This is a genomic window from Streptomyces sp. NPDC104202, assembly GCF_055584185.1.
Genome location: NZ_JBVJMN010000023.1, coordinates 57389 through 99785 on the forward strand (window position 1 = coordinate 57389; position 42397 = coordinate 99785).

Below are 42397 nucleotides of genomic sequence, written 5' to 3' on the forward strand. Positions count from 1 at the left end.
TGGGCTCCCTGCTGGCCGGCGCCGAGCTCGGCCACCAGATCGCCAAGCCGCTGCTGCTCCCGCTGCTCGCCGCGTACGCCGTCACCCGCGGCGCCCCGAAACCGCTCGTCGCCGCACTCCTCCTCGGCTGGGGCGGCGACGTCCTGCTGCTCTCCGAAGCCGACGCGGCCTTCCTCGCCGGCATGGGTTCCTTCGCCGCCGGACACGTCTGCTACCTGGTCCTCTTCGGGCGCCGGCGCACCTCCCCGGCGCTCGGCGCGCTGTACGCCGTCGTGCTCGGCGTCACCGTCGTCCTCCTCTGGCCCGACCTGCCCGCCGGACTGCGCGTCCCCGTCGCCGGCTACTCGCTGCTGCTCACCGCGATGGCCTACCGCGCGAGCTCGCTCGGACCCTGGGCCGGACTCGGCGGCGCCCTCTTCCTGCTGTCCGACACGCTCATCGCCGCCGGCATCGCCGAGTGGCCCCGGCTGCCGGTCCCCGCCTTCTGGGTCATGCTGACCTATGTCGCGGCGCAGTACCTCCTGACGGCGGGAGCGCTCCGCGCGATGTACGGTGAACGTCGTACAACCGTCTGACAGCAAGGACCGCCCGCCATGCGCGCCACCACCATCCACGCCCCGTTCGACATGCGCGTGGAGGACGTGCCCGACCCCGTGATCCAGGAGCCCACGGACGTCGTCCTGCGCGTCCTGCGCGCCTGCATCTGCGGCAGCGACCTCTGGGCCTACCGCGGCGAGTCCGCCCGGCAGCCCGGTCAGCGCATCGGCCACGAGTTCCTCGGCATCGTCGAGGCCGCCGGCTCCGAGGTCGGCGGCTTCGCCGTCGGCGACCTCGTGGTCGCCCCCTTCGTCTGGTCCGACGGCACCTGCGACTACTGCGCCGAGGGCCTCCAGACCTCCTGCCCGCGCGGCGGGTTCTGGGGCTCCGTCGGCTCCGACGGCGGCCAGGGCGAGGCCGTCCGCGTCCCCTTCGCCGACGGCACCCTCGTCAAGCTCCCCGCCGACGCCGCCTCCGACGACCGGCTGCTCACCGCGCTGCTCGCCCTCTCCGACGTCCTGGGCACCGGCCACCACGCCGCCCTCGGCGCGGGCGTGCGGCCCGGCTCCACCGTCGCCGTCGTCGGCGACGGCGCCGTCGGCCTCTGCGGCGTCCTCGCCGCCAAGCGGCTGGGCGCCGAGCGGATCATCGCCCTCGGCCGCCACACCGCCCGCACCGACATCGCCCGTCGCTTCGGCGCCACCGACGTCGTCGCCGAGCGCGGCGAGGCCGCCGAGGCCGCCGTCCGCGAGCTCACCGGAGGCCAGGGCGCCCACGGCGTCATCGAGGCCGTCGGCACCGAGCAGTCCATGCGCACCGCCGTGGCCATCACCCGCGACGGCGGCTCCATCGGCTACGTCGGCGTCCCGCACGGCAGCGGCACCGGCCTCGACCTCTCCGTCATGTTCGACCGGAACATCGCGCTGCGCGGCGGTGTCGCCCCCGTCCGGGCCTACCTGCCCGAGCTCCTCCCCGACGTCCTCGACGGCACCGTGGACCCCTCGCCCGTCTTCGACCTCACCGTCGGCCTCGACGGGGTCCCCGACGGCTACCGGGCCATGGACGACCGCACGGCCCTCAAGGTCCTCGTCAAGCCGTGACCGCGCGCGGGGGCCCACCGGCCCCCGCACCCGCCCGCCGGCCCCGTCAGTCCCCGAGCCACTCCGCCGCGTCCGCCCCGGCGGGCCCCGGGGGGCGCGACCAGCCCGTCGGTCCGCCCTCGTAGGACACGGGGGACAGGGCGTGCCGGAGCCGGCCCAGGGGCCCGTCCGACTCCGTGACGTACCGCTCCGGCGTGTAGCGCGGCAGCGCGTGCGTCAGCCAGTGGCCCGTCTGGGCGAGGGCCAGCCGCACGAGCCGCGTGCCGCCGTCGCGGTCCTGCTCGGTCAGCGACCGCAGGACGGCCGCCGCGAGGAGGTAGCCCGTGCCGTGGTCCAGCGCCTGCGCGGGCAGTGCCCCCGGCTCCCCGGCCGAGCCCTCCGTGACGGCGATGCCCGTCGCCACCTGCACCAGCGAGTCGAAGCCGCGCCGCCCGCCCCAGGGCCCGTAGTCACCCCAGGCGGAGAGCCGGGCGACGACGAGACCCGGGCGGTCCAGGTCGAAGCGGTCCAGCGCGCCCGGCCGGTAGCCGGTGACCAGCACGTCGGCGGAGTCGAGGAGTTCGCCGAAGGTCCGCCGGTCGGAGGGCCGCTCCAGGTCGAGGGCCGCGGACCGCTTGCCGACGTCCGTGTCCGCGTGCTGGTCCGGCAGTTCGGGGTTGCCCGGCGGGTCGATCCGGAGCACGTCCGCCCCCAGCAGCGCCAGCGACCGGGTGGCGACCGGGCCCGCGATCACCCGGGTCAGGTCGAGGACCCGCGGCCGGCCCGTACGGCGCCGGGGCGCGGCCTCGTCGAGGCGCTCCCGGGTCAGCAGCGGCCGCGCGGCGACCTCCCGGCCCTGCTCGCCCGCCGCCCACTCCTCGGGGGTGCGCAGGGCGACGGCCAGGCCGCCGGCCGCGTACACCGCGGTCTCGGCCTCGGCCGCCGTCCGCTCCCCGAGGGCGGCCGCGACGGCCTCGACCGAGTCGGCCGCGCCCAGCGCCGCCAGCAACGCCGCCTTGTGGTGCGGATAGTTGGCGTGGGTACGGACCCAGCCGTCCGCCGTCCGCCAGAACCGCGACAGGGGCGCGAAGCTCACCGGCGCCCGGCCGTCGACCCGTAGATGGCGCTCGCTCACGAAGGCGGTGGCGACGGCCCCGTCGTCCACCCGCACCGGCCCCCGCGCCCCCGCCCGCTCCACGGCGGCCAGCGCGCAGGCGGCCACCGCCGCCCGGGCCAGGTCCATCACCGGGAGCCGCGCGGGCAGCAGCCCCGAGGTCCCGCCGTACTCCACCCGGTCGACCAGGGCGGGATCGCCGCCGAGGGCCGACCAGAGCAACTCCGTACCCGTACGCACCGTGTTGTCCATGACGGCACTATGGCACTCCGTGCCACGCGAAGGGCCCCGGTGCGGCACAGCACACCGGGGCCCTCACCTCACCGAACGGCCGCGACTACCAGCGGACGGCGTCGAGCGCGTCGATCAGACCGGCTCCGTAGAAGCCGTTCTTGTTCTTGCCGCCCTCGCAGACGGCGTCGATCTTGCCGTCGCCCTCGATGTCGTACGGGTTGGTGCAGGCGCGCTTGTCGGCCTGCGCGTACAGCAGCGCCTTCAGCGCCGCCGGGCTCGCGTAGGGGTGCGTCGACTTGATGAGCGCCAGGACGCCCGCCACGTGCGGCGAGGCCATCGACGTACCGGCCTTGTAGTTGTAGCCGCCGTCGACCGTGGTCGACAGGATGCGGCCGTTGACCGCCGGGGCGTCCGGGGTCTGGTACTCGGTGCGGTCACCGCCCGGGGCGGCGATGTCGATCACGCCGAGCCCGTAGTTCGAGTACGACGCCTTCAGGCCCTTGGCGCCGGTCGCGGAGACCGTCACGACGCCCGGCAGCATGGCCGGGTAGTCGAAGCACTCCTTCGGGTCGATGACCCGGTCGCCCGGAGTGCCGTCGTTCGGGCTGCTGTTGTCCAGGATCGAGTCGGCCGCGAGGTCGAACTTCGAGTTGCCGGACGCCGCGACGTTGACCGTGCCCCGGCGCTCCGCGTAGCGGGTCGCGCGGGTGACCGCCTCGATGAGGGCCTTCTGGTCCGCGTCGTTCTTGCACGCGAACATCCACGGGTCGGTGTAGTAGCTGTTGTTCGTGATGTCGACGCCGTGCTCGGCCGCCCACACGAAACCGCAGACGACGGCCTCGGTGTAGAAGAAGCCGTCCGGGGTGGACACCTTGATGCCGGAGACCTTGACGCCCGGGGCGACACCGGTGATGCCGACGCCGTTCTTGGCGGCCGCGATCGTGCCGGCGACGTGGGTGCCGTGGTCGCTCTCGCCCGGGTTGGGACGCCAGGAACCGGCGGTCGTGTCCGGCTTGCCGGAGACGCAGTTGGCGGACGCGGCGGCGTCGAAGTTCGGCGCCAGGTCCGGGTGGGTGTCGTCGACACCCGTGTCGATGACACCGACGGTGACGCGCTTGCTGCCGAGCGTCCGCTGGTGGGCCTTGTCGGCCTTGATCGCCGGGAGGTCCCACTGCAGGGGCTCCAGCGGGTCCTGCTCGTCCGTCGCCCGGGCGGCGGCGGCCTTCGCCTCGGCGGCGGTCAGCGTCTGCGCGCCCTCGTCGACGGAGTCGTCGGACTGGACGGAGAGCGGGGCGTTGCGGGTCGCGCCCGCGGACACCACACCGCGCGCCGTGCGGATCGTCTTCGCGAACTCGGGGTTCTGCGAGTGGACGACTATCACGCCTATCTGGTCGTACGAGATGACCACCTCGCCACCGGCGGCGGCGATCGCCTTCTTCACCGAGGCGGCGGTCCAGCGGCCCCCCTCGACGTTGACGACGTACGACAGCTTCGGGCCGTCCGCCGTCACCGTGGCCGGAGCGTCGCTCAGTTCCGCGGCGGAGGCGGCGCCGGGGGCAAGGAAGCCGAGCGAGGCCGTGAGCGCGAGACCGACCGGCAGAGCGAGAGCTCGGCCGCGCCTCGATCCCAGATGAGCCATGGGTTCTCCACATCATCCGTATGTACTGTCCTCGCGCGGGTTTGCGCGTGAACAGGTGCATGACGAGTGAAGCTATCGCTGATCTTCCCGAACCTTCAATGAGTTGAGAAGAGTTCATGAAGATCTGCTCAAGGAATTTTCCCCTGTGAACCGCTTCGCTTCCGGCCCCGTGCCGTTGGTCAGGGGAGGGCTCCACCCGGAGCCCCGGTCCCGCACCCCCCCGGTGAGGCCCCCTTGACCAAGCCGTCCGCCCCCGCGTCACGAGGAGATTCCGTGGCTACCGAAGCACCGCCGCCGCCCAGGAACGGGACGGAGACCGACCACGGTCCCGCGTCGCCCACGACGGAGCAGTTCGTCGAGGTCCAGGAGGGCGAGGAGTTCGGCGAACTGCGCCGCACCTACCGCTCCTTCGCCTTCCCCCTCACCCTCGCCTTCATCGCCTGGTACCTGCTGTACGTGCTGCTCTCCAACTACGCGGGCGACTTCATGGGGACCAAGGTCTTCGGCAACATCAACATGGCGCTCGTCCTCGGCCTCGGCCAGTTCCTCACCACCTTCCTCATCGCCTGGCTCTACTCCCGCCACGCGGCGAACCGGCTCGACCCCAAGGCCGAGGCCATCAGGACCCGAATGGAGGGCGACGCATGAGCACCCCCGTCCTGCTCGCGGCCGACAACGCCACCACCGAACACCGGCCGCTGATCATCGCCCTGTTCGGCGCCTTCGTCATCGCCACCCTCGTCATCACCGTCTGGGCCGGCCGGCAGACCCGCAGCGCCGCCGACTTCTACGCCGGCGGACGCCAGTTCACCGGCTTCCAGAACGGCCTCGCGATCTCCGGCGACTACATGTCCGCCGCGTCCTTCCTCGGCATCGCCGGCGCCATCGCGCTCTTCGGCTACGACGGCTTCCTCTACTCCATCGGCTTCCTCGTCGCCTGGCTCGTCGCCCTCCTGCTGGTCGCCGAACCGCTGCGCAACTCCGGCCGGTTCACCATGGGCGACGTCCTCGCCTACCGGATGCGCCAGCGGCCCGTCCGCACCGCCGCCGGCACCTCGACGATCGTCGTGTCGATCTTCTACCTGCTCGCGCAGATGGCGGGCGCCGGCGTCCTCGTCTCGCTCCTGCTCGGCATCACCAGCGACGGCGGCAAGATCGCGATCGTGGCGCTCGTCGGCCTGCTGATGATCGTCTACGTGACCATCGGCGGCATGAAGGGCACCACCTGGGTGCAGATGGTCAAGGCGGTCCTGCTCATCGCGGGCACCCTCCTCATCACCTTCCTGATCCTCTGGAAGTTCCACTTCAACGTCTCCGAACTGCTCGGCGCCGCCGCGACCAACAGCGGCAAGGGAGACGCCTTCCTGGAGCCCGGCCTCAAGTACGGCGCCACCGCCGTCTCCAAGCTGGACTTCCTCTCGCTCGGCATCGCGCTCGTCCTCGGCACCGCCGGCCTGCCCCACATCCTGATCCGCTTCTACACGGTGCCGACCGCCAAGGCCGCCCGGAAGTCGGTCAACTGGGCCATCGGCATCATCGGCGCGTTCTACCTGATGACGATCGTCCTCGGCTTCGGCGCCGCCGCCCTGCTCAAGAACAGCGACATCGTCGCCTCCAACAAGGCCGGCAACACGGCCGCCCCGCTCGCCGCCCTGGAGATCGGCGGCGGAGCCGGCTCCACCGGCGGCGCGATCCTCCTCGCCGTCATCTCCGCCGTCGCCTTCGCGACCATCCTCGCCGTCGTCGCCGGCCTGACCCTGGCCTCCTCGTCGTCCTTCGCGCACGACATCTACGCCAACGTCATCCGGCGCGGACAGGCCACCGAGAAGGAGGAGGTCCGGGCCGCCCGCTGGGCGACCGTCCTCATCGGCATCGTCTCCATCGCCCTCGGCGCCCTCGCCCGCGACCTCAACGTCGCCGGACTCGTCGCCCTCGCCTTCGCGGTCGCCGCCTCCGCCAACCTGCCGACGATCCTCTACTCGCTCTTCTGGAAGCGGTTCACCACCCAGGGCGCCCTGTGGTCGATCTACGGCGGCCTGATCTCGGCGGTCGTCCTCGTCCTGTTCTCGCCGGTCGTCTCCGGCAAGCCCACCTCGATGTTCAAGACGGTCGACTTCTACTGGTTCCCGCTGGAGAACCCCGGCCTCGTCTCCATCCCGCTGGGCTTCCTGCTGGGCTGGCTCGGCTCGCTCCTGTCCAAGGAGGAGCCGGACAAGGGCAAGTACGCCGAACTGGAGGTCAAGTCCCTCACCGGCGTCGGAGCGCACTGAGTCGTATACGGTCCGCGTTCGCCGGGCGGTCGCGTCGTAGAGTTCTACGACGCGACCGCGTCCGTCCTCGTGACAATCTGCCCTGCTCGTCGGCGGTCGGCTCACGTAGGCTCGGAACACAAGCATCCACATGACGGGGAGGGGGCCCACAGTGCTCATCGACACCTACGGCCGGGTGGCCACCGACCTGCGCGTCTCGCTCACCGACCGCTGCAACCTGCGCTGCACCTACTGCATGCCCGAAGAGGGCCTCCAGTGGCTGGCCAAGCCCGACCTGCTCACCGACGACGAGATCGTCCGGCTGGTCCGGATCGCGGTCACCGACCTCGGCGTCACCGAGGTCCGCTTCACCGGCGGCGAGCCGTTGCTGCGCCCGGGTCTCGTCGGCATCGTCGAGCGCTGCGCCGCGCTGGAGCCCCGCCCCCGGATGTCCCTCACCACCAACGGCATCGGCCTCAAGCGGACCGCGTCGGCCCTCCGGGCCGCCGGACTCGACCGGGTCAACGTCTCCCTGGACACCCTGCGTCCCGACGTCTTCAAGACCCTCACCCGCCGCGACCGCCACCAGGACGTCCTGGACGGCATGGCCGCCGCCCGCGACGCCGGCCTCACCCCGGTCAAGGTCAACGCCGTCCTGATGCCCGGACTCAACGCCGACGAGGCGCCGGACCTGCTGGCCTGGGCGATGGAGGAGGCGTACGAGCTCCGCTTCATCGAGCAGATGCCCCTCGACGCCCAGCACGGCTGGAAGCGCGACGGGATGATCACCGCGGGTGACATCCTGGAGTCCCTGCGCACCCGCTTCACGCTGACCGCCGAGGGCGCCGACGAGCGAGGCTCCGCCCCCGCCGAGCGCTGGGTGGTGGACGGCGGCCCGCACACGGTCGGCGTCATCGCCTCGGTCACCCGCCCGTTCTGCCGGGCCTGCGACCGCACCCGCCTCACCGCCGACGGCCAGGTCCGCACCTGCCTCTTCGCCACCGAGGAGACGGACCTGCGGGCCGCCCTCCGCTCGGACGCGCCCGACGAGGAGATCGCCGCGATCTGGAAGCGGGCCATGTGGGGCAAGAAGGCCGGCTCCGGCCTCGACGACCCGAGCTTCCTCCAGCCCGACCGGCCGATGTCGGCGATCGGCGGCTGACCTCCGCCGCCGTGGCGGCGGACCGGCCGCACGGCCCTAGGAGGCGTCGGGGGACTCCCACTCCGCGAACGGGACGACGTCCTTCAGGAAGCCCCGTACGCCCAGGAACTGGGAGAGGTGCTCGCGGTGCTCGTCGCACGCGAGCCAGGTCTTGCGCCGGTCGGGCGTGTGCAGCTTGGGGTTGTTCCACGCGAGGACCCAGACGGCGTCGGCGCGGCATCCCTTGGCGGAACAGGTCGGCTTCTCTTCGCTCACCCGGACATTGTCCAGCAAGGGCGATGCCGAGCAGCCACGGGGGGAGCTGCCCGGCATCGGTCCGTCGCTCCGACGGGGGATGCGGAGCGCGTAGGAAGTATGTCACGGCACATGGGGCCAGGTGCACTGGAACTACATGATTGATCTGAGCTTTTCTTGAGGTTTCCGGCCACTGTCCGTGATCAGTTCCGGCCGTGCAGACGCTCCTCGTCCGGGTCCTCCGCCGCCTTCCCGTCACCCAGTGCCGGGCGCACCGGAGTGGGGACGAACGTGGAGGGAAGGGACGGGGCGGACTCGCGGCCCGCGTTGGCGATCACCACGGCGATGTAGGGGAGCAGTACTCCCAGGGCCAGCGCCACGATCGCGATGTGCCGCTCGACGTTCCACAGCACCGCGGCGGCGATCACGGAGAGCGTCCGCACCGTCATCGAGATGACATACCGGCGCTGCCGGCCCCGCACGTCGTCGGCGAGCCCCTGTCGCGCCCCCGTGATCCGGAAGACCTCGGTCCCGCCACGCTTCGGCATCGCCGTCCACCACCCACCGATCGCGCCGGACCTCCCCGGTCCGGTCCTGCCTCCACGGTACGCCCGGCCGCCCGCGCGGACGAGACCGGGGCACGTCCGGCGCTGTCCGACATGCGCTGTATGGCCGATGGGTCGAGACTGGGCCCACCTGCGTACAAGGAGGCGACGATGGGTTGGTTGTGGGCGATCATCGTGGGATTCGTCCTCGGTCTGATCGCGAAGGCGATCCTGCCGGGCAAGCAGCAGATCCCGCTCTGGCTGACGACCGTGTTCGGCATTATCGGCAGCGTCCTCGGCAACGCGGTCGCGACCTGGATCGGCGTCAACGACACCAAGGGCATCGACTGGACCCGCCACCTGCTCCAGCTGATCGGCGCCGTCGCCGTGGTCGGAGTGGGCGACATGCTGTGGACCTCCATGCGGGGCAGCAAACAGCGCACCTAGGCCCGCCCCCGGGGCGGGTCCGGACGTGACGGAGGCCCGGTGCGGCACACGGCGGTGTGCCGCACCGGGCCTCCGGTGCGCGGAGCGGGCCGGTCAGCCCTCCGCGCCGGCGAACTCGATCGCCGCCAGGTTCTTCTTGCCGCGCCGCAGCACCAGCCAGCGGCCGTGCAGCAGCTCCTCCGCCGACACCTCGGCGTCCTCGGCGGTGACCTTCACGTTGTTCACGTAGGCCCCGCCCTCCTTCACCGTGCGGCGCGCGCCCGACTTGCTCGGCGCGAGACCGACCTCGGTGAACAGGTCCACCACCTGGCCCAGCTCGGTGACGCGCGCGTGCGGCAGCTCGGACAGGGCGGCGGCCAGCGTCGCCTCGTCCAGCTCCGTCAGCTCGCCCTGGCCGAACAGCGCCTTGGAGGCGTTGATGACGGCCGCGCACTGGCCGGCGCCGTGCACCAGCGTGGTGAGCTCCTCGGCCAGCGCCCGCTGGGCGGCGCGCGCCTGCGGCCGCTCGGCGGTCTGCGCCTCCAGCTCCTCCAGCTCCTCGCGGGAACGGAACGACAGGATGCGCATGTACGTCGAGATGTCCCGGTCGTCCACGTTCAGCCAGAACTGGTAGAACGCGTACGGCGTGGTCATCTCCGGGTCCAGCCAGACGGCCCCGCCCTCGGTCTTGCCGAACTTGGTGCCGTCCGCCTTCACCATCAGCGGCGTCGCCAGCGCGTGCGCCTGCGCGCCCGGCTCCAGGCGGTGGATCAGGTCGAGCCCGGCCACCAGGTTGCCCCACTGGTCGGACCCGCCCTGCTGGAGCGTGCAGCCGTAGCGGCGGTACAGCTCCAGGAAGTCCATGCCCTGCAGCAGCTGGTAGCTGAACTCGGTGTAGCTGATGCCCTGCTCGGACTCCAGGCGCCGGGCGACGGAGTCCTTGGTCAGCATCTTGTTGACCCGGAAGTGCTTGCCGATGTCCCGCAGGAACTCGATCGCCGACAGGCCGGCGGTCCAGTCCAGGTTGTTCACCATGACCGCCGCGTTCTCCCCCTCGAAGGAGAGGAAGGGCTCGATCTGCGAACGCAGCCGGTTCACCCAGTTCGCGACCGTCTCGGGGTCGTTCAGGGTGCGCTCGGCCGTCGGCCGCGGGTCGCCGATCTGGCCGGTGGCCCCGCCGACCAGCGCCAGCGGCCGGTGCCCGGCCTGCTGGAGCCGGCGCACGGTGAGCACCTGGACCAGGTGGCCGACGTGGAGGCTGGCCGCGGTCGGGTCGAAACCGCAATAGAACGTGACGGGACCGTCCGCGAGAGCCTTGCGCAGTGCGTCCTCATCGGTGGACTGGGCGAAGAGCCCGCGCCACTTCAGCTCGTCGACGATGTCCGTCACGATCGTCCGTCTCCTCAGAAAGTCGTCAGTCGTACGGCGACCCAGTCTAGGCGGGTCAGACCCCCTTGCTGACCGAGCTCATGTTGAAGTCCGGCACCCGCAGGGCGGGCATCGCGGCCCGGGTGAACCAGTCGCTCCACTCGCGCGGCAGCGTCTTCTCCGTCCGGCCCGCCTCCGAGGCCCGCGACAGCAGGTCCACCGGCGACTCGTTGAACCGGAAGTTGTTCACCTCGCCCACCACCTCGCCGTTCTCGACGAGGTAGACGCCGTCCCGGGTCAGACCCGTCAGGAGCAGCGTCGCCGGGTCGACCTCCCGGATGTACCAGAGGCAGGTCAGCAGCAGACCCCGCTCGGTGGAGGCGACCATCTCCTCCAGGGAGCGCTCGCCGCCGCCGTCCAGGATCAGGTTCCCCGCTCCCGGGGCCACGGGCAGGGAGGTGAGACCCGCCGTGTGCCGGGTGGTGATCAGGTGCTCCAGGGCGCCGGCCTTCATCCAGTCGACCGGCCCGACGGGCAGGCCGTTGTCGAAGACGGAGGAGTCGTCGCCGGAGGAGTGCGCGATCACGAACGGCGCGGACTCCAGGCCCGGCTCGTTCGGGTCGCTGCGCAGCGTCAGCGGCAGCGGCGAGAGCGTCTCGCCGAGCCGGGTGCCGCCGCCGGGCTTGGAGAAGACCGTCCGGCCCTCCACCGCGTCCCGGGCCGCGGAGGACCACAGCTGGTAGATCATCAGGTCGGCCACGGCCGTCGGCGGCAGCAGCGTCTCGTACCGCCCGGCGGGCAGCTCGATCCGCCGCTCCGCCCAGCCCAGGCGGGTCGCCAGCTCGGCGTCGAGCGCGGCCGGGTCGACGTCCTTGAAGTCCCGCGTCGACCGGCCGGCCCACGCGGAGCGGGAGCGGTCCGGCGACTTGGCGTTCAGCTCCAGCGTGCCGTTCGGCTGGTCGTGGCGGAGCCGCAGCCCCGTGGACGTCCCCAGGTAGGTGGAGGTCAGCTCGTGGTGGGCGAACCCGTACAGCTCGCGCCCGCCGGCGCGGGCCCGGGCGAAGGCCTCGCCGAGCGCCGGCGCGAAGTCGGCGAAGACCGCGGAGGAGGTCTCCGCCGGCGCGTCCGTGAAGTCGGGCGACGCGGGGACGCCCTCCACCAGCGGCTGCGCGTCCTCGGCGGGCCCGGCGGCGCGGGCGGCGTCCTCGGCGGCCCGCACCAGCGGCTCCAGGTCGTCGACGGTCACGGCGGAGCGGGACACGACGCCGGACGCGGTGCCCTGCGCGCCGTCCACGGTCGCGATCACCGTGAGCGTGCGGCCCCGGGTGACGCCGTTCGTGGTGAGCGCGTTCCCCGCCCACCGCAGGTTCGCCGACGACTCCTCGTCGGCGATCACGACACACCCGTCGGCGCGGGACAGCTCCAGGGCCCGCTCGACGATCTCGTACGGCTTGCTGACGCGGCTCATCGTCCGGCCTCCTGCGTCGTGTTCAGGCTGTGCTTGCCCGGGGTGCGACCCCCGGACCCCCGGCAGATCCGCTGGCGAGGGCTCATCGTCCGGCCTCCTGCGTCGTGTTGAGGATGTTGACGCCCCGGAAGAGGGCGGAGGGGCAGCCGTGCGAGACCGCGGCGACCTGGCCCGGCTGGGCCTTGCCGCAGTTGAAGGCGCCGCCGAGGACGTACGTCTGCGGACCGCCGACCTGCTCCATCGAACCCCAGAAGTCGGTGGTCGTCGCCTGGTAGGCCACGTCCCGCAGCTGCCCGGCGAGACGGCCGTTCTCGATGCGGAAGAAGCGCTGTCCGGTGAACTGGAAGTTGTAGCGCTGCATGTCGATGGACCACGAACGGTCGCCGACCACGTAGATGCCCCGCTCCACGCCGCCGATCAGGTCCTCGGTCGACAGGCCGCCCGGGTCCGGCTGGAGGGAGACGTTCGCCATGCGCTGCACCGGCACGTGGGCGGGGGAGTCGGCGAAGGCGCAGCCGTTGGAGCGGCCGAGGCCGGTCAGCCGCGCGATGCGCCGGTCCAGCTGGTAGCCGACCAGGGTGCCGTCCTTCACCAGGTCCCAGGACTGCGCCTGGACGCCCTCGTCGTCGTAGCCGATCGTCGCGAGGCCGTGCTCGGCCGTCCGGTCGCCCGTCACGTTCATGATCGAGGAGCCGTACGCCAGCTTGCCCAGCTGGTCGAAGGTGGCGAAGGAGGTGCCCGCGTAGGCGGCCTCGTAGCCGAGGGCCCGGTCCAGCTCGGTGGCGTGGCCGATGGACTCGTGGATCGTCAGCCAGAGGTTCGACGGGTCCACGACCAGGTCGTAGCGGCCGGCCTCGACGCTCGGCGCCCGCATCTTCTCGGCGAGGAGCGCCGGGATCTCGTCCAGCTCCTTGTCCCAGTCCCAGCCGGTGCCGGTCAGGTACTCCCAGCCGCGGCCGACCGGCGGCGCGATCGTCCGCATCGAGTCGAACTCGCCGGTGGTCTCGTCGACGGCGACCGCCGTCAGCTGGGGGTGCAGCCGCACGCGCTGCTGGGTGGTGACGGTGCCCGCGGTGTCGGCGTAGAACTTGTTCTCGTGGACGGTCAGCAGCGAGGCGTCCACGTGCGCCACGCCGTCCGCCCGCAGCAGCCGCGCGCTCCAGTCGGCGAGCAGCGCGCTCTTCTCCTCGGCGGGCACGGAGAACGGGTCGACCTCGTACGAGGACACCCAGGTGCGCTCCTCGTGCACCGGCTCCTCGGCCAGCTCCACCCGCTCGTCGGAGCCGGCCGCCGCGATCACCTTCGCCGACAGCTTGGCCATGGCGACCGCCTGCGAGGCGACCCGCGCCGCCCCGTCCATGGTCAGGTCGACCCCGGACGCGAACCCCCAGGCCCCGCCGTGCACCACCCGCACCGCGTAACCGAGGTCCGTGGTGTCCGACGAGCCGGACGGTTTGGCGTCGCGCAGCCGCCACGAGGCGCTGCGCACCCGCTCCAGGCGGAAGTCCGCGTGCTCGGCGCCGAGCGCGCGCGCTCGGGCGAGCGCCGCGTCGGCGAGCGCCCGCAACGGCAGCGCGACGAACGAAGGGTCGATCTGATGGACCACGAGCGGCCTCGCTCTCGGCGATCGGAAGACGGGGGTCGAACTGTCCCGGAAGTCAATCACGGGTCGGGCGGCGGAGTCGGCCCATTGTCGTGCGCCCCTGGCGGAACCCGCTCCAACAGGCCACCGCGCTCGGGGGCTTGGGGCAGCGGATCAGGCCGTTGTCCTGACCCCGCGACCGGTGGGATGAGATGATCCACGCCATGCACGGGTGGGTGAACGAGGTCAGGTCCTGGCTGTCGTCGCTGGACGAGGACGCGCTCAGGTCCCTGCTGACCTGGCACCCGTGCTTACGCGGGGAGAAGCACGCCCACGCCCATGCCCAGGACCGCCCGCCGCGGCGGACACCCCCGACGCGCCGCGAACTGCACGCGGCCCGCGTGCAGTTGGCCAAGGCCCAGCAGGCCCAGCTGGCGAGCATCGCCGGCTGCGGGCTCGCCTGGGCGGCGAAGGCCCTGCGGAGCGAGTACGGCTTCTCCGAACGCTCCCTCGCCGACCCCACGCTCGACGAACTCCTCGCCATGCTCGCGGTCCTCGAACCGCCCCTGGCCCGGTGCGCGCTCTACGGGATGCTCATGCCCGGCCCCGCCGCCCGGCTGCCGGCCGGACCGCTGGCGCGTTCCCACACGGCCGCGTTACAGGCGGCGGCCGACGGCACACCGCCCCCGGACGCGCACCGGAGGGGGCCGGGCCTCGGCCCGCCCCGGGCCGCCCCGGAGCGCGCCGCACCCGAAGGCCGCGACGAGTCCCCGCCGACGCCCCCCGACCGTGAGGAAGCCGCCCCTGTGCCCCTGCCCCCGTCCGGCTCCCCGGCCGACCCGCCCTCCGCCCTCACCGACCTGAGGCGCTCCGGCGAACGCCTCGCCGCCCTCCTGCGCGCGGCGGCCGACGCCGTCGCGGCCGGCCCGGTCCCCGCCGGCGCCCCCGCCGACGCGCTCGCGGCCTGGACGGGGGAGCGCGCCCGGCTGGCCGCGGCGCTCGCCGCCGAGGGCTTCGCCTGGGAGCCGGACCTCGGCTACGACGACGCCGAGGCCGGACTGACCCGCCTGCGGGCCGCGCGGGCGGAACAGCGCGACGCCCTCCGCCGCAAGACGAGCCGGTACGCCGAGCTCCTGGAGCTGGCCGACGGGGAGGAGGAGGCCGCCGACCTGCGGCGCCACCTGGAACGCACCGAGGCGCAGCTGCGCGCCCTCGACGCGGCAGACGACCGGCTTCACGCCCCCTCCGCCGACGGCCCCCTCGCACCGGCCGTGCCCGCCCCGGACGCGGCGGCACCTGACGCGGCGGCCCCGGACCACGTGCCACCGAACGCGGCGATACCGGCCGCGGCCGGACCGGACACGGGCGAGGGAGACCCCACGGCGGGCGGTCCCACGCCGCGACCGCCCCTTCCCGCCGCGTCCGTACCCGCCCCCTCCGCGCCCGTCACCCCCGGTCCGGACGCCCCCGCCGGGCAGACCGCCCACGGCACCGGCGACGCCCCCGCGCCCGCGGGCCGCGCGGCCGACCGCGTCCGGGTCGGCGCCTCCGCCATCGAGGCCGTCCGCCGCGCGGTGGAGCCGCCGCCGCCGACCCTCCCGCCGGCCCCCGGCCCGGCGCCGCAGCCGCCGTCCGCATCCGCGACGGCCACCCCGACCGCCCCGCCGCCCGCCGCGCAGGCTCCTCCCGTCCCGCCGACACCGCCGGCCCCCGCGACCGATTCCGGGACGCCGCCGCCCGCCCCGCCGCCGTCCCACCCCGCGCCCTCCGCCGCACCGGACCCCGCCCCCGCGGCGATCCCCGCCCAGGCGCGCGCCGCCGGGACCGCCGCCCGGACCGCCCCGCCCTCCGCCAAGGCCGCGAAGACCGCCAGGCCCGCCGCGCCGGTGACCACACCCCCGGCGGAGGAGCCGTGGCCCGCCGGGGTCGAGGCGCCGGACTGGGACCCGTACGCGCCCTGGGACACGGGCAGCGAACCGCCCGTCGCCCGGCTGCTGAGGGACGGACGAGTGGCCGAGGCGTACTGGCTGACGGTCGCCTCGCGGGAGAGCGCCGCGCGGGCCCGGACGCTCGCCTTCGCCGCCGCCGCTTTCGGCTGCGTGTCGGACAGCGAGGCCACCCCCGTGCAGATGGCGCACGAGTTCGACCCGGCCCTCGCCGCGCAGGACCGGGAGGCGCACCTCGTGGCCCTGGCGGCGGCCCTGCGCACCGGGCTCACGGCCCGCTGGCCGCACGGGCTGATCAGCGGGTTCGTCATGCCGTCGGGACTGAGCGGCGCCTGGCAGCACCTGCTGAACGTGCTCGTCGCCGCCGTGCGCGACGGCCGCGCCTTCGAGCCCGGCATGCTCCAGGGCAGCGCCGAGGGACAGGAGGCCGCCACCCGCGAGGAGATCGGCCTGACGGCCCGGCAGCTGCTCGACGACCTCCCGCGCCGGAAGATGAAGTACCAGCGGGCGTCACAGGTGCTCCAGTACCTCGTCGGCCCCTCGGGCGCGCTGCGGCACGCCCTCAACGAGGTCATCGAGTGGTCCGGCCGGAGCCCCGCCCAGTCCGCCGGCGCGCCCGGATTCCGCGCCCTCGGCGAGGAACTGTGGCGCGCGGAGGACATCGACCGGCTCATCGAGGTCACGGACGCCCTGTTCCGCACGTCGAAGCAGGCGAAGGAACCGATCACCGCCGGCGCGCTCCGGCAGCTGCACACCGCCTGCCGCTCGGTCGGCGAGCTCCTTATGCGCGCCGAGGCCGCCCACACCGCCGGCCGCCCCCACCAGGGCGTCAGCGACCGCGGCATCCCGGAACTGGCCTCCGTCCTGCGCGACGTCGCCGACGACCCCGCGCCCGCCGGCACCGGCGGCGCCGCCCTCGCCCTGCTGCGCGGCTGGCTGACCGGCGCCCACCAGCGCCCCGCGGACACCGCGGCCGACCTCCTCCGGGAGAACGGCGGCCCGGTGCCGCCCGCCGACGCCCTGCTCCGCCTGCCCGACCTGCCCCGGGACGCCCTGGGCGACCCCGACCTCGCCGACCCCAGGGCCGCCCGCAGGATCGCCGCCCTGCTGGCGCCCGCCGACGCCGAGCACGCCCTCTCCCGCCACCTCGGCGACGGCGACCTGCACCTCGCCAGGGCGCTGCTCGCCGCCGCCGAGAACAGGCCGGAGGAGTACGGCTGCACCGCCGACCCCGAGTGGCACGAGAGCGCCGCCCGGCGGCTGGCGCAGGGCCACGAGGAGTGGCGCCGCGCCGTCGCCGAGCACCACCGCGCGGCCGCCGGGCTGCTCGCCCAGATGCGGACGCTCAACCAGCTCGCCGCCGACCAGGAGCGGGAGTTCGTGGGCCGCCTCCAGGAGTTCGCCGACGGCGAGGAGTCGGGCCGCTACCGCTTCGCCGTGGACTCGCTCCGCACCCTGGAGGCCGAGCTCGTCACCCTCGTCGAGGACTACACCCGCCAGCTCCGCGAGAACCTCGCCCAGCTCCGCTCCCGGCTCGACCAGCCGCTCTCCGCCGGCGACCACGACCGGATCGCCCGCCTCATCGACGAGGGCGACACCGTCACCGCGCAGGAGTTCCTCGCCCTCGCCACCGGCCACACGCCGCTGCCGGAGCGGCCCGCCGACGACGGCTCGGAACTCGCCGCCTTCCTCACCGGCGTCACCGCGCCCGGTGCGCCGAAGGCCGGCGGGGAGGGCACCGACGCCGAATGGTGGGCCCGGCACTACGGCGACCCGTCCGCGTCCCTCACCCCGGCGGCGGGCAACGGCCTGGAGGCGTGGGCGGCCCTGTGCACCCCGCGCGGCCGGCGCGGCGACCTGCCCCAGCACCTCTCCCGGCTGCTGCGGCTCCTCGGCCTGGAACTCGCCGCGAACCAGGTCGTCGCCGAGCGGGTGGCGCTGGGCCAGGGCATGCGCCGCTTCAAGGTCCGCGCCCGCGTCGCCGAACGCGCCGGCTACGTCGCGGCGCTGGGCTCCCGGGCCTCCTCGTACACCGTCCTGCTCGTCTGGGAGGAACAGCCGGCCGACGGCCCGCTGGCGCACCTGGAGGACGCCGACGTCGGCGCCAACATCGTGCTCTACCTGCACCCCCTGGGCCTGGAGGGCCGCCGCGGCCTCGCCGAGTCCGCCCGCTCCTTCGCCCAGCAGGCGCTCGTCGTCGACTCGGCGGTGATGGGCTGGATGGCGGCCCGCGCCCCCGGCTCCTTCCGCTCGCTCCAGCGCGTGACCCTGCCCTGGGCGGCGTACAACCCCTACACGCCGTTCGTCGCGGGGCTCGTCCCGCCCGAGGTCTTCTACGGCCGCGACGAGGAGATGCGGGAGGTGATGGGCCGCGAGGGCGGCATGTTCCTCTACGGCGGCCGGCAGCTCGGCAAGTCCGCGCTGCTGCGCCGGGTCGCCGAGATCTTCCCGAGCCGCGCCGACACCCACGTCGCCGTCTACCTCGACCTGCTCAAGGCCGAGATCGGCCACGCCGAGGCCCCCGACCGGATCTGGAGCCGGCTGGTGGAGGACCTCAAGCGCAAGGGCGTGTTCAACAACAAGATGTCCGAGCAGGCCAACCCCGACGTCGTGGTGCGCAACATCCGCGCCTGGCTCGACCAGGACGACACCCGGCGCATCCTCGTCCTCGCGGACGAGGCGGACGCCTTCCTCAACACCGACTCGCGCCGCGCCTTCCGCGTCGGCAGCGAGTCGACCTTCCCCAACGTCATGCACTTCCAGCGCCTCATGGAACAGACCGAACGCCGCTTCAAGATCGTCTTCGCGGGTCTGCACCAGGTCCAGCGCTTCGGCCACCTCTCCAACGTCTCCACCGTCCACGGCGGCCCCGACGTCCTCGTCGGCCCCCTCGGCACCCAGGCCGCCGTCCGGCTCGTCACCGAACCCATGGCCGCGCTCGGCTACTTCTTCGAGCGCCCCGAACTGGTCTGGCGCATCCTCGCCATCACCAACTACCAGGCCAACCTCGTGCAGATCTTCTGCCGCGAGCTCGTCCGCGTCCTGCACGACCGCCCGTACGCCTTCTCCGGCGAACCGCTGCGGATCACCGAGGACGACGTCCAGAAGGTCGCCGCCTCCGAGACCGTCCGCCGCCAGATCGCCGAACGGCTGCGCTTCACCATCAACCTGGAGGACCGCTACCGCGTCCTCGCCCTCGTCATAGCCCTGCGCAGCCTCCAGGACGCCTACCGCGGCGACTACAGCGCGAGCGAACTGCTCCAGGAGGCACGCGAGGCATGGCCGGAGGGGTTCGAGATGCTCACCGCCAAGCAGGCGCAGATCTTCCTCACCGAGATGGTCGGCCTCGGCCTGCTCATCCAGCTCGGCGACCGCTCCCGCTTCGCCGTCCGCAGCCCCAACGTCGTCAACATGCTCGGCACCCGCGAGGAGCTCGAACTCGAACTGCGCGAGACCGAGTTCGGCCTGCCCTACGACTACAACCCGCACGCCGCCCGGCGCCTCCTCGGCCGCGACGCCCGCAACGTCCAGACCTACAGCCCGCTCACCGAGGAGCAGCTCCACGAGAGCGCCCAGTCCGGCGTCAGCCTCATCGGCACCACCGCCCTCCACCGGCCCGAACTCGTCCGCCAGGCCGTCACCGCCTTCGCCGTCAACCGGGGCGTCGACGTCGTCCCGCACACCCACGGCGAGGACCTCACCGCCCTCCTCAAGAGCCGCGGCCGCAAGGCCCACGTGATCATCGCGGACCTGCGCGCCGCCTCACCGGCCGAACTCCGCGAGGCCGTCCGCTCCCTCCAGGTCCACGCCGGCCCCGCCGCCGACCGCCTGCTCCGCCAGACCCAGCCGCGCAGCGGCGGCAACGAGAACCGCTCCGTCGTGGCCGTCGCCGACGCCGTCGCCCTCTCCGCGCTCGCCGCCGACGAGGGGCTCGACGAGCTGTCCGTACGCTGGCTCCGCCCGGAACGGTGGACCGCCGACGCCCTGCGCGCCTGGTCCGAGTGCCCCTTCGTCTCCCGCGAGGACCGCGACCGGCTGGTCGCCGCCACCGGCGGCTGGCCCCGGTGGATGGAGGCCGCGGTGGCGGACGTGTCCGTGCACGGCCAGACCCTGGAGAACGCCGTCGAACGGATCCGCGCGCTCATCGACGGCCCCCGCAACCTCTCCGAGCACCTGCGCCTCTCCGGTCTCGACGCACGGGACCTCGACCGCCTCGCCACCTGGACGGGGTACGTCGAGGAGGGCCAGGGCGCCCCGCGCGACGACGTCCGCGAGGCGGTGGAGCTCGACGACACCGACACCGACGCCTGGCTGCACCGCCTCGAACAGCTCGGGGTCCTCGACGAGACGGCCGAGGGCTTCGCAGTGGAGCCGGTCACGTACCGCGCGGTGCGGGCCCGGGCGGCGGCGGCCGGGGAGAGGTGACGTGACGCACGCCCCCGCCCGCACGCCGGCCGCGGCCGCGGTCCCCGCCGTGCGCCCGACCGACCTGCCCGGCGTCCGCGCCCGGCTGCGCGAGGTCACCTCCGACCTCGCCGCCGGCCTCAACTGCCTGTGGCTGGTCACCGACGCGGCGGTGGAGTCGGGACTCGCCGACGCCCTGTACCGCGAGGCGCTCGCCGCGGCCCCCGTCCACCTCGACGTGCCCGCCCCCGCACGCGGGACGGAGCCCCCGCCCGAGGCCGACGGGCCTCCGCCGTCCGGGCCGGGGCCGGGGTCCGGGCCCGGGTCCGAGGACGTCGCCGGCTCCGGGGCCGCGGCCGAGGACGGCGACGGCGACGGCCAGGGCGCCGAAGGACACCCCGACGGACGCGACGCCGGAGACGACCGCCGGACCCGCACGGACGGCTGGCCGGAGGGCGACGAACTGCCCTACCTCGACCTGCCCGACGACGGCTTCGACCTCGACCTCGGCTGGACCCTCGACGACCGCCCGCCCCCTCTGCCGGCTCCCCGCCGGGACCCCGGCGCCGCCCGCCACGACCCGCGGCGCCTCACCGCCCGGCTCGGCGGCCGCCTCGGCGTCGCCCCGGACGAAGCCGTCCCCGCCCTCGTCGCCCGCGTCCCCGGACAGCGCCCGGTCGTCGGCGTCCGCGCCTGGCGGGAACACGACGGCGGCCAGGGGACGGCCGCGCTCTTCCGCTCCCTCGCGGCGGCGGTCAAGGAGGCCGGGCTGCCGCCGGGCGAACGCCCCCGCCTCCTGGTCGTGGCCCGCCTCGGCGACCTGCCGGAACCGCTGCCCGACGCCCTGCGCGACGGCCACGGGGACACCGCCGTGCACTGGTGGTGGGGCGCGCTCGGCCGGCTCGACACCGCCACCGCGATCCTGTCGGCACCCGACCACGGACACCCGGCCGGGCGGGCGCGCGACCCGCTCGCGGACCGGGTCCGCCGGGCGGTGCGCGCCGAGACCGTGGTCGAGGTCTGCGGCCCCGACCTGGACCTCGCCCGGCTCCTCGTCCTGGAATGGGACGGCGCCCAGCACACCCTCGCCGACGCGCTCGGGCGCTGCCTCGCCGCCACCGGCGCGCCCGCGCCGGGGGAGTACCCGCCCCTGCGGCGGATCGGCGCCCTCGCCCGCCCCGGGACCGAGCTGCGCCGGGCGTGGTCCCGGGGCACGGTCGTGTCCTGGGAGGGCCGGCTGCGCCACCACGTGTCGGTCTGGCACCCGGCCGCCCCGGCCGACGGCGGCCCGCCGCCCGCGCCCACCGCCGACGCCCGGGCCCGGCTCGCGGCCCTCGTCTCCCAGGCCCAGCAGCGCGTCCTGGCCCCGTGGATCGAGGAGGCGCGGCAGCGGCTCGCCGCGCGGGCCCTCGGGCACCTCACGCGGCCGGTGGCCGCCGTCGTCGCGGAGCACGCCGAGCGCCCGGCGGCGGAGCTGCGCGGCGACCCGGAGCGGGCCTTCGGCGAACTCCAGGTGGGGGAACTGCTCGGAGCCCACATCAGCGGGGCCCTCGCCCTTCCCCCGGACGACGCCCGGCTGCTGCGGCTCCTCGTCATGGCCAGAAATGTGCTGTCGCACCGCTCCGTGCTGTACGACCGGACGCTCGACGACCTCTGCGCCGAGCTGTCCCGTGCCGACCTGCGGGCTTCCTGAGGAGCCCCGCCGAGCAGCCCCGGACGCGCGGGGGACCACGTCCCCACCGGCCCCGAGCTGTAGGGACCCGACAGTGACACCCGTACGCCACTGTCGGAGGTCGATTCCTCATGTCGGGAGCGATACCGATAGGTTTTCGGCTACCAGACCGCTATCGAAAGGGTGATCCGTTGAGCCGCTCGGTTCTCGTCACCGGAGGAAACCGGGGCATCGGCCTCGCCATCGCCCGCGCGTTCGCCGAGGCCGGCGACAAGGTCGCGATCACGTACCGCTCCGGCGACCCCGCTGAGCTCGAGAAGGACGGTTTCCTGGCCGTCAAGTGCGACATCACCGACTCCGAGCAGGTCGACCGGGCCTACAAGGAGATCGAGGAGAAGCACGGTCCGGTCGAGGTCCTCGTGGCCAACGCCGGCGTGACCAGGGACCAGCTCCTCATGCGGATGTCCGAGGACGACTTCACGTCCGTCCTCGACACCAACCTCACCGGCACCTTCCGCGTGGTCAAGCGGGCCAACCGCGGGATGCTGCGCGCCAAGAAGGGCCGCGTCGTCCTGATCTCCTCGGTCGTCGGTCTGCTGGGCTCCGCGGGCCAGGCCAACTACGCCGCCTCCAAGGCCGGCCTCGTCGGCTTCGCCCGCTCCCTCGCGCGCGAGCTCGGCTCGCGCAACCTCACCTTCAACGTCGTCGCCCCTGGTTTCGTCGACACCGACATGACCGCGGTGCTCACCGACGAGCAGCGCGCGGGCATCGTGTCCCAGGTGCCGCTGGGCCGCTACGCGCAGCCGGAGGAGATCGCCGCCGCGGTGAAGTTCCTCGCCTCCGACGACGCCTCGTACATCACTGGAGCCGTCATCCCGGTTGACGGCGGATTGGGCATGGGTCACTGATCACCATGAGCGGAATTCTCGAGGGCAAGCGCATCCTGATCACCGGTGTGCTGATGGAGTCCTCCATCGCCTTCCACACCGCGAAGCTGGCCCAGGAGCAGGGTGCGGAGATCATCCTCACCGCCTGGCCGCGGCCGTCGCTGACCGAGCGCATCGCCAAGAAGCTCCCCAAGCCGGAGAACGTGAAGGTCCTGGAGCTCGACGTCTCCAACGACGAGCACCTCGCGCGCCTGGAGGGCCAGGTCCGCGAGCAGCTCGGCGACCGCCTCGACGGCATCGTGCACTCGATCGGCTTCGCCCCCCAGGACGCGCTCGGCGGCAACTTCCTCAACACGCCGTTCGAGTCCGTCGCCACGGCCATGCACGTCTCCGCCTTCTCGCTGAAGTCGCTGACGACGGCGCTGCTGCCGCTGATGACCGAGGGCGGCTCCGTCGTCGGCCTCACCTTCGACGCGCAGTACGCCTGGCCGCAGTACGACTGGATGGGCCCGGCCAAGGCCGCCCTGGAGGCCACCAGCCGCTACATGGCCCGTGACCTGGGCAAGCAGAACATCCGCTGCAACCTGATCTCGGCCGGCCCCATCGGCTCGATGGCCGCCAAGTCCATCCCGGGCTTCAGCGAGCTGGCCGCCGTCTGGGACAGCCGCTCCCCGCTGGAGTGGAACCTCGCCGACCCCGAGCCGGCCGGCCGCGGCGTCGTGGCGCTGCTCTCCGACTGGTTCCCGAAGACGACGGGCGAGATCGTCCACGTCGACGGCGGCCTGCACGCGATCGGCGCCTGACCGCCCGCGCGCACCCCGCGCACCACCGAGGGCCGTGGGCCCGCCTCCCGGGGCGGACCCGCGGCCCTCGTCGCGTCCCGGTGCGGGCGTACGGACCCCGGGCACCGGCCGCCGGTGGCGCACGGCCCCCGCCGCGGAGCCACGGCCCGCGGCGTCGCGCAACTCCTGCACGACTCGAAAAGTCGCCCGAATCACCCCAGACTGGTGCGCAGCGTGATGTTCCTGCCGCTCACGGGGAGGAGGTTCGGGTATGCGCGCGATACGCCAGGGGTTCGGCGCCTTCGCCACGGTCGCCGTTCTGCTCACCGGGATGGCCGTCGCCGCCGAGGCGCGCACCGCGCCCGCGCCGGCCGAGGACCTTCCCGCCGCCGCACCGCCGGCCGCGGAGCCGGAGGTCTACGAGGCCTCCTGCCGCACCCTCGTCGAGGGCTCCCGCGTCACCGCCCACTGCCAGAACCCGTACCCGCGCTCCGACCGCGTCAGCCTCCACGTGGAGTGCGAGCGCTGGTGGGACGTCGACACCGACAGCGCCTCCGTGGAGATCGGCCCCGCCGACTACGCCACGATCACCGGCCGCTGCTGGAAGGAGGTGCGGGCCGCCTGGGTCACGCACCGGCCGGCGGACCCGGCTGCGGAGCGGGCTCCGGGCTCCTGAGGCACAGGAAGGGGTAGCCGGCCGCCTCCGTGCCGGCCCGGTCGGCGTCGCCCTCCCGGATCGCGTCCACCAGCCGCGCGTGGTCCATGTGGTTCTCCGGCCGCAGCACCTGCCCGACGTCGTCGCGCAGCCAGTCCCGCAGCAGGTCGCCCAGGTCGGCGTAGAGCTCCGTCAGCACCTCGTTGCCCGAGGCGGCGACGACCGCGTGGTGGAAGGCGGCGTCGACGGTCACGAACCGCTCCGCGTCCCCGGACTCCCAGGCCTCCTCGCGCCGCTGGAGCAGGGCGTCGAGCTGCTTGAGGTCCTTCTCCGTGCGGCGTCCCGCGGCGAACCGGGCCGCGGCCGACTCCAGCGTCGAGCGGAGCTCGGCGACGTGCCGGGGGTCGGAGCCGGCGAAGCGCCGGTGCATGACGCCCGCCAGCTCGCTGGTGGCGACGACGTACGTCCCCGAACCCTGGCGGATGTCGAGGAGTCCGTTGTGCGCGAGCGCCCGGACGGCCTCGCGGACCGTGTTGCGGGCCACGCCCAGCTGCTCGACCAGCTCGGGTTCGGTCGGGATGCGCGAACCCACCGGCCACTCGCCGGAGGTGATCTGGTTGCGCAGCTCGGCGATCACCTGGTCGGAGAGACCGGCGCGCCGGGGGTGACCGAGGGCCATGAAGGACCTTCCTGTTCGTTCGAGATTGGACAACCAATCATCCCATGATTCTATGATGGCCCCATGCCAGACGAGCCGAAGACCCTCGACCCCGCCGCACCGACGGCCCGGACCACCGCTTCGGCGGCCGCCACCGCACCGACCGCCACCGCGGCGCCGACCGGGACGACCGCCACCGCCGCGGATTCTCCCGCACCGGCCCGCCCCCACCGGACCGGAGCCGGCGACTCCGCGACGGGCCCGGCCCTCCAGGCCGCGGCCGGCCCCCGCTGGACCCTCGCGCTCGTCACCGTCGGACTCGTCCTGGCCGCGCTCAACCTGCGCCCGGCCATCACCAGCTTCGGCGCCCTCCTGGAGGACGTCAGTGACGGCCTCCACATGAGCGGCAGCGTCGCCGGCGTCCTCACCTCGGTCCCGCCGCTCTGCTTCGCGGTCTTCGGCATCACCGCCCCGCGCCTCGCCCGCCGATTCGGCCCCGCGGCCGTCGTCTGCGCGGGCATGGCGGCCATCTTCGCCGGCCTCGTCGTCCGGCCCCTCGCCGGTGGCACCGTCGGCTTCCTCGCCGCCAGCGCCCTCGCCCTCATGGGCATCGCCGTCAGCAACGTCCTCATGCCCGTCATCGTCAAGCGGTACTTCCCCGACCGCGTCGGCAGCATGACCGGCCTGTACTCCATGGCGCTCGCCCTCGGCACCTCCGTCGCCGCGGCCGCCACCGTCCCGATGACCGACGCCCTCGGCGGCGACTGGCGCCTCGGCCTCGGCGTCTGGGCGGTCCTCGCCGCCCTCGCCGTCCTGCCCTGGATCCCGCTGGTGCGCGACCGCGACCGCGCGGGTGGACGTGCGGGGCGGGCCGCGGCCGCCGAGACCACCGCGCCGCCGCGCGTCGCCCGCAGCCGCACCGCCTGGGCCCTCGGCTGCTTCTTCGGACTCCAGGCCACCGGCGCCTACATCACCATGGGCTGGATGCCGCAGATCTTCCGCGACGCCGGCGTCGCCGCCTCCACGGCCGGCGTCCTCCTCGCGGTCACCATGGTCATGGGCGTCCCGCTCGCCTTCGTCATCCCCCGCCTCGCCACCCGCATGAAGAACCAGGGCCCGATCGTCGTCGCCCTCGGTCTCTGCGGCCTCAGCGGCTACACCGGCCTCTTCCTCGCCCCGGCCGCCGGAGCCTGGGTCTGGGCCGTGCTCCTCGGCATCTCCAACTGCTCCTTCCCGCTCGCCCTCACCATGATCGGCATGCGCTCGCGCACCGGCGCCGGCGTCGTCCGCCTCTCCGCCTTCGCCCAGAGCGTCGGCTACCTCATCTCCATCCCCGGCCCCCTCCTGGTCGGCGTGCTCTACCAGCACAGCGGCGGCTGGGGACTGCCGATCGCGCTCATGGGCGGCCTGATGATCCCGCAGATGATCATCGGTTCGCTGGCCGGACGGGACCGCATCGTCGAGGACGAGTGCTGAGATGCGAGACTGGCCCCATGCCAGTCCTCGAACCCAACCCCCCGAACGGCCAGAAGAAGCTGCTCGTCGTGCTCGGCGCGATGCTCGGCATCACGGTCGTCATCTCCGTCCTCGCCTCCGCCTTCTCGCCGTGACCCCCACCGGGGGTGGGGGTGGCCCCCGCATCCCCTAGGGGGTGAGTGTCAGGGTGAAGTGGGTGGATCACCGGATGGGCCGCCCGCTCCGTGCTCCGTAGGTTGGAGACACCAAGGGAAAGCGGACCACTCACCCCCGGAGGCGGCCATGTCGGCCCCAGCACAGTCCCGCGTCGGAGCCACGACCGCAGGTGTCGACACCCGGCTGCCCTGGTGGGCCCTCGCCCTCCCGGTCGCCGCGTTCGCCGCCCTCCTGCTCCTCATCGCCGGGCCGGGTGAGGCCCACGCGACCTCGGGTGATCCGGGAGTCGGCCGGGTTCTGGACCACCTCCAGCAAACGCTCTCTCTCTGAGTCGCCGGGGGCCGTTTCGTGCGAAGCTGTTGACCATGAGCGTCGACACACCTCGCAAGATCGTGCTGCTCCGACACGCCAAGGCCGACTGGAACGGCGAATCCGACCACGAGCGCCCCCTCGCCGACCGGGGCCGCACGGACGCCCCCGTCGCGGGCCGCAGGCTCGCCGGCACCGGCATCGCCCTCGACCTGGCCCTCTGCTCCACCGCCGCCAGAACCCGGGAGACCTGGAAGCTGGCCGTCGCGGAACTCCCGGAGCGCCCCCGGACCGTCTACGAGGAGCGCCTCTACGAGGCATCGGTCGGCGAGATCATCGCGCTGCTCAACGAGACCCCCGACGAGGTCTCCGACCTCCTGGTCATCGGCCACAACCCCGGGATGCACGGACTCGCCGACGCCCTCGCCGGCGAGAGCGAGGGGGACACCCTGTCCCGGATGAACCGCAGCGGCTTCCCCACCTCCGCCTTCGCCGTCCTCGCCTTCGACGGCTCCTGGAAGTCGGTCGAGCTCGGCGCCGCCCGCCTCGTCGACTTCTGGGTCCCGCACCCCTGACCCGTACGACCGCGGCGCACGCACCCGGACGAGCACCGGGCCCGGCGGCCGACCCGTACGCACGCTCCCGTACGCGGCGGCTGGCGGCCGACCGTACGCACGCTCCCGTACGCGAGAGGGCCCGGCCGTCCCACGACGGCCGGGCCCTCTCCTGTGCCGGGGCTCAGTGCAGCAGCTCCTCGCCGCCGTCCGCCGCCTCGACCTCCTCGCGCGTGATCCCGAGCAGGTACAGCACGGTGTCGAGGAAGGGCACGTTCACAGCCGTGTCCGCGGCCCTGCGCACCACCGGCTTGGCGTTGAACGCCACGCCGAGACCGGCCGCGTTCAGCATGTCCAGGTCGTTGGCCCCGTCGCCGATCGCCACGGTCTGCGCCAGCGGCACCCCCGCCTCCGTGGCGAACCGGCGCAGCAGCCGCGCCTTGCCCGCGCGGTCCACGATCTCGCCGGTCACTCGCCCGGTCAGCTTCCCGTCGACGATCTCCAGGGTGTTGGCCTGGGCGAAGTCCAGCCCCAGCCGCTCCTTCAGGTCGTCGGTGACCTGCGTGAACCCGCCGGAGACCACACCCACCTGGTACCCGAGCCGCTTGAGCGTACGGATCAGGGTCCGGGCCCCCGGCGTCATCCGCACCTCGGCACGGACCTTGTCGACCACCGAGGCGTCGAGACCGGCCAGCAGCTTCACCCGCGCGTGCAGCGACTGCTCGAAGTCCAGCTCGCCGCGCATCGCCGCCGCCGTCACCTCGGCGACCTCGTCCTCGCAGCCCGCGTGCGCCGCGAAGAGCTCGATCACCTCGTCCTGGATCAGCGTCGAGTCGACGTCCATCACGACCAGCCGCTGGGCGCGCCGGTGCAGCCCGGCGGAGACCACGCCGACGTCGACGCCGATGGAGTGCGCCTCGACGGCGAGGGCCGTCCGCAGCGGCTCTGTCTCACAGCCCGAGACGGCGAACTCGACCGCCGTGACCGGGTACTTCGCCAGGCGGAAGACGCGGTCGATGTTGCCGCCGGTCTCCGCGATCCTGGCCGCTATGGCCGCCGTCTGCTCCGCCGTCAGCGGGTTGCCGAGGACGGTGACGTGGGATCGGCCCTCACCGCGCGGCCGGTTGTCACCGGTGCCGGAGATGATCTCGGCCTGCAGCTTCAGCGACTCGGCCCAGCTGTGCACGGTGGCCCGCAGCTCACCCGCCGAGGCCACGGTCGGCTCCGTCACGAGCGCGCACAGGACGAGGCGGCCGCGGGAGACCACCTGCTCGATGTCCACGACGTCGACGGAGTAGGCGGCGAGGGTGTCGAAGAGTCCCGCGGTGATCCCGGGACGGTCCTTCCCGAAGATCTTGACGAGAAGGGTGGGAACGTCTGAGGTCTGCGATGCGCTCATGGTGGTTCCACCGTATCGGGCACGGCGTGCCACCTGACCCCCCGTCCCGCGTAGCGGACACCCGGGCGGCCGGCGAAGCGCGCCCGGAGGGCTCCGGAGGGACGCCCGGGGGAGCCTGCGCCGGGTCTTCACGCTGCCCGACTTTCGGAGAGGGGACCGGGCCTGAAATAGTTCCCCACGATGTTCGCCATCCCTGGGCTCCCCGCGACGGGGGTACATCGGGGGACAAGTAGTGGGGCGTGGAGTGCCAGAACTCGTACTGGAATTGAATGGAAGGACCTGGACCCTCGACCCGTCCAGGTCGTACACCCTGGGTCGTGATCCGCAGGGCGACCTGGTCATCGACGACGCCAGGGTCTCGTGGCGCCACGCCACGATCAGCTGGGGCGGCCGGAGCTGGGTCATCGAGGACCACGGCTCCACCAACGGCACGTTCGTCCAGGGGCAGCGGATCCACCAGATGGAGATCGCCCCCGGCTCGGCCGTCCACCTCGGCAACGCGACCGACGGCCCGCGGCTCAATCTCGCCGCCGGGGCCCAGGGCGCACCGCAGGCCCAGCAGCCGCCGGTGGCCCAGCCCGTGGCGGCGCACCAGGCCGCCGACCAGGCCGCCCAGGCGGAATGGGTCACGCAGGGACCGCCGCAGCAGCAGGGCTGGCAGCAGCCGCCCGCGCAGCCGCAGTTCCCGCACCAGCAGGGCGCCCCCCAGGGCGCGCACGGTCACCAGGGGCACGGCGCCGCCGCGGGGGCGTCGTCGGCCTACGCCGACCGCAGCCCGACGACGTTCCACCAGCTGTCCCTCGGCCACGTCATGCGCATCGGCCGTGCCCTGGAGAACGAGCTGGTCGTCTCCGACCTCCAGGTCTCCCGGAACCACGCCGAGTTCCACGCGACGCCCGACGGCCGTTTCGAGATCCGCGACCTCGGCTCGCACAACGGCACGTACGTCAACGGCCAGCCGATCCCCAAGGGCGGCACCGCCCTCCTCGGTCCGCAGGACATCGTCGGCGTCGGCCACTCGACGTTCCGGATCGTCGGCGGCCAGCTGGAAGAGTTCGTCGACACCGGCTCGGTCTCCTTCTCGGCCCGCCACCTGACGGTCACCGTCGACGGCGGCAAGCAGATCCTCAAGGACGTCTCCTTCGGCGTCCCCGAGAAGTCGCTGATCGGCGTCATCGGCCCGTCGGGCTCCGGCAAGTCCACCCTGCTCAAGGCGCTGACCGGATACCGCCCGGCCAACGAGGGCGACGTCCTCTACGACAACCGCAGCCTCTACAAGCAGTTCGCCGAGCTGCGCCAGCGCATCGGTCTGGTCCCGCAGGACGACATCCTGCACAAGGAGCTGACCGTCCAGAAGGCGCTGCGCTACGCGGCCAAACTCCGCTTCCCCGGCGACACCGCCACGGCCGAGCGCGAGGCCCGCATCGACGAGGTGCTGCGCGAGCTCAAGCTCGACATCCACAAGGAGAAGAAGGTCACCTCCCTCTCCGGTGGCCAGCGCAAGCGCGTCTCCGTCGCGCTGGAGCTCCTCACCAAGCCGTCGCTGATCTTCCTGGACGAGCCGACCTCCGGCCTCGACCCGGGCATGGACCGCGACGTCATGCAGCTCCTGCGCGGCCTCGCGGACGACGGCCGCACGGTCCTCGTCGTCACCCACTCGGTGGCCGAGCTCGGCCTGTGCGACAAGCTCCTCGTCATGGCGCCCGGCGGCTCGGTGGCGTACTTCGGTCCGCCGGAGGAGGCGCTGAACTTCTTCGGCTACTCCACCTGGGCCGACGTCTTCTCGGCCTTCGAGAACTACCGCGACTACGACTGGGCGGGCCGCTGGAAGGGCTCGCAGCACTACCAGATGTACGCCGCGGACATCGACGCCGTCGCCGCCCAGCCCGTCCAGATGCCGCAGCAGGCGATGTCCCGGCCGCCCAAGCCGCAGGGCTGGGGCTCCCAGCTGTGGACCCTGATCCGCCGCTACGTCTCGGTGATCGCCTCCGACAAGGGCTTCCTGGGCCTCATGGTGATCCTGCCGGCCGTCCTCGGCGCGGTCTCGGTCGTCATCCCCGCGGACTTCGGCCTGGGCTCGCCCAAGCCGCCGTCCCGCTTCAACGGCGACGCCGGCACGATCATGCTGATCCTCGCGGTCGGCATGTGCTTCAGCGGCGCCGCCAACTCCGTCCGAGAGCTGATCAAGGAACGGGTCATCTACGAACGGGAGCGCGCCACCGGCCTCTCCCGCTCCGCGTACCTGATGTCCAAGGTCATCGTGCTCGGCCTGATCACGGCCTTCCAGGGCGTCATCATCTGCGGCATCGGCTTCTCCACCCGGGCCCTGCCCGAGGAGGGCCTGTTCATGCCGCCGGCCGTCGAGCTGTGCGTCCAGGTCATCGCCCTGGGCCTGACCTCGATGATGTTCGGCCTGGTCATCTCGTCGCTCGTGAAGACCGCCGAGAAGACCATGCCCCTCCTGGTCATGTTCGCGATCATCCAGGTCGTCTTCACCGGCATCCTCTTCCAGGTCTACGGCTCGCCCGGCCTGGAGCAGTTCGCCTGGCTCATGCCCTCCCGCTGGGGCATCGCCGGCGCCGGCACCACGCTCGACCTGGCCCGCCTCATGCCGCCGTGGGACCACAAGAACCCCACCGACACCGACCCCCTGTGGGAGCACACGGTCGCCCAGTGGAGCCTGGACCTCGGCATCCAGCTCCTGATGGCCGTCGTCTGCTGCTTCGTCGTGGCGCGCCTGCTGCGCCGCCACGAGCCCGAGGTCATGCGCAAGTAGCCGGATCCGGCAGCACGCCGACGGGCGGCACCCCCAGTGCGGGGGTGCCGCCCGTCGGCGTACGGGGGTGCGACAACGGATCAGTACGCGCTGTTGACGTTGTCGATCGAGCCGTAGCGGTCGGCCGCGTAGTTGGCGGCGGCGACGATGTTGGCGACCGGGTCGTACTGGTCGAACGCGGTGCCGGGGATGTGGTACGCCTTGAAGGTCGGGTAGATGACCTGGAGCAGACCCTTGGACGGGATGCCGTTGATGGCGTTGATGTCCCAGTTGTTGATGGCCCGCGGGTTGCCGCTGGACTCGCGCATGATGTTCTTGTGCAGGCCGTTGTACGAGCCCGGGATGTTGTGCTTGTCCATGATGAAGAGCGCCTCGCGGATCCAGCCGTCGAGGTTGTTCGCGAAGACCGGGGTACGGGCGACGGAACGGCTCGCGGCCGACTTCTCCGCGGCGCGCTTCTTCGCCGCGGCCTTGGCCTTGGCGCGGGCGTCGGCCTTGGCCTTCGCGGCGGCCTTGGCGCGGGCGTCCGCCTTCGCCTTCGCGGCGGCCTTCGCCTTGGCGTCGGCCTTGGCCTTCGCGGCGGCCTTGGCCTTCGCCTCGGCCTCCTGCTTGGCCTTCAGGCCGATGGTGGACTGCTGCTCGTCGATGCTGGCGGCGAGCGCCTTCGCCTGAGGGCTGGCCGCGTCGTACGACCAGGCGACCTTCTGCGTGCCCGAGAGGGCCTGCGGCTCGGTCTCGGTGGAGCCGTTGCCGGGGACGAGGGAGAGGGTGAGCGCCGCGGCGCCCAGAGCGGCGACGCCGGCGATCGTGGCCTTGTGGGTCTTCTTCAGACCACGAATGTGGCCAGGGGTGTTCGCAGACATAACGGACTACCTCTTCGAATCGCTGGGGATCGCTCGGCCGGGGCGGCACTGCGCCTTCTTCGGCGGCGACGAGGGCAATTCTTAGCGGCAGCAAAATCCTGTGGCAAAGGTGTGACGTACGATCCCGGGTAGTGGATCAGGGCCCGGCGGCAGGGCCGCCGACACCCCCGAGAACCCTGCCCACGCCGCTTTCACCTGGTCTCGCCGCGTCCACTAGCGAGCTTCGTAAGTGATGTGGGCCCTATGCGCGGGCTCACATCGGCCCCGTGACAACCTCACCAGGCGTTGCGCGCGCAATGCACACAGTGAGCCCCCTCCTCCCTCCGGAGGACGCCCGCCGCCCCGCCCTGCGACCTAGGTCCCCCGTCCCCTCCCGCCGCGGTCCCCGGACGGATACGGACGGTCACGTCCCGCCGGTACCGTGACCGCATGAGCCATCGACCGAGCTCCGGCCTGGCCGCCGTGAGCACCGCCCTGCTGGCGATGAGCCGCCGCCTGGAGGTCCGCGACGTCCTCAAGACGATCGTCGTGTCCGCCCGCGAGCTCCTCGACGCCGAGTACGCGGCCCTGGGCGTCCCCGACGACCACGGGGGCTTCGCCCAGTTCGTCGTCGACGGCGTCGGCGAGGAGCAGTGGAAGGCCATCGGGCCGCTGCCCCGCCAGCACGGCATCCTCGCGGCCATGCTCCGGAAGGCCGAGACCGAACGGCTCGCCGACGTCCGCCTCGACCCCCGGTTCGAGGGCTGGCCCGAGGCCCACCCCGAGATGTCCGACTTCCTCGGCCTGCCCGTCCGGGACGGCGACGAGATCCTCGGCGCCCTCTTCCTGGCCAACAAGCGCCGCGCCAAGGGGAGCGGCGGCTGCGGCTTCACCGCCGAGGACGAGGAACTGCTCTCGATCCTCGCCCAGCACGCCGCCATCGCCCTCACCAACGCGCGCCTGTACGAGCGCAGCCGCGAGCTCACCATCGCCGAGGAGCGCTCCCGCCTCGCCCACGAGCTCCACGACGCCGTCAGCCAGAAGCTCTTCTCGCTCCGGCTCACCGCCCAGGCCGCCGCGGCCCTCGTCGACCGTGACCCCGCCCGCGCCAAGGACGAGCTCCACGAGGTCGCCGCCCTCGCTGCCGAGGCCGCCGACGAGCTGCGCGCCGCCGTCGTCGAGCTGCGCCCCGCGGCCTTGGACGAGGACGGGCTCGTCCCCACCCTGCGCACCCAGATCCAGGTCCTCGACCGTGCCCACACGGCCCGGGTCACCTTCGACGCCCCCGGCGCCCGCGCCCTGCCGGCCGCCCAGGAGGAGGCCGTGCTGCGCGTGGCCCAGGAGGCCCTGCACAACGCCCTGCGGCACGCGGACGCCGCGTCCGTCGCCGTCACCCTCACCCGCAGCGGCCAGGGCGCCCGGCTCACCGTCACCGACGACGGCAGGGGATTCGACCCGCGTACGGTCCGCAGCGCCGGCCGCCACCTCGGCCTCGTCTCCATGCGGGACCGGGCGAGCGGCGTCGGCGGCGCCCTGACCGTGACCTCGGCCCCCGGTGAGGGCACCACGATCGAGATGGAGGTACCCGGTGGCTGACCGCCCGATCCGCGTCCTGCTCGTCGACGACCACCAGGTCGTCCGCCGCGGCCTGCGCACCTTCCTGGAGGTCCAGGACGACATCCAGGTGGTGGGGGAGGCGTCCGACGGCGCCGAGGGCGTCGCCCGCGCCGAGGAGCTCCGCCCCGACGTGGTCCTCATGGACGTGAAGATGCCCGGCACGGACGGCATCGAGGCGCTCAAGCGGCTCCGCGAGCTCGCCAACCCCGCCCGGGTCCTCGTCGTCACCAGCTTCACCGAGCAGCGCACGGTCGTCCCCGCGCTCCGCGCCGGAGCCTGCGGATACGTCTACAAGGACATCGACCCCGACGCCCTGGCCGGCGCGATCCGCTCCGTCCACGCCGGGCACGTCCTCCTCCAGCCCGAGGTCGCCGAGGCCCTCCTCGCCCAGGACGACGCCCCCGGCGGCACCGGCCGCGGCACCACGCTCACCGAGCGGGAGCGCGAAGTGCTCGGCCTCATCGCCGACGGCCGCTCCAACCGCGAGATCGCCCGCGCCCTCGTCCTGTCGGAGAAGACGGTCAAGACGCACGTCTCGAACATCCTGATGAAGCTCGACCTGGCGGACCGCACCCAGGCCGCCCTCTGGGCCGTCCGCCACGGCCTCACCGACTGACGCGCCCCCCTCGTGCGCCGGGCGCACGACCGTTCAATCCTTCATACCGTCGTGTGTATATCCCCCGTTCGGCGCAACCCGGCGGCGCGTCCCGCGTTCTCCAGGACGTGCTGCGGCGGATCCGCCGCAGCGATGACCAGGAGGATGTACCAAGTGAAGAACCTCAAGAAGGCCGCCGCCCTCACCATGGTCGCCGGTGGCATCGTCGCCGCCGGTGCGGGTGCCGCCTCCGCCCACGGCGGTGCCGAGGCCATGGGCCAGGCCCTCCACTCGCCGGGCGTCGCCTCCGGCAACCTGGTGCAGGTCCCGGTCCACGTCCCCGTGAACGTCTCCGGCAACACGGTCAACGTGATCGGCCTGCTCAACCCGGCCTTCGGCAACGGCGCCGTCAACGGCTGACCCTCCGCCCCGACCCCCGGCCCCGGACAACCCCCGGGCGCCGGGGGTCCGCCGTTTCCCCGTCCTCCCTCACTCCGCGACCCGCTCTACCCCCCGTCCCCTTCCCCCGATCCCGCGCCGACCCCCACGGCCCGCGCCGACCTCCTCGGCCCGCCCCGGCCGCCACTCGGCGCGACGACGGCCGCGTCAGAACCCCCGGTCCCGCTCCCTCTCCTCCACGTACGCGTTGTACGCCGCGACCTGCGCCCGGCGCGCGACCCGCTCCACCGGCCGCAGCGCCTCCCCGCGCGCCGCCATCTCGGAGGCGCTCACGGCGCCGCCGTGCCCGTTGCCGTAGGCGAGGTCCACGAGCAGCCCGATGCGCTGCGCGAGCTCCAGGACGCGGACCGCGCGGGGCGGATAGCCAGGCGCCAGCACCTCGCGCCCGACCTCGGCACGGGCCCGGTACGCCTCGCGCGCCGCGTCGGCGGCCGGACCGGAGGCCGCCACGGCGAGCCGGGTGAGGACCGCGGTCGCGTCCCGCAGCGCCTCCGCCAGCTCCCGCTCCGCCTCGCCGAGCGACGGCACGTCCGCCGGCGGGGCCTCGCGCACCGCGAGGCAGCGCCAGAGGACCTCCACGTGGAGATCGCCCGGCGGGCCCGCCTCGGAGACCTCCGGCACGAGACCGTAGGGCGCGCCGAAGCCGACGACGGCCTCCTCCGCCTCCAGGGCGCGCGCGTTGAAGTCGGGCGGCCCGCTGAGCCCCAGCGGGTGCCCCGGCGCCGGCAGCGCCACCCGCCACCCGGTCACCCCGAGCCGCCGCAGCCGCCCCAGGGCCAGCGTCAGCCCCACCGGCCCCGCCTCACCCGGCAGCCCCTCGACGCGGTGCACCGCGTCCTCCCCGACAATGGCCAGCGCCGCGTCGTCCGGCGACACCGCCCCGGCCAGCAGGGCGTTGCCCCAGGCGGCCAGGCGTCCTGAGCGTGGTTCCGAAAGCATCCCCCCAGACTAGGGACTCCAAGGCAGCCCTAGGGACCGGCCCGCTCCGCCGATAACGTAGGTTTTCCCCTGGACGCCGCGCCCATCGGCGCAAGGCGACGACACGACTCGACCGCAAGGGGAGACAACGCGCTCATGAGCGATGTACTGGAGCTGGTGGACGTATCCGTGGTCCGCGACGGACGGGCTCTGGTGGACGAGGTCTCCTGGTCGGTCAAGGAGGGCGAGCGCTGGGTGATCCTCGGACCCAACGGCGCCGGCAAGACCACCCTTCTGAACATCGCCTCCAGCTACCTCTTCCCCACCAAGGGCACCGCCCGGATCCTCGGCGAGCAGCTCGGCGGCGTCGGCACCGACGTCTTCGAGCTCCGCCCCCGCATCGGCATGGCCGGCATCGCCATGGCGGAGAAGCTCCCCAAGCGCCAGACCGTCCTGCAGACCGTCCTCACCGCCGCGTACGGCATGACCGCCACCTGGCACGAGGACTACGACCCGGTCGACGAGGACCGCGCCAAGGCGTTCCTCGACCGCCTCGGCATGAACGACTACCTGGACCGCCGGTTCGGCACCCTCTCCGAGGGCGAGCGCAAGCGCACCCTGATCGCCCGCGCGATGATGACCGACCCCGAGCTCCTCCTCCTCGACGAGCCCGCCGCCGGCCTCGACCTCGGCGGCCGCGAGGACCTGGTCCGCCGCCTCGGCCGGCTCGCCCGCGACCCGTACGCCCCCTCCATGATCATGGTCACGCACCACGTCGAGGAGATCGCCCCGGGCTTCACCCACGTCCTGATGATCCGTCAGGGCAAGGTGCTCGCCGCCGGCCCCGTGGAGATGGAGCTCACCTCCCGCAACCTCTCGCTCTGCTTCGGCCTGCCGCTCGTCGTCGAGCGCGTCGGCGACCGCTGGACCGCGCACGGTCTGCCCCTGAAGTAGCCGTACGGAGCGCCGGCGTCCCGCACAGCCGCCCGCGCCCTGTCCCGGAGAGCCCCACCCGCCCTACCATTGCCCCCGTGGACATCGACGCATGGGTCTGGTGGCTGATCGGCGCGGTGGGGCTCGGCATTCCGCTGGTGCTGACCGCGATGCCGGAGTTCGGGATGCTCTCCGTGGGAGCCGTCGCCGGAGCGGTGACCGCCGCCCTCGGCTTCGGAGTCGTCGCGCAGGTGCTCGTCTTCGTCGCCGTCTCGGTGGCGCTCATCGGGGTGGTCCGCCCGATCGCCGCCCGCCATCGCGACGACCGGCCGGGACTGGCCACCGGGGTCGACGCCCTGAAGGGCCGTCAGGCCGTCGTCCTGGAACGGGTCGACGGCCACGGAGGCCGCATCAAACTCGCCGGCGAGATCTGGTCCGCGCGCACGCTCGACACCGGACTGAGCTTCGAACCGGGTGAGCAGGTCGACGTCGTCGACATCGACGGGGCCACCGCCGTCGTCATGTGACCGAACCTCGCCCATGACGCCCCGCCGTCTGGGAAACTGGATCATGCAAGGCCACCCGGCAGTCAACCGGCAGCGAAGGGCACGGGGAACACGATGTCAGCAGTCATCATCGTCCTGATCATTCTGGTGGTGCTCGTCTTCATCGCCCTGATCAAGACGATCCAGGTCATCCCGCAGGCGAGCGCGGCGATCGTGGAGCGCTTCGGGCGCTACACGCGCACCCTCAACGCGGGACTGAACATCGTCGTCCCGTTCATCGACTCGATCCGCAACCGGATCGACCTCCGCGAACAGGTCGTCCCCTTCCCGCCGCAGCCGGTGATCACCCAGGACAACCTGGTGGTCAACATCGACACGGTCATCTACTACCAGGTCACCGACGCCCGGGCCGCGACCTACGAGGTCGCCAGCTACATCCAGGCGATCGAGCAGCTCACCGTCACCACCCTGCGCAACATCATCGGCGGCATGGACCTGGAGCGCACCCTCACCTCCCGCGAGGAGATCAACGCGGCCCTGCGCGGCGTCCTGGACGAGGCCACCGGCAAGTGGGGCATCCGCGTCAACCGCGTCGAGCTCAAGGCGATCGAGCCGCCGACCTCCATCCAGGACTCGATGGAGAAGCAGATGCGCGCCGAGCGCGACAAGCGCGCCGCGATCCTCACCGCCGAGGGCACCCGCCAGTCCGCGATCCTCACCGCCGAGGGCGAGAAGCAGTCCGCCATCCTCCGCGCCGAGGGCGAGGCCAAGGCCGCCGCCCTCAAGGCCGAGGGCGAGGCTCAGGCCGTCCGCACGGTCTTCGAGGCCATCCACGCCGGTGACCCCGACCAGAAGCTCCTCTCGTACCAGTACCTCCAGATGCTCCCGAAGATCGCCGAGGGCGACGCCAACAAGCTCTGGATCGTGCCCAGCGAGATCGGCGACGCCCTCAAGGGCCTCTCCGGCGCCTTCGGCAACGTCGGCGGCGGCGCCCCCGGGTTCAACGTGAAGGGCGCGCCCCCGGCCCAGCGCCGCGACGAACCCTCGGTTGACTGACACGTACACGTAATTCTTCGTGCATGATCGGTGCGAGCCCCTCGACCCTGACGACCTCAGGGCGGGGAGGCGAGCCACTGACCATGTAAGGAGATGGCGTTGTCCATCTGGGAAGCACTGGCGGTCTTCGCCGCCGGCATCGGCGCCGGCACCATCAACACCATCGTCGGATCGGGAACGCTGATCACGTTCCCGGTCCTCCTCGCGACCGGACTCCCCCCGATCACCGCGAACGTCTCCAACGCCCTCGGCCTCGTCCCCGGCTCCATCAGCGGCGCCATCGGCTACCGCCGCGAGCTCAAGGGACAGAAGTCCCGCATCCTCCGCCTCGGCGCCGTCGCCCTCCTCGGCGGACTCATCGGCGCCGTCCTGCTCCTCGCCCTGCCGTCGCAGGCGTTCGACGCGATCGTCCCCGTCCTCATCGGCCTCGCGCTCGTCCTGGTCCTCTTCCAGCCCCGCATCGCCGCCGCCGTCCAGCGCCGACGCGAGCAGACCGGCACCGAGGCCCACCCCGACGGCGGCCCCGTCCTCCTCGTCGGCCTCCTCCTCGCCAGCATGTACGGCGGATACTTCGGCGCCGCGCAGGGCGTGCTCTACCTCTCCCTCATGGGGCTGCTCCTCCACGACACCCTGCAGCGCATCAACGCCGTCAAGAACATCCTCGGCGCCCTCGTCAACGGCGTCGCCGCCGTCTTCTTCCTCTTCGTCGCCGAGTTCGACTGGACCGCCGTCCTCCTCATCGCCGTCGGCTCCACCCTCGGCGGCCAGATCGGCGCCAAGGTCGGGCGGAAACTGCCCCCCGCCGCCCTGCGCGGAGTGATCATCACGGTCGGCGTCGTCGCCATCCTCCAGCTGACCCTGCGCTGACCCCCGCACGGACCCCGGTCCGGCACGACGGAAGGGCCCGCCTCCCCCTGGGAGACGGACCCTTCCCGCACTCATGGACCGGACGGCCACGGATCACCGCCTCACGCGGCCGCTCCGGACAGCCACTCCGGCAGCTCCGACCGCTCACGCGCCCGCAGCGCCAGCAGCATCGCGTCCGCCGGCGTCGGCTCGAACGGCTGGTGCAGCAACGGCATCCCCGCCTGCTCCGGCGTCCGGTCGGCCTTGCGGTGGTTGTCCTCGGCGCACGAGGCGACCGTGTTCAGCCAACTGTCCCCGCCACCCTGCGCCCGCGGCACGACGTGGTCGACCGTCGTCGCCCGCCTCCCGCAGTACGCGCACCGGTGCTGGTCCCGGACCAGCACCCCCCTCCGCGACCACGGGGCCTGTCTTCGGAACGGCACCCGGACGTAGCGGCACAACCTGATCACCCGCGGCACCGGCAGGTCGACGGCGGCACCGCGCACCCGGAGTTCCGGATGGGCCTGCTCGACGACGGCCTTGTCCTGCAGGACAAGCACCACCGCACGGTTGAGAGTGACCGTCGACAGCGGCTCGAAGCTCGCGTTGAGTACCAGCGTGTCCCGCATGTTGCCCACCTCCCGTGTGCCGGCCCCAGCCCCGCGCGGGGCTTCGGGCTTGGATCAACGATGGCCGGGCCGGCCGGGTCGGACAACGGAATTTCTCGCGAAACAAAAGGTGCCCGCTTCTGATCTCTCCAAGACCAGAAGCGGGCAAACAACAAACGAACGATCAGACCGACGCGGGAGCCGCGTATTCACCGATCAACTGGGCGCGCCCCAGCGTGTGGAAGCGCAGGTTGAAGCCGATCGCCGCCGGCGACGCGTCCCCGTCCGGACCGAGCTTCTCGGCGTCCACCGCGTAGACCGTGAACACATAGCGGTGCGCCGGGTCCCCGGGCGGGGGAGCGGCCCCGCCGAACTCCCGTGACCCGTAGTCGTTCCGCACGTGCACGGCGCCGGCCGGCAGCCCCTCGAACGACCCCGACCCCGCGCCCGCGGGCAGCTCCGTCACCGACGCCGGGATGTCGAACAGCACCCAGTGCCAGAAGCCGCTGCCCGTCGGCGCGTCCGGATCGAAACACGTGACGGCGAAGCTCTTCGTCTCCGCCGGGAACCCCTCCCAGCGCAGCTGCGGCGAGGTGTTCCCCGCCGCGTACACCTGGTCGTCCTTCAGGACCCCGCCCGGCGCGATGTCGTCGCTCACCACCGTGAACGCCGCCACCGGCGGATGGAAGTCATGCGGGAGCGGCGCCCTCTTGCCCTCGGACACGTCGAATCCTCCGTATCGCCTGTCGCTACTGCCTCAACAGCACTTCCAGCCGAGCCTAGAGCCAGTTGCGGCGGCCGCCGACCTCGGCGAGCCACTGGTTGAGGTACGCCGCCCAGTCGGTCGTGTGGAAGTCGTGCAGCCCCACCGTGAAGGCACGGAAGGAGTCGCTGCCCTCGCCGAACAGACCCGGCTTCTTGTCCATCTCCAGCACGACGTCCATCTCGCGGTCGTCGGCGACGAAGCTGACCTCGACCTGGTTCAGGCCCCGGTACTGCTGCGGCGCGAAGAACTCGATCTCCTGGTAGAAGGGCAGCTTCTGCCGCGTCCCCCTGATGTGACCGCGCTCCATGTCCGCGCTCTTGAAACGGAAGCCCAGCTGGATGAAGGCGTCCAGGATCGCCTGCTGCGCCGGCAGCGGGTGCACGTTGATCGGGTCCAGGTCACCGGAGTCCACGGCGCGCGCGATCTCCAGCTCGGTGGTCACACCGATGTTCATCCCGCGCAGCTGCTGCCCGGCGACCGACGTCACCGGCGTCTCCCACGGGATGTCCAGACCGAACGGCACCACGTGCACCGCGCCGGCCTTGACCTCGAAGGCACCGCCCAGACGTACCTTGACGAACTCGATGTCCTGCTTGTGCTCCTGGTCGCCGCCCTCGACCTCCACGCGCGCCTGCAGACCGATCGACAGTCCCTCGATCTGCTGGTCGACGCTGCCACCCTGGATCCGCACCTCACCCTGGACGACCCCACCCGGGACCACGTTCTCCTCGGTGAGCACCGTCTCCACACTGGCCCCACCGGCACCCAGGCTCGCGAGCAGCTTCTTGAATCCCATGAGTTCCACTCCTTCTCAGTCCTGACCCCTCATACGCGCGACGACCGTAGCCGGTTCCCCAGTACCCTCGGGCGCCATGAGCGAGAGCCCCGACCGTACGCCGCTCCCACGCACCTTCTTCGACCGCCCCGTACTGGAAGTCGCCCCCGATCTCCTGGGCCGCACCCTCGTCCGCGTCACGGAGGAGGGACGCATGGAGCTGCGCCTCACCGAGGTGGAGGCGTACGCCGGCGCGGTCGACCCCGGCTCGCACGCCTTCCGCGGCCGCACCCCCCGCAACGCCGTGATGTTCGGCCCGCCCGGTCACGCGTACGTCTACTTCACCTACGGCATGTGGCACTGCCTGAACCTGGTCTGCGGCCCCGAGGGCGAGGCGAGCGGGGTCCTGCTGCGCGCGGGGGAGATCCTGCGCGGTGCCGACCAGGCCCGCCCGCGCCGCCGCTCGGCCCGCTCCGAGCACGAGCTCGCCAAGGGCCCCGCCCGCCTGGCCACGGCCCTCGACGTCACCCTCTCCCTGAACGGCACGGACGTCTGCGCCGGCCCGGACGCCCCCCTCGCCCTCCTCACCGGCACCCCACCGCCCCCCGCCCGCGTCCGCACCGGCCCCCGCACCGGCGTCGGCGGCGACGGCGCTCCCCACCCCTGGCGCTTCTGGCTGGAGGACGACCGCACCGTCAGTCCCTACCGTCCCCACACGCCCCGCAAGCGAAGGCTTGACTCTGCCCACCCGAACGACTAACGTGGCCCGAGCCGCTGGAAACGGGCCTGCTTGTTCAAGCACCCCGGAGCGGCCATCCACTACTCAAGATGACCACCCCAATCGGGGTTCATTTCGGCATTCCGAAATTCGTTTCGAATGACTCGATTATGAGCCTCCAGGGAAATCAGCTAACGTAGTGACCACGCCGAAAGGCAAAAGGCAGCCAACAGGCCACCGGATATGAAATCCGAACCGGAAACGGAACGGAAAACGATCTGGTAAGGTTGGAAACACGAAGGGAAAGCCCGGAGGAAAGCCCGAGAGGGTGAGTACGAAGGAAGCGTCCGTTCCTTGAGAACTCAACAGCGTGCCAAAAATCAACGCCAGATTAGTTGATACCCCGTCCATCTTCGGATGGCGAGGTTCCTTTGAAAGTCCTGCCGG

39 protein-coding genes (1 of these 39 only partly in view) are annotated in these 42397 nt (G+C 72.8%); 24 read left to right on the forward strand and 15 right to left on the reverse strand.

All coding sequences use genetic code 11. The features are described from left to right. Positions 1-575, forward strand: the 3' portion of a protein-coding gene (locus tag ACZ60W_RS17205) for a lysoplasmalogenase (RefSeq protein WP_469756143.1). The gene continues 91 nt to the left of window position 1, outside the view; 575 of the gene's 666 nt are visible here — the last part of the coding sequence; its start codon lies off the left edge, out of view; the stop codon is at positions 573-575. Positions 576-593: 18 nt separating this feature from the next. Beyond that, complete coding sequence (locus ACZ60W_RS17210) at positions 594-1637, forward strand: zinc-dependent alcohol dehydrogenase family protein (protein ID WP_469756144.1); 1044 nt, start codon at positions 594-596, stop codon at positions 1635-1637. A 46-nt stretch (positions 1638-1683) separates the two neighbouring features. Here the strand turns inward: ACZ60W_RS17210 and ACZ60W_RS17215 are convergent, their stop codons facing one another. Together ACZ60W_RS17215 and ACZ60W_RS17220 are read right to left on the reverse strand one after the other, a co-directional pair. Then, complete coding sequence (locus ACZ60W_RS17215; RefSeq protein ID WP_469756145.1) at positions 1684-2982, reverse strand: CoA transferase; 1299 nt, start codon at positions 2980-2982, stop codon at positions 1684-1686. An 85-nt stretch (positions 2983-3067) separates the two neighbouring features. Beyond that, entirely contained in the window at positions 3068-4603 is a 1536-nt protein-coding gene (locus ACZ60W_RS17220; RefSeq protein ID WP_469756146.1) for a S8 family peptidase, read from the reverse strand. 273 nt (positions 4604-4876) lie between these two features. On the opposite strand from ACZ60W_RS17220, the gene ACZ60W_RS17225 reads away from it, so the two are divergent. The 3 genes from ACZ60W_RS17225 (at position 4877) to moaA (ending at position 8014) form a co-directional block, all read left to right on the forward strand. After that, positions 4877-5251, forward strand: coding sequence for a DUF485 domain-containing protein (locus tag ACZ60W_RS17225; RefSeq protein WP_469756147.1), 375 nt, complete (start codon positions 4877-4879; stop codon positions 5249-5251). Next, positions 5248-6873 carry a solute symporter family protein gene (locus tag ACZ60W_RS17230; protein WP_469756148.1) on the forward strand — a complete coding sequence of 542 codons (1626 nt, stop codon included), beginning with the start codon at positions 5248-5250 and terminating at the stop codon, positions 6871-6873. The genes ACZ60W_RS17225 and ACZ60W_RS17230 overlap by 4 nt, the downstream gene beginning before the upstream one ends. Before the next feature lie 151 nt (positions 6874-7024). Beyond that, the gene (gene moaA, locus ACZ60W_RS17235) at positions 7025-8014 is read left to right on the forward strand and encodes a GTP 3',8-cyclase MoaA (RefSeq protein ID WP_469756149.1); all 990 of its coding nucleotides are present in this window, start codon (positions 7025-7027) and stop codon (positions 8012-8014) included. Between the two features lie 36 nt (positions 8015-8050). Here the strand turns inward: moaA and ACZ60W_RS17240 are convergent, their stop codons facing one another. Both ACZ60W_RS17240 and ACZ60W_RS17245 read right to left on the reverse strand, forming a co-directional pair. Next, positions 8051-8269 (reverse strand): hypothetical protein, encoded by a 219-nt coding sequence (locus tag ACZ60W_RS17240; protein ID WP_469756150.1) that lies wholly within the window; start codon positions 8267-8269, stop codon positions 8051-8053. A gap of 182 nt (positions 8270-8451) precedes the next feature. Beyond that, the gene (locus tag ACZ60W_RS17245; protein ID WP_469756151.1) at positions 8452-8796 is read right to left on the reverse strand and encodes a DUF3099 domain-containing protein; all 345 of its coding nucleotides are present in this window, start codon (positions 8794-8796) and stop codon (positions 8452-8454) included. A 168-nt stretch (positions 8797-8964) separates the two neighbouring features. Here ACZ60W_RS17245 and ACZ60W_RS17250 point away from each other — a divergent pair, with 168 nt between their 5' ends. After that, positions 8965-9240, forward strand: a complete 276-nt coding sequence (locus tag ACZ60W_RS17250; RefSeq protein WP_366301913.1) for a GlsB/YeaQ/YmgE family stress response membrane protein — start codon at positions 8965-8967, stop codon at positions 9238-9240. A 93-nt stretch (positions 9241-9333) separates the two neighbouring features. Here ACZ60W_RS17250 and tyrS read toward each other — a convergent pair whose 3' ends face one another. From tyrS to ACZ60W_RS17265, 3 genes are all read right to left on the reverse strand, one after another. Beyond that, positions 9334-10608: a tyrosine--tRNA ligase gene (tyrS, locus tag ACZ60W_RS17255; protein ID WP_469756152.1), complete on the reverse strand. Its 1275-nt coding sequence runs from the start codon at positions 10606-10608 to the stop codon at positions 9334-9336. Positions 10609-10663: 55 nt separating this feature from the next. Beyond that, positions 10664-12055, reverse strand: a complete 1392-nt coding sequence (locus tag ACZ60W_RS17260; RefSeq protein ID WP_469756153.1) for a metallopeptidase TldD-related protein — start codon at positions 12053-12055, stop codon at positions 10664-10666. An 82-nt stretch (positions 12056-12137) separates the two neighbouring features. Beyond that, positions 12138-13661: a TldD/PmbA family protein gene (locus tag ACZ60W_RS17265; RefSeq protein WP_469756154.1), complete on the reverse strand. Its 1524-nt coding sequence runs from the start codon at positions 13659-13661 to the stop codon at positions 12138-12140. Between the two features lie 200 nt (positions 13662-13861). On the opposite strand from ACZ60W_RS17265, the gene ACZ60W_RS17270 reads away from it, so the two are divergent. The 5 genes from ACZ60W_RS17270 (at position 13862) to ACZ60W_RS17290 (ending at position 24004) form a co-directional block, all read left to right on the forward strand. Further along, positions 13862-20008, forward strand: coding sequence for a hypothetical protein (locus tag ACZ60W_RS17270; RefSeq protein ID WP_469756155.1), 6147 nt, complete (start codon positions 13862-13864; stop codon positions 20006-20008). Between the two features lies 1 nt (position 20009). Next, positions 20010-21680 carry a hypothetical protein gene (locus ACZ60W_RS17275; protein ID WP_469756156.1) on the forward strand — a complete coding sequence of 557 codons (1671 nt, stop codon included), beginning with the start codon at positions 20010-20012 and terminating at the stop codon, positions 21678-21680. Positions 21681-21850: 170 nt separating this feature from the next. Further along, positions 21851-22567 (forward strand): 3-oxoacyl-[acyl-carrier-protein] reductase, encoded by a 717-nt coding sequence (fabG, locus tag ACZ60W_RS17280; protein WP_469756157.1) that lies wholly within the window; start codon positions 21851-21853, stop codon positions 22565-22567. Between the two features lie 5 nt (positions 22568-22572). Beyond that, entirely contained in the window at positions 22573-23349 is a 777-nt protein-coding gene (gene fabI, locus ACZ60W_RS17285; protein WP_017238528.1) for an enoyl-ACP reductase FabI, read from the forward strand. Between the two features lie 250 nt (positions 23350-23599). Then, positions 23600-24004, forward strand: a complete 405-nt coding sequence (locus ACZ60W_RS17290) for a hypothetical protein (protein ID WP_469756158.1) — start codon at positions 23600-23602, stop codon at positions 24002-24004. On the opposite strand, the gene ACZ60W_RS17295 is transcribed toward ACZ60W_RS17290, so the two are convergent. Continuing rightward, a complete protein-coding gene (locus ACZ60W_RS17295; RefSeq protein ID WP_469756159.1) occupies positions 23955-24662 on the reverse strand; it encodes a FadR/GntR family transcriptional regulator in 708 nt (235 codons plus the stop codon). The genes ACZ60W_RS17290 and ACZ60W_RS17295 overlap by 50 nt on opposite strands. Positions 24663-24725: 63 nt before the next feature. Between ACZ60W_RS17295 and ACZ60W_RS17300 the strand changes: the two genes are divergently transcribed. The 4 genes from ACZ60W_RS17300 (at position 24726) to ACZ60W_RS17315 (ending at position 27157) form a co-directional block, all read left to right on the forward strand. Beyond that, positions 24726-26117 (forward strand): CynX/NimT family MFS transporter, encoded by a 1392-nt coding sequence (locus ACZ60W_RS17300; RefSeq protein WP_469756160.1) that lies wholly within the window; start codon positions 24726-24728, stop codon positions 26115-26117. Between the two features lie 17 nt (positions 26118-26134). Further along, positions 26135-26251, forward strand: a complete 117-nt coding sequence (locus tag ACZ60W_RS17305) for an SGM_5486 family transporter-associated protein (protein ID WP_469756161.1) — start codon at positions 26135-26137, stop codon at positions 26249-26251. Between the two features lie 148 nt (positions 26252-26399). After that, positions 26400-26603, forward strand: coding sequence for a hypothetical protein (locus ACZ60W_RS17310; protein ID WP_469756162.1), 204 nt, complete (start codon positions 26400-26402; stop codon positions 26601-26603). Between the two features lie 35 nt (positions 26604-26638). Then, on the forward strand, positions 26639-27157 hold the full coding sequence (locus tag ACZ60W_RS17315; protein WP_469756163.1) for a SixA phosphatase family protein: 519 nt from the start codon (positions 26639-26641) through the stop codon (positions 27155-27157). 163 nt (positions 27158-27320) lie between these two features. Here ACZ60W_RS17315 and serB read toward each other — a convergent pair whose 3' ends face one another. Continuing rightward, positions 27321-28535, reverse strand: a complete 1215-nt coding sequence (gene serB / locus ACZ60W_RS17320) for a phosphoserine phosphatase SerB (protein WP_469756164.1) — start codon at positions 28533-28535, stop codon at positions 27321-27323. 232 nt (positions 28536-28767) lie between these two features. Here serB and ACZ60W_RS17325 point away from each other — a divergent pair, with 232 nt between their 5' ends. Beyond that, a complete protein-coding gene (locus ACZ60W_RS17325; RefSeq protein ID WP_469756165.1) occupies positions 28768-31311 on the forward strand; it encodes an ABC transporter ATP-binding protein/permease in 2544 nt (847 codons plus the stop codon). Between the two features lie 80 nt (positions 31312-31391). Here the strand turns inward: ACZ60W_RS17325 and ACZ60W_RS17330 are convergent, their stop codons facing one another. Beyond that, positions 31392-32174, reverse strand: a complete 783-nt coding sequence (locus tag ACZ60W_RS17330; protein WP_469756166.1) for a transglycosylase SLT domain-containing protein — start codon at positions 32172-32174, stop codon at positions 31392-31394. Between the two features lie 429 nt (positions 32175-32603). On the opposite strand from ACZ60W_RS17330, the gene ACZ60W_RS17335 reads away from it, so the two are divergent. The 3 genes from ACZ60W_RS17335 to ACZ60W_RS17345 all read left to right on the forward strand — a co-directional run bounded on the left by ACZ60W_RS17335 (position 32604) and on the right by ACZ60W_RS17345 (position 34785). Further along, positions 32604-33749: a GAF domain-containing sensor histidine kinase gene (locus ACZ60W_RS17335; RefSeq protein ID WP_469756167.1), complete on the forward strand. Its 1146-nt coding sequence runs from the start codon at positions 32604-32606 to the stop codon at positions 33747-33749. Beyond that, positions 33742-34386 (forward strand): response regulator, encoded by a 645-nt coding sequence (locus ACZ60W_RS17340; RefSeq protein ID WP_469756168.1) that lies wholly within the window; start codon positions 33742-33744, stop codon positions 34384-34386. The genes ACZ60W_RS17335 and ACZ60W_RS17340 overlap by 8 nt, the downstream gene beginning before the upstream one ends. 153 nt (positions 34387-34539) lie before the next feature. Next, a complete protein-coding gene (locus ACZ60W_RS17345; protein WP_469756169.1) occupies positions 34540-34785 on the forward strand; it encodes a chaplin in 246 nt (81 codons plus the stop codon). A 186-nt stretch (positions 34786-34971) separates the two neighbouring features. Here the strand turns inward: ACZ60W_RS17345 and ACZ60W_RS17350 are convergent, their stop codons facing one another. Continuing rightward, the gene (locus tag ACZ60W_RS17350) at positions 34972-35763 is read right to left on the reverse strand and encodes a hypothetical protein (protein WP_469756170.1); all 792 of its coding nucleotides are present in this window, start codon (positions 35761-35763) and stop codon (positions 34972-34974) included. Positions 35764-35898: 135 nt separating this feature from the next. Here ACZ60W_RS17350 and ACZ60W_RS17355 point away from each other — a divergent pair, with 135 nt between their 5' ends. The 4 genes from ACZ60W_RS17355 to ACZ60W_RS17370 all read left to right on the forward strand — a co-directional run bounded on the left by ACZ60W_RS17355 (position 35899) and on the right by ACZ60W_RS17370 (position 39104). After that, positions 35899-36696 (forward strand): ABC transporter ATP-binding protein, encoded by a 798-nt coding sequence (locus tag ACZ60W_RS17355; RefSeq protein WP_469756171.1) that lies wholly within the window; start codon positions 35899-35901, stop codon positions 36694-36696. A gap of 77 nt (positions 36697-36773) precedes the next feature. Beyond that, positions 36774-37202 carry an NfeD family protein gene (locus tag ACZ60W_RS17360; RefSeq protein WP_469756172.1) on the forward strand — a complete coding sequence of 143 codons (429 nt, stop codon included), beginning with the start codon at positions 36774-36776 and terminating at the stop codon, positions 37200-37202. A 93-nt stretch (positions 37203-37295) separates the two neighbouring features. Beyond that, positions 37296-38237, forward strand: coding sequence for an SPFH domain-containing protein (locus ACZ60W_RS17365; RefSeq protein WP_469756173.1), 942 nt, complete (start codon positions 37296-37298; stop codon positions 38235-38237). A 93-nt stretch (positions 38238-38330) separates the two neighbouring features. Beyond that, the gene (locus tag ACZ60W_RS17370; protein WP_469756174.1) at positions 38331-39104 is read left to right on the forward strand and encodes a sulfite exporter TauE/SafE family protein; all 774 of its coding nucleotides are present in this window, start codon (positions 38331-38333) and stop codon (positions 39102-39104) included. Positions 39105-39205: 101 nt separating this feature from the next. On the opposite strand, the gene ACZ60W_RS17375 is transcribed toward ACZ60W_RS17370, so the two are convergent. From ACZ60W_RS17375 to ACZ60W_RS17385, 3 genes are all read right to left on the reverse strand, one after another. After that, positions 39206-39712 carry an HNH endonuclease gene (locus ACZ60W_RS17375; protein ID WP_366301875.1) on the reverse strand — a complete coding sequence of 169 codons (507 nt, stop codon included), beginning with the start codon at positions 39710-39712 and terminating at the stop codon, positions 39206-39208. Positions 39713-39875: 163 nt separating this feature from the next. Continuing rightward, positions 39876-40415: a YbhB/YbcL family Raf kinase inhibitor-like protein gene (locus ACZ60W_RS17380; protein ID WP_469756175.1), complete on the reverse strand. Its 540-nt coding sequence runs from the start codon at positions 40413-40415 to the stop codon at positions 39876-39878. Between the two features lie 55 nt (positions 40416-40470). After that, positions 40471-41253, reverse strand: coding sequence for a sporulation protein (locus ACZ60W_RS17385; RefSeq protein WP_469756176.1), 783 nt, complete (start codon positions 41251-41253; stop codon positions 40471-40473). Between the two features lie 76 nt (positions 41254-41329). Between ACZ60W_RS17385 and ACZ60W_RS17390 the strand changes: the two genes are divergently transcribed. Beyond that, entirely contained in the window at positions 41330-41992 is a 663-nt protein-coding gene (locus tag ACZ60W_RS17390) for a DNA-3-methyladenine glycosylase (RefSeq protein ID WP_469756177.1), read from the forward strand. 126 nt (positions 41993-42118) lie between these two features. Here ACZ60W_RS17390 and ACZ60W_RS17395 read toward each other — a convergent pair. Continuing rightward, positions 42119-42397, reverse strand: a 279-nt coding sequence (locus tag ACZ60W_RS17395; RefSeq protein WP_469756178.1) for a hypothetical protein, incomplete at its 5' end; no start/stop codon positions are given.

Excerpts from the sequence above, each read along its gene's own strand:
- ACZ60W_RS17375 (WP_366301875.1), bottom strand. The coding sequence starts at position 39,712 with ATGCGGGACACGCTGGTACTCAACGCGAGCTTCGAGCCGCTGTCGACG.
- ACZ60W_RS17245 (WP_469756151.1), bottom strand. The coding sequence starts at position 8,796 with ATGCCGAAGCGTGGCGGGACCGAGGTCTTCCGGATCACGGGGGCGCGA.
- ACZ60W_RS17300 (WP_469756160.1), top strand. The coding sequence starts at position 24,726 with ATGCCAGACGAGCCGAAGACCCTCGACCCCGCCGCACCGACGGCCCGG.
- ACZ60W_RS17310 (WP_469756162.1), top strand. The coding sequence starts at position 26,400 with ATGTCGGCCCCAGCACAGTCCCGCGTCGGAGCCACGACCGCAGGTGTC.
- ACZ60W_RS17250 (WP_366301913.1), top strand. The coding sequence starts at position 8,965 with ATGGGTTGGTTGTGGGCGATCATCGTGGGATTCGTCCTCGGTCTGATC.
- ACZ60W_RS17210 (WP_469756144.1), top strand. The coding sequence starts at position 594 with ATGCGCGCCACCACCATCCACGCCCCGTTCGACATGCGCGTGGAGGAC.
- ACZ60W_RS17385 (WP_469756176.1), bottom strand. The coding sequence starts at position 41,253 with ATGGGATTCAAGAAGCTGCTCGCGAGCCTGGGTGCCGGTGGGGCCAGT.
- ACZ60W_RS17355 (WP_469756171.1), top strand. The coding sequence starts at position 35,899 with ATGAGCGATGTACTGGAGCTGGTGGACGTATCCGTGGTCCGCGACGGA.
- ACZ60W_RS17365 (WP_469756173.1), top strand. The coding sequence starts at position 37,296 with ATGTCAGCAGTCATCATCGTCCTGATCATTCTGGTGGTGCTCGTCTTC.
- ACZ60W_RS17390 (WP_469756177.1), top strand. The coding sequence starts at position 41,330 with ATGAGCGAGAGCCCCGACCGTACGCCGCTCCCACGCACCTTCTTCGAC.
- ACZ60W_RS17305 (WP_469756161.1), top strand. The coding sequence starts at position 26,135 with ATGCCAGTCCTCGAACCCAACCCCCCGAACGGCCAGAAGAAGCTGCTC.
- ACZ60W_RS17230 (WP_469756148.1), top strand. The coding sequence starts at position 5,248 with ATGAGCACCCCCGTCCTGCTCGCGGCCGACAACGCCACCACCGAACAC.
- ACZ60W_RS17315 (WP_469756163.1), top strand. The coding sequence starts at position 26,639 with ATGAGCGTCGACACACCTCGCAAGATCGTGCTGCTCCGACACGCCAAG.
- ACZ60W_RS17335 (WP_469756167.1), top strand. The coding sequence starts at position 32,604 with ATGAGCCATCGACCGAGCTCCGGCCTGGCCGCCGTGAGCACCGCCCTG.
- ACZ60W_RS17290 (WP_469756158.1), top strand. The coding sequence starts at position 23,600 with ATGCGCGCGATACGCCAGGGGTTCGGCGCCTTCGCCACGGTCGCCGTT.
- ACZ60W_RS17215 (WP_469756145.1), bottom strand. The coding sequence starts at position 2,982 with ATGGACAACACGGTGCGTACGGGTACGGAGTTGCTCTGGTCGGCCCTC.
- serB (WP_469756164.1), bottom strand. The coding sequence starts at position 28,535 with ATGAGCGCATCGCAGACCTCAGACGTTCCCACCCTTCTCGTCAAGATC.
- ACZ60W_RS17220 (WP_469756146.1), bottom strand. The coding sequence starts at position 4,603 with ATGGCTCATCTGGGATCGAGGCGCGGCCGAGCTCTCGCTCTGCCGGTC.
- ACZ60W_RS17330 (WP_469756166.1), bottom strand. The coding sequence starts at position 32,174 with ATGTCTGCGAACACCCCTGGCCACATTCGTGGTCTGAAGAAGACCCAC.
- fabI (WP_017238528.1), top strand. The coding sequence starts at position 22,573 with ATGAGCGGAATTCTCGAGGGCAAGCGCATCCTGATCACCGGTGTGCTG.
- ACZ60W_RS17260 (WP_469756153.1), bottom strand. The coding sequence starts at position 12,055 with ATGAGCCGCGTCAGCAAGCCGTACGAGATCGTCGAGCGGGCCCTGGAG.
- ACZ60W_RS17295 (WP_469756159.1), bottom strand. The coding sequence starts at position 24,662 with ATGGCCCTCGGTCACCCCCGGCGCGCCGGTCTCTCCGACCAGGTGATC.
- ACZ60W_RS17370 (WP_469756174.1), top strand. The coding sequence starts at position 38,331 with ATGGCGTTGTCCATCTGGGAAGCACTGGCGGTCTTCGCCGCCGGCATC.
- ACZ60W_RS17270 (WP_469756155.1), top strand. The coding sequence starts at position 13,862 with ATGCACGGGTGGGTGAACGAGGTCAGGTCCTGGCTGTCGTCGCTGGAC.
- ACZ60W_RS17350 (WP_469756170.1), bottom strand. The coding sequence starts at position 35,763 with ATGCTTTCGGAACCACGCTCAGGACGCCTGGCCGCCTGGGGCAACGCC.